General features: G+C 61.3%; 59 protein-coding genes and 1 pseudogene (2 of these 60 only partly in view). 47 read left to right on the forward strand and 13 right to left on the reverse strand.

The window, feature by feature from the left end; translation table 11 throughout:
* Positions 1–1,000 carry the 5' end (the start) of a sensor histidine kinase gene (locus J2J99_RS03330; protein WP_168295922.1) on the reverse strand. Its footprint begins 1,142 nt before the window's first position, so 1,000 of the gene's 2,142 nt are visible here — the first part of the coding sequence; the start codon lies at positions 998–1,000; the stop codon falls past the left edge of the window.
* Between the two features lie 197 nt (positions 1,001–1,197).
* Between J2J99_RS03330 and J2J99_RS03335 the strand changes: the two genes are divergently transcribed.
* The 3 genes from J2J99_RS03335 to J2J99_RS03345 all read left to right on the forward strand — a co-directional run bounded on the left by J2J99_RS03335 (position 1,198) and on the right by J2J99_RS03345 (position 3,227).
* Complete coding sequence (locus J2J99_RS03335) at positions 1,198–1,575, forward strand: response regulator (protein ID WP_168295923.1); 378 nt, start codon at positions 1,198–1,200, stop codon at positions 1,573–1,575.
* A 480-nt stretch (positions 1,576–2,055) separates the two neighbouring features.
* Positions 2,056–2,760 (forward strand): helix-turn-helix transcriptional regulator, encoded by a 705-nt coding sequence (locus J2J99_RS03340; protein WP_168295924.1) that lies wholly within the window; start codon positions 2,056–2,058, stop codon positions 2,758–2,760.
* Positions 2,761–2,789: 29 nt separating this feature from the next.
* Complete coding sequence (locus tag J2J99_RS03345; protein ID WP_168295925.1) at positions 2,790–3,227, forward strand: response regulator; 438 nt, start codon at positions 2,790–2,792, stop codon at positions 3,225–3,227.
* Positions 3,228–3,229: 2 nt separating this feature from the next.
* Here J2J99_RS03345 and J2J99_RS03350 read toward each other — a convergent pair whose 3' ends face one another.
* The 5 genes and pseudogenes from J2J99_RS03350 to J2J99_RS03370 form a co-directional block, all read right to left on the reverse strand.
* Positions 3,230–3,946 carry a sensor histidine kinase gene (locus J2J99_RS03350; protein WP_168295926.1) on the reverse strand — a complete coding sequence of 239 codons (717 nt, stop codon included), beginning with the start codon at positions 3,944–3,946 and terminating at the stop codon, positions 3,230–3,232.
* 171 nt (positions 3,947–4,117) lie between these two features.
* The gene (secD, locus tag J2J99_RS03355) at positions 4,118–6,664 is read right to left on the reverse strand and encodes a protein translocase subunit SecD (protein WP_168295927.1); all 2,547 of its coding nucleotides are present in this window, start codon (positions 6,662–6,664) and stop codon (positions 4,118–4,120) included.
* 86 nt (positions 6,665–6,750) lie between these two features.
* Complete coding sequence (locus tag J2J99_RS03360; RefSeq protein WP_168295928.1) at positions 6,751–7,131, reverse strand: hypothetical protein; 381 nt, start codon at positions 7,129–7,131, stop codon at positions 6,751–6,753.
* Positions 7,132–7,185: 54 nt separating this feature from the next.
* Positions 7,186–7,420 (reverse strand): annotated as a pseudogene (locus J2J99_RS03365) (sodium:proton antiporter); the annotation flags it as partial.
* 25 nt (positions 7,421–7,445) lie between these two features.
* Positions 7,446–8,867, reverse strand: a complete 1,422-nt coding sequence (locus J2J99_RS03370; RefSeq protein ID WP_168295929.1) for an ArnT family glycosyltransferase — start codon at positions 8,865–8,867, stop codon at positions 7,446–7,448.
* A 623-nt stretch (positions 8,868–9,490) separates the two neighbouring features.
* Here J2J99_RS03370 and J2J99_RS03375 point away from each other — a divergent pair.
* The 13 genes from J2J99_RS03375 to visR all read left to right on the forward strand — a co-directional run bounded on the left by J2J99_RS03375 (position 9,491) and on the right by visR (position 21,686).
* Entirely contained in the window at positions 9,491–11,125 is a 1,635-nt protein-coding gene (locus tag J2J99_RS03375) for a globin-coupled sensor protein (RefSeq protein ID WP_168295930.1), read from the forward strand.
* Positions 11,126–11,188: 63 nt separating this feature from the next.
* Entirely contained in the window at positions 11,189–11,485 is a 297-nt protein-coding gene (locus tag J2J99_RS03380) for an STAS domain-containing protein (protein ID WP_168295931.1), read from the forward strand.
* Positions 11,482–11,847 (forward strand): chemotaxis response regulator CheY1, encoded by a 366-nt coding sequence (gene cheY1 / locus J2J99_RS03385; RefSeq protein ID WP_003570362.1) that lies wholly within the window; start codon positions 11,482–11,484, stop codon positions 11,845–11,847. Before J2J99_RS03380 ends, cheY1 begins: the two co-directional genes overlap by 4 nt.
* A gap of 17 nt (positions 11,848–11,864) precedes the next feature.
* Complete coding sequence (locus tag J2J99_RS03390) at positions 11,865–14,156, forward strand: chemotaxis protein CheA (protein WP_168295932.1); 2,292 nt, start codon at positions 11,865–11,867, stop codon at positions 14,154–14,156.
* A 4-nt stretch (positions 14,157–14,160) separates the two neighbouring features.
* Positions 14,161–14,628 carry a chemotaxis protein CheW gene (locus J2J99_RS03395; protein WP_168295933.1) on the forward strand — a complete coding sequence of 156 codons (468 nt, stop codon included), beginning with the start codon at positions 14,161–14,163 and terminating at the stop codon, positions 14,626–14,628.
* Positions 14,625–15,533, forward strand: a complete 909-nt coding sequence (gene cheR, locus J2J99_RS03400; protein WP_168295934.1) for a protein-glutamate O-methyltransferase CheR — start codon at positions 14,625–14,627, stop codon at positions 15,531–15,533. Before J2J99_RS03395 ends, cheR begins: the two co-directional genes overlap by 4 nt.
* Positions 15,530–16,573, forward strand: coding sequence for a protein-glutamate O-methylesterase CheB (gene cheB, locus J2J99_RS03405; protein ID WP_168295935.1), 1,044 nt, complete (start codon positions 15,530–15,532; stop codon positions 16,571–16,573). The genes cheR and cheB overlap by 4 nt, the downstream gene beginning before the upstream one ends.
* Positions 16,574–16,963: a response regulator gene (locus J2J99_RS03410; protein ID WP_004672258.1), complete on the forward strand. Its 390-nt coding sequence runs from the start codon at positions 16,574–16,576 to the stop codon at positions 16,961–16,963.
* Complete coding sequence (gene cheD, locus J2J99_RS03415) at positions 16,960–17,514, forward strand: chemoreceptor glutamine deamidase CheD (protein WP_168295936.1); 555 nt, start codon at positions 16,960–16,962, stop codon at positions 17,512–17,514. Before J2J99_RS03410 ends, cheD begins: the two co-directional genes overlap by 4 nt.
* 16 nt (positions 17,515–17,530) lie before the next feature.
* Entirely contained in the window at positions 17,531–17,920 is a 390-nt protein-coding gene (gene cheT, locus J2J99_RS03420; protein ID WP_168295937.1) for a chemotaxis protein CheT, read from the forward strand.
* A 188-nt stretch (positions 17,921–18,108) separates the two neighbouring features.
* Positions 18,109–19,800 carry a flagellar basal-body MS-ring/collar protein FliF gene (gene fliF / locus J2J99_RS03425; RefSeq protein WP_168295938.1) on the forward strand — a complete coding sequence of 564 codons (1,692 nt, stop codon included), beginning with the start codon at positions 18,109–18,111 and terminating at the stop codon, positions 19,798–19,800.
* Between the two features lie 384 nt (positions 19,801–20,184).
* The gene (gene visN, locus J2J99_RS03430) at positions 20,185–20,931 is read left to right on the forward strand and encodes a transcriptional regulator VisN (protein ID WP_168295939.1); all 747 of its coding nucleotides are present in this window, start codon (positions 20,185–20,187) and stop codon (positions 20,929–20,931) included.
* A gap of 8 nt (positions 20,932–20,939) precedes the next feature.
* Positions 20,940–21,686, forward strand: a complete 747-nt coding sequence (gene visR / locus J2J99_RS03435; protein ID WP_168295940.1) for a transcriptional regulator VisR — start codon at positions 20,940–20,942, stop codon at positions 21,684–21,686.
* Between the two features lie 53 nt (positions 21,687–21,739).
* Here visR and J2J99_RS03440 read toward each other — a convergent pair whose 3' ends face one another.
* From J2J99_RS03440 to motA, 6 genes are all read right to left on the reverse strand, one after another.
* On the reverse strand, positions 21,740–22,180 hold the full coding sequence (locus J2J99_RS03440) for a hypothetical protein (RefSeq protein WP_168295941.1): 441 nt from the start codon (positions 22,178–22,180) through the stop codon (positions 21,740–21,742).
* Positions 22,181–22,185: 5 nt separating this feature from the next.
* Entirely contained in the window at positions 22,186–23,265 is a 1,080-nt protein-coding gene (flhB, locus tag J2J99_RS03445) for a flagellar biosynthesis protein FlhB (RefSeq protein WP_168295942.1), read from the reverse strand.
* A 227-nt stretch (positions 23,266–23,492) separates the two neighbouring features.
* The gene (gene fliG, locus J2J99_RS03450; protein WP_168295943.1) at positions 23,493–24,533 is read right to left on the reverse strand and encodes a flagellar motor switch protein FliG; all 1,041 of its coding nucleotides are present in this window, start codon (positions 24,531–24,533) and stop codon (positions 23,493–23,495) included.
* Between the two features lie 27 nt (positions 24,534–24,560).
* A complete protein-coding gene (gene fliN / locus J2J99_RS03455) occupies positions 24,561–25,136 on the reverse strand; it encodes a flagellar motor switch protein FliN (RefSeq protein WP_168295944.1) in 576 nt (191 codons plus the stop codon).
* A 65-nt stretch (positions 25,137–25,201) separates the two neighbouring features.
* A complete protein-coding gene (locus tag J2J99_RS03460) occupies positions 25,202–26,152 on the reverse strand; it encodes a FliM/FliN family flagellar motor switch protein (RefSeq protein ID WP_168295945.1) in 951 nt (316 codons plus the stop codon).
* Positions 26,153–27,025, reverse strand: coding sequence for a flagellar motor stator protein MotA (motA, locus tag J2J99_RS03465; protein ID WP_168295946.1), 873 nt, complete (start codon positions 27,023–27,025; stop codon positions 26,153–26,155).
* Positions 27,026–27,278: 253 nt separating this feature from the next.
* Between motA and flgF the strand changes: the two genes are divergently transcribed.
* The 13 genes from flgF to fliP all read left to right on the forward strand — a co-directional run bounded on the left by flgF (position 27,279) and on the right by fliP (position 36,202).
* Positions 27,279–28,013 (forward strand): flagellar basal-body rod protein FlgF, encoded by a 735-nt coding sequence (gene flgF / locus J2J99_RS03470; protein WP_168295947.1) that lies wholly within the window; start codon positions 27,279–27,281, stop codon positions 28,011–28,013.
* Between the two features lie 3 nt (positions 28,014–28,016).
* Positions 28,017–29,411 carry a flagellar protein export ATPase FliI gene (gene fliI / locus J2J99_RS03475; RefSeq protein ID WP_168295948.1) on the forward strand — a complete coding sequence of 465 codons (1,395 nt, stop codon included), beginning with the start codon at positions 28,017–28,019 and terminating at the stop codon, positions 29,409–29,411.
* A gap of 2 nt (positions 29,412–29,413) precedes the next feature.
* Positions 29,414–29,956 (forward strand): flagellar protein, encoded by a 543-nt coding sequence (locus tag J2J99_RS03480; RefSeq protein ID WP_168295949.1) that lies wholly within the window; start codon positions 29,414–29,416, stop codon positions 29,954–29,956.
* A 159-nt stretch (positions 29,957–30,115) separates the two neighbouring features.
* On the forward strand, positions 30,116–30,508 hold the full coding sequence (gene flgB / locus J2J99_RS03485; RefSeq protein ID WP_168295950.1) for a flagellar basal body rod protein FlgB: 393 nt from the start codon (positions 30,116–30,118) through the stop codon (positions 30,506–30,508).
* Between the two features lie 5 nt (positions 30,509–30,513).
* Complete coding sequence (gene flgC / locus J2J99_RS03490) at positions 30,514–30,930, forward strand: flagellar basal body rod protein FlgC (RefSeq protein WP_168295951.1); 417 nt, start codon at positions 30,514–30,516, stop codon at positions 30,928–30,930.
* A 3-nt stretch (positions 30,931–30,933) separates the two neighbouring features.
* On the forward strand, positions 30,934–31,275 hold the full coding sequence (fliE, locus tag J2J99_RS03495) for a flagellar hook-basal body complex protein FliE (protein ID WP_010029464.1): 342 nt from the start codon (positions 30,934–30,936) through the stop codon (positions 31,273–31,275).
* Positions 31,276–31,294: 19 nt separating this feature from the next.
* Positions 31,295–32,083 carry a flagellar basal-body rod protein FlgG gene (gene flgG / locus J2J99_RS03500; protein WP_168295952.1) on the forward strand — a complete coding sequence of 263 codons (789 nt, stop codon included), beginning with the start codon at positions 31,295–31,297 and terminating at the stop codon, positions 32,081–32,083.
* A gap of 16 nt (positions 32,084–32,099) precedes the next feature.
* A complete protein-coding gene (gene flgA / locus J2J99_RS03505) occupies positions 32,100–32,582 on the forward strand; it encodes a flagellar basal body P-ring formation chaperone FlgA (protein WP_168295953.1) in 483 nt (160 codons plus the stop codon).
* Complete coding sequence (locus J2J99_RS03510; RefSeq protein WP_037114477.1) at positions 32,579–33,700, forward strand: flagellar basal body P-ring protein FlgI; 1,122 nt, start codon at positions 32,579–32,581, stop codon at positions 33,698–33,700. Before flgA ends, J2J99_RS03510 begins: the two co-directional genes overlap by 4 nt.
* Positions 33,697–34,236 (forward strand): MotE family protein, encoded by a 540-nt coding sequence (locus tag J2J99_RS03515; protein WP_168295954.1) that lies wholly within the window; start codon positions 33,697–33,699, stop codon positions 34,234–34,236. Before J2J99_RS03510 ends, J2J99_RS03515 begins: the two co-directional genes overlap by 4 nt.
* Positions 34,233–34,949 carry a flagellar basal body L-ring protein FlgH gene (gene flgH / locus J2J99_RS03520; protein WP_168295955.1) on the forward strand — a complete coding sequence of 239 codons (717 nt, stop codon included), beginning with the start codon at positions 34,233–34,235 and terminating at the stop codon, positions 34,947–34,949. Before J2J99_RS03515 ends, flgH begins: the two co-directional genes overlap by 4 nt.
* 12 nt (positions 34,950–34,961) lie before the next feature.
* The gene (locus J2J99_RS03525; RefSeq protein WP_168295956.1) at positions 34,962–35,468 is read left to right on the forward strand and encodes a flagellar basal body-associated FliL family protein; all 507 of its coding nucleotides are present in this window, start codon (positions 34,962–34,964) and stop codon (positions 35,466–35,468) included.
* Positions 35,465–36,202 (forward strand): flagellar type III secretion system pore protein FliP, encoded by a 738-nt coding sequence (gene fliP / locus J2J99_RS03530; RefSeq protein WP_168295957.1) that lies wholly within the window; start codon positions 35,465–35,467, stop codon positions 36,200–36,202. Before J2J99_RS03525 ends, fliP begins: the two co-directional genes overlap by 4 nt.
* A 128-nt stretch (positions 36,203–36,330) precedes the next feature.
* On the opposite strand, the gene J2J99_RS03535 is transcribed toward fliP, so the two are convergent.
* Positions 36,331–38,247: an O-linked N-acetylglucosamine transferase, SPINDLY family protein gene (locus J2J99_RS03535; RefSeq protein ID WP_168295958.1), complete on the reverse strand. Its 1,917-nt coding sequence runs from the start codon at positions 38,245–38,247 to the stop codon at positions 36,331–36,333.
* A gap of 430 nt (positions 38,248–38,677) precedes the next feature.
* Between J2J99_RS03535 and J2J99_RS03540 the strand changes: the two genes are divergently transcribed.
* The 18 genes from J2J99_RS03540 to flhA form a co-directional block, all read left to right on the forward strand.
* Positions 38,678–39,583: a flagellin N-terminal helical domain-containing protein gene (locus J2J99_RS03540; protein ID WP_168295959.1), complete on the forward strand. Its 906-nt coding sequence runs from the start codon at positions 38,678–38,680 to the stop codon at positions 39,581–39,583.
* Positions 39,584–39,862: 279 nt separating this feature from the next.
* Complete coding sequence (locus J2J99_RS03545; RefSeq protein ID WP_168295960.1) at positions 39,863–40,771, forward strand: flagellin N-terminal helical domain-containing protein; 909 nt, start codon at positions 39,863–39,865, stop codon at positions 40,769–40,771.
* A 241-nt stretch (positions 40,772–41,012) separates the two neighbouring features.
* A complete protein-coding gene (locus tag J2J99_RS03550) occupies positions 41,013–41,924 on the forward strand; it encodes a flagellin N-terminal helical domain-containing protein (RefSeq protein ID WP_004672304.1) in 912 nt (303 codons plus the stop codon).
* 300 nt (positions 41,925–42,224) lie between these two features.
* On the forward strand, positions 42,225–43,187 hold the full coding sequence (locus J2J99_RS03555) for a flagellin N-terminal helical domain-containing protein (RefSeq protein WP_168295961.1): 963 nt from the start codon (positions 42,225–42,227) through the stop codon (positions 43,185–43,187).
* Between the two features lie 197 nt (positions 43,188–43,384).
* Positions 43,385–44,014, forward strand: coding sequence for a hypothetical protein (locus J2J99_RS03560; RefSeq protein ID WP_168295962.1), 630 nt, complete (start codon positions 43,385–43,387; stop codon positions 44,012–44,014).
* A complete protein-coding gene (locus J2J99_RS03565; RefSeq protein WP_168295963.1) occupies positions 44,011–45,342 on the forward strand; it encodes a MotB family protein in 1,332 nt (443 codons plus the stop codon). Before J2J99_RS03560 ends, J2J99_RS03565 begins: the two co-directional genes overlap by 4 nt.
* 10 nt (positions 45,343–45,352) lie before the next feature.
* Positions 45,353–46,648: a chemotaxis protein MotC gene (gene motC / locus J2J99_RS03570; protein ID WP_168295964.1), complete on the forward strand. Its 1,296-nt coding sequence runs from the start codon at positions 45,353–45,355 to the stop codon at positions 46,646–46,648.
* Positions 46,645–48,090 carry a flagellar hook-length control protein FliK gene (fliK, locus tag J2J99_RS03575; protein ID WP_168295965.1) on the forward strand — a complete coding sequence of 482 codons (1,446 nt, stop codon included), beginning with the start codon at positions 46,645–46,647 and terminating at the stop codon, positions 48,088–48,090. The genes motC and fliK overlap by 4 nt, the downstream gene beginning before the upstream one ends.
* Positions 48,032–48,595 (forward strand): lytic transglycosylase domain-containing protein, encoded by a 564-nt coding sequence (locus J2J99_RS03580; RefSeq protein WP_168295966.1) that lies wholly within the window; start codon positions 48,032–48,034, stop codon positions 48,593–48,595. Before fliK ends, J2J99_RS03580 begins: the two co-directional genes overlap by 59 nt.
* 280 nt (positions 48,596–48,875) lie before the next feature.
* Positions 48,876–49,547, forward strand: a complete 672-nt coding sequence (gene rem / locus J2J99_RS03585; RefSeq protein ID WP_009993745.1) for a transcriptional activator Rem — start codon at positions 48,876–48,878, stop codon at positions 49,545–49,547.
* Positions 49,548–49,673: 126 nt separating this feature from the next.
* A complete protein-coding gene (locus J2J99_RS03590; RefSeq protein WP_168295967.1) occupies positions 49,674–50,981 on the forward strand; it encodes a flagellar hook protein FlgE in 1,308 nt (435 codons plus the stop codon).
* A 19-nt stretch (positions 50,982–51,000) separates the two neighbouring features.
* Positions 51,001–52,488: a flagellar hook-associated protein FlgK gene (gene flgK / locus J2J99_RS03595; protein WP_168295968.1), complete on the forward strand. Its 1,488-nt coding sequence runs from the start codon at positions 51,001–51,003 to the stop codon at positions 52,486–52,488.
* A 3-nt stretch (positions 52,489–52,491) separates the two neighbouring features.
* Positions 52,492–53,544 (forward strand): flagellar hook-associated family protein, encoded by a 1,053-nt coding sequence (locus tag J2J99_RS03600; RefSeq protein WP_168295969.1) that lies wholly within the window; start codon positions 52,492–52,494, stop codon positions 53,542–53,544.
* 36 nt (positions 53,545–53,580) lie between these two features.
* Entirely contained in the window at positions 53,581–53,928 is a 348-nt protein-coding gene (gene flaF, locus J2J99_RS03605; RefSeq protein ID WP_168295970.1) for a flagellar biosynthesis regulator FlaF, read from the forward strand.
* Complete coding sequence (flbT, locus tag J2J99_RS03610; protein WP_138395535.1) at positions 53,925–54,374, forward strand: flagellar biosynthesis repressor FlbT; 450 nt, start codon at positions 53,925–53,927, stop codon at positions 54,372–54,374. Before flaF ends, flbT begins: the two co-directional genes overlap by 4 nt.
* Positions 54,365–54,790 (forward strand): flagellar hook assembly protein FlgD, encoded by a 426-nt coding sequence (gene flgD, locus J2J99_RS03615; RefSeq protein WP_168295971.1) that lies wholly within the window; start codon positions 54,365–54,367, stop codon positions 54,788–54,790. Before flbT ends, flgD begins: the two co-directional genes overlap by 10 nt.
* 88 nt (positions 54,791–54,878) lie before the next feature.
* Positions 54,879–55,145 carry a flagellar biosynthesis protein FliQ gene (gene fliQ / locus J2J99_RS03620; protein WP_009992823.1) on the forward strand — a complete coding sequence of 89 codons (267 nt, stop codon included), beginning with the start codon at positions 54,879–54,881 and terminating at the stop codon, positions 55,143–55,145.
* 90 nt (positions 55,146–55,235) lie between these two features.
* On the forward strand, positions 55,236–56,661 hold the 5' portion of the coding sequence (gene flhA, locus J2J99_RS03625) for a flagellar biosynthesis protein FlhA (protein ID WP_168295972.1). The gene runs 662 nt beyond the window's last position; the window shows 1,426 of its 2,088 coding nt (coding positions 1–1,426); it begins with the start codon at positions 55,236–55,238; the stop codon falls past the right edge of the window.

Below are 56,661 nucleotides of genomic sequence, written 5' to 3' on the forward strand. Positions count from 1 at the left end.
TGCGTTCAGCCTCGAGATTGTGGTTGTTGCGCAGGAAATAGAAGACGAGGATCGCGATCAGCCAGAGCGTGGCGGCGGTGATCGTGCGGTTGGCGATCTCCTGCCAGAACGAGGTCTGGTCGTGCTGGACGGCCAAGAAGCCGAGCATCAGCAACACGGTGCAGGCAAAGGCGAAGAAGAGTGGCGCATTCCTGTTGCCGAACCAGAGGGCGGTCAGCACCAGCGGCACGTAGAGAATGCCGTTGGCAAGGCCAAGCGGCGTATAGAGATCGACGATAAGGCCGCTGAAGCAGACCGCTGCCGGGATCCAGAGCGGGATCTGCGCCCGGTATGCCGGCTGCAGCCACCAGGAGCGCGCAAGAAGGCCCGAGCCGAAGAATACCAAGCCGATCGCCGTATGCAGGGCCATCGCCGCATAAGGCCCCCAGCGGTAGCCTTGTTCGGCATCGGTGACATAGCCGGCGAGCGCGATCATGCCGAGCGTGATGACGACGTAGCTCGTCAGCTCCTGCACCACCTGGCTTCTCGGCCTCTCCAGGTGGAGCGAAAGCAGCAGCGAAAGGTTGGCGATCAGGAAGATCAACGCCGTGTTGGGCCCCATGCCGCCGCCGATCTCGGCGATGAAGTCGGGCGGAACCACGAACTGGGAGATCAGCATATCGACATTGTGGAAACGTCGCCCGAGCGTCGCTATTTCCACGAGCCGGGCCGCCGCGATCGCCGCTGCAAGCCCAGCCAGAACCGTTGCCGCTATGCGAAAGCGGCGGCCGGCCAGCGTCGAGGCGGCAAGCCCGACGCCGGAAAGCACGAAGCAGAGCGCGGTGTTGAAAGCCATCGACGGGAAGCCGGGGATGAGCCAGATGACGATCGCGATCTGCAACAACCAGCCGGCCAGGGCGCTGGCGCCGAGAAGCAACATCAGGCAGCCGACAGCGATCGCGAAGGCACGGTAGCGCCGCCTTCGCTGATCCTGCAGGTCCACGTTGCCCTTATCCTGCACCCGTGCATCCTCCCGCGGTTGGCACGGCCGCCATTTTTTCCGAAATCAAGGAATACTCAATAGGCAGGCGACGCCGCCGCCGCGCTTTTTGCGAAATGATTTTTCGATAAGATGGATCGAATTTTCGTGAAATCGCGATATCGTGAGGTCGAAGGACGGCGCGGTTCATTCGAACAATATCCAAATCATGGTGCTGGATGCCTACAATCGTGTACGTCGACGACAGCAGGGATGATCTCTTCTATCTCGACTATATCCGAAGGAAGCAGCAGATAGACGTCGATCTGTTCTGTTTTTCGACGGCCGAGACGGCGCTGGAGGCGCTGAAGCAGCGCGTGGCCGAAGGCTGGGCCCCGCCGGAGCTGCTGGTCGCCGATCTCTACATGCCTCTCGACAGCGGCATCGGTCTGATGAGCAGGCTGCGCGGCGACAATCGGTTCAGCGCGATGCGGCTTGCGATCTGCAGCGGATCGGATGCCGATGAGGATCGCGCCCGCGCGCTTGAGGCCGGCGCCGATTTTTACCTCGAGAAGCCGCTTGACCTCGCCGCGATCGTTCTCAATCTTGAAGTGTAGGAAACGGCGAAACGCCGATGGTGCGTTCCTGGCGTTCATCAGGGGCGATATGCCAAACCGCAATTGACAAGGCCGAGTGTGCATCCCAAGATGCAACCAAAACGAAGCGGACGGAATAAAAAGTAAGCGCTGAGAGAACCGAATTGACCCGCGTTCGCCGCCACGAACTTCAGCCAACCCCTTAGCTGAATGGGCCTATCGGCTCTCTCGCGCTTACGTCTGGCACTGCCTTCTCGCATTCATGGATGTTGAACACGTGAAGATTTACGATACCCAGGTAAGAACTACTGCCCCTCAGTATAATCTGCCCGTGCATCACCTGTAGTTGAGATAACTGATGATATCCGCCTTGCGTACCGAAAGTCCCCGTTTCGATATGTCTCATCAACCGTCTCGCAATTTTTGTAGCTCTTCGCCTTTTAGACGTATATCCCAAGATTTGGGGATCGGGGGCAAGGCGGGAGAAGAGGAAGGTTGGGAATGAGCAATGCCGCGGCAACTCCTTTTCATGCCGGACCGGAACTGAGCCGGGCGATCAATCGCACCGATTTTTTCCGTCTGCTGAAAGCGGCGGCGCAGCATTATCACTTCGACAATTTCGCGCTTGCCCGGATTTCCGAAGCGTCGGCTCCTTTCGGTGAACGCGATGTCGTCATCACCAATGTCCCCGAGCGCCGCGTCGGCCTTTTCATTACGACGTTGAAGGATGCGCTCGGGACCGTCCGGGCAAAGAGCGCCCAGTTTCTGGCAACGCCGGTCCATGGCCGGAGCGCTGAGCCGGGTGCTTATCCCTCCGATCGCCTGTTCAACGAGTTCCGCAACGGCGTCTTCCTTTTCATCCCGCTGTTCACGCCGGAGGGGCGGCGATATTGCCTGGTGCTGAGCGGCGAGCGTGAAGAACCGGATCAGGGCGAGATCGCCGACATGCTTCTCGACGCCATGCGGATTTTCGACAAGCTCTATGAGGAAATCTTGACTCAGGAAATGTCCGGACGGCTGACCCAGCGCGAATCGGAAATTGTCAAATGGACGAGCGAAGGCAAAACCTCGGCGGAAATCGCCATCATTCTTGGTCTTTCCGAACACACGGTCAATTCGCACATCACCGCGGCCGCGCGCAAACTCGACGCGGTCAATCGCGTCCACATGGTGGCGATCGCCCTGAGAAACGGTCTGGTTTCGTGACAATGGACTTTGGGACTGGGGAAAATGAGATGACCAGCGAAACTGTCCGAAAGGATGCGGTAAGGGTTCTCTTTGTCGACGATGAATTCATCGAATTCCGCGCGCTCAAGAAGAAGATCGCCGATCTCTCCGAGCCACGGGTCGAAGTCGAATATTCGTCGTCGATCGGCGACGCGCTGGATAAGATCCGCGCAGCGCGCTTCGATCTCATCCTGCTCGACAACCGCCTGCTGCCCAATGCGGATTTCCGCGAAACGGTGCCCGAGCTGCGCGGCATCGGTTATACAGGCCCGATCGGCGTCGTCTCGACCGATATTTCGGGGGGCTATTTCCAGGAATTTCCCGATTACGGCGTCGACTTCCGGATCGGCAAGGACGAAATCGACGTCCAGTCGCTACAGCACATCATCCGCGAATATGTGCACTACGACGTCCCGGATTTTTGGAAGGACGATTACAGCATTTAGCCTCAGGCGACCGGGAGGCGAATGGCAAAGCGGCTGCCGCTTTCGTCCGAATGTTCAAGGCGGATATCCCCACCAAGCGCCTTCAGAAGCTCCTGCGCCGTCGTCAGTCCGAGACCGGCGCCGGGGACGGCTCCCGCCCTCGGCAATTTCCAGAAGGGCTCGAAGATCCGCTCGCGATGGGCGGGATCGATGCCCGTTCCGTTATCGGAAATCCGGATCAACCAGATCGCCCCCTCTTGCGCCGCCGCGATCACCACATGCGGCGGCGATGAGCCGCGATAGGTGAGGGCGTTGGAAATGAGCTGCCGCAGCACCATGCCGAACAGTGGCGGGTCGGTGCGGATGGGGGGCAGGTCTTGGCAGACGAGGGTGGCGTCGCGGGACCCCGTCTCATCCACCAGCTCGCTCCATATCCGTTCGGCCAGCGCCTTGAGGTCGACCACCTCGGGCGACAGCTGAGGCGCTCCACCGGCAAAGTTCATCAATGCCTTGGTCAGGCGCTGCGCGACTTGCGCCTTTTCCATGATCATCTTGAGGCTCTGAAGCTGTTCGCTGTCGAGCGTCTCCTCGAGATCGTCGAGCAGCAGTTCGGCATACATGGCGATATGGCGAAGCGGCGATTGCAGATCGTGCGAGGCGGTGGCGAGAAAACGCTTGATGCGCTCTTCGTTGTCGCCGGCAATCGTGGTCTCAAGCGGTCTCGTCGGGTTGGGTGACATCTGACGGTTTCCCCGATCTCTGCTGCGGCATCGCGCGCTTTTTTCAGGTGCGCAACGGACGCTGTAATAGCTTGAATTGCTGCATAATTTTATCTTGGCAATAGGCAATAATAAAAAGAGGGCGCCAGCTCTGCAACCGGCGCCCTCTTCAAGGATGCGTTAACAACCGTTTCAGTTCGCCGACTTGCGCGAGCGGCCCTCTTCCGGCGGGATGATGTCGACGCCGGCATCGGTTGCCGGCGCCTTGGCGTGGCGGCGGCGCCAGTCGCCGAGGAACAGCAGGATGGGTGCGGCGATGAAGATCGACGAGGCGCCGGCAACCAGAATGCCGAAGACCATCGGGATCGCGAAGCTCGAGACGGCGCTGCCGCCCCAGATTGCCATCGGCACCAGGGCGAGGAAGGCGGTCGCATTCGTATAAAGGCTTCGCGCAAGAGTCTCGTTGATCGACTTGTCGATGATCTCGCGCAACGGCATCGACTTATAAAGCCGCATGTTTTCGCGCATGCGGTCATAGACGACGACCTTGTCGTTCACCGAGTAGCCGACCAGGGTCAGGATGGCGGCGATGGCCGTCAGGTTGAAGTCGAGGCCGGTGATGGCGAAGAAGCCGATCGCCTTGGTGACGTCGAGCACCAGCGTGACGATGGCGCCGACGGCGAAGGGCCATTCGAACCGCGCCCAGATATAGATCAGCATCGCGAAGCTCGCGATCACCACCGACAGGATGCCCGCCGAGGCGAGCTCGCCGCTGACCTTCGGGCCGATGACGTCAGTCCCTTCGACGGTGGCGGTCGGATCGATCTTGGCGACTTCGGCCTTCAGCTTGGTGACCGCCGCCGTCTGTGCCTCTTCGCCGCCCTCCTGGCGCTGCGCGCGTACGAGGATGCTGTTGTTGCCGCCGAAGGACTGCAGCGTGATTTCGCCGAGGCCGAGACTGTCCAGACCTTCGCGGAACTTGGCCAGATCGGCCGTCCCCTGGGTTTTGACGGACATCTGGATGCCGCCGCGGAAGTCGACGCCGTAATTCAGGCCGGGATGAATGAACAGCACGACGGAGGCGATCGAAAGCAGCGCCGAAACGGTGACGCCGAAGAAGCGCGCCTTCATGAACTGGATATGCTTGTCGTAAGGGCTGAACGGAATCAGCGGCCGGATGTTCAGCACCTTCATCTTGCTGCGGCGGGTGATCTCGATCATCGCGACGCGTACGAAGGCGACGGAAGTGAACATCGAGATGATCAGGCCGAGCGCCATGGTCACGGCAAAGCCGCGCACCGGTCCGGAACCGAACCAGAACAGGATGGCCGCGGCGATCAGGGCCGTCATGTTGCCGTCGATGATGGTCGAATAGGCACGGCGGAAGCCGGTGTCGATAGCGGCGAAGGCGCTCCGGCCCTTGCGCGTTTCTTCACGGATGCGCTCGTTGATGAGAACGTTGGCGTCGACCGCCAGACCGATGCCAAGAACGACGCCGGCGATACCGGGCAGCGTCAGCGTTGCGCCGACCAGCGTCAGGGCCGAGAAGGTCAGGATCGTGTGGATCAGCAGCGCGACGTTCGCCAGAATGCCCCAGGTGCCGTAGAGCACGAAGATGAAGGCTGCGACGAGGACAAAGCCGACGATGCCGGAATAGATGCCCATCTTGATGGCATCGGCGCCAAGGTCGGCGCCGACTGTGCGCTCCTCGATGACCGTCAGCTTGGCGGGCAGGGCGCCGGCGCGCAGCATGGCGGCAAGCGTCGTGGCGCTCTCGGCCGAGAAGTTGCCGGAGATCTGGCCAGAGCCGCCGGTGATCGGTTCGCGGATATTGGGTGCGCTCAGCACCTTGTCGTCGAGGACGATGGCGAATGGATTGCCGACGTTCTGACGAGTGATATCGGCAAAGCGGGTGGCGCCGGCGCTGTCGAAGCGGAAGCTGACGACCGGCTCATGCGTGTTCGGGTCGAAGCTGACGCGGGCATCGGAAAGGCGGTCGCCGGAGATTTCAACGCGGTCGAGAACAGCATAGGACCGGCCTTCTTCGTCCTGCATCATGGTGACGCCCGGACCGGGCTGGTTGTTCGGCGCCACCATGTGGAACGACATTTTCGCCGTCGAGCCGAGAAGTTGACGCAGTCGCGTGGGATCCTGCGCGCCGGGAAGCTGGACGAGCACGCGGTTGGCGCCGATGCGCTGGATGGTCGGCTCGGAAACGCCGACCTGGTCGACGCGCTGGCGGATGACTTCCAGGCTCTGCTGGACGGCATTGTCGACATTGGCGGAGATGCCGGCCGGCGAGAAGCCGATGGTGATGGTCGCGCCGTTCGCCGTGACGGCGAGGTCGGACTGGCCGGCGCTGAGGCCGGTGCTGATCGGGTTGGCGAGCGTCTTGAGATCGGCGACGGCCTGATCGCTCTGCGCGGCATCGGCGAGCGTCACGACGATCTGGTTCTGGCTGCGCACCACGGCCTTCGGCTGGATGCCCTTTTCGCGCAGCACGCGGCGCGCGTCCTGAAGCAGCGATTGCAGCCGCTCCTTGGTGAGGTCGGCTTCGTCGACCTCGAGGACGAGGTGGGAACCGCCGCGAAGGTCGAGGCCGAGCGACACCTGCTCATGCGGCAGCCAAGCCGGGAGGCGCTGGAGGGTGGATTGCGGCAGAACGTTCGGCAGAGCGATCAATAGGCCGATTACGATGATCACCGAATAGGTGAACACCAGCCATGGTGAATTACGCATGTTGTATTCCTTAGATAATCGAGGGCCGGCGCGCCCGGGCGCTGGCGGCATGTCGTCAATGGTCGGAAGCGCGCTCGGCGCAGGCCTCAGGCGACGTTCGGCGGGGCGCGTGCCTGATGTGTCTTGGAACCTGGGGCATGAAGCGGAGGTTCGAATGCCGCAAGATGAGCGCTCACGTTCCAGCCGGACAGATCGAGAGCCGGGGCAGCGGCAAGGGCGGCTGACCCGGCGTCGTAGGCGGCCTGCTTCGGCGCAAGCTTGCGTTCGGCGGCAAGCACCCCGCGCACGGCATCGCGCGCGCTCAGTTGCGGCGGCTGCGGATCGCGGCCGGACGTGGAAAGCGTATTGACGGCGGTGACCGGCGCAATGACGAGATTGCCGCCGAAAAGCAGGCCGATATAGGCAAGAACGGCGAAGAGCAGGGAAGCGGCGATACGGTTCGTCAAACGGCGCTGGTCCAGCTCCATCTCCTCCGTTCCGGCGATGTCACTCCCGTATCGGCTCAAAAGCGCGCCAATCTTTCATTCTCTTTCCGGCGGAGATCATCCGTCGCGACAATTGTATCAGGCCGATGATTGTCTTCATAGGCCACACTCTCATGATGCACTTGAGCCAGCCGGTCAACCATGCCCGGTGCGATTTCGCGTTCGCCGATGATGACGGTGTCGGCCATAGCGTCGGAACGGGCGCCGCGACGATGAGAATGGATGGATTGCTCAGCACCGGCTCGGCGATGCGACAGGCCTCGAAGACGTTCGCAGCGCCAGCGACTTAACCGGACTCAGGGCGCCAGGCAGGTGGCCAAGACTTTGTAGATATAGAGCGTCTTGCCTTTATAGTACCCTGCGGTCGGCTGCCAGCTCTTCAACACCTCAGGCGTTTCGGCCGCGCAGGCGAGGGGACCGTCCGTCAGGAAAAGCACCTTGCCGGTGGTCTCGGCGGGCAGGGCGAATTCCTGCTCGTAATAGCTCTCCGGAAGGCCTGCCGGCGCCCGCGCATAAATGTGGTGGGGTGTGTCGCGCAGCGTATAGAAAAGATCGGCCACCATGTCGCGGTTGTTAGTGACGATGATGTCGGTGCCGGCCTGATCGGCGAGGGCTGCGGCTTCGCGGCTGACTTCGGCGCGGCCGAGATAGCGCTTCATCAATTCGTCGCCATTCGGCAGCAGCACCTGCTGCGGAAAGATCGTCGCCAGCGGAAACAGCAGGCTTGCGACGCCGTTGATGGTGAGTGACAGCCTGAGCCCCTTCGGCCACAACCGGTAAAGCAGCCAGACGGCGAGGACCGTGCCCGCAACATAGGCGGTCACGGCCCAGTTGGCATAGGCCTTGGCGACCGTCGCCTGCAGGGTGATGAGCGCCACCACCGGCATCGACAGCCAGACCAGCATCTTCTCGCGGTCGTCGCTCCGGCCCTTGATCATGCGGTAGACCGCCCAGAGGATCGCGAAGAAGATGATCGGCCCGACGACGCCGAATTGCGCGGTGAAGAATTCAAGCCCGCGGCGCAGATTGATGCCGAGATCGCTCCAATGGGCGATATCCTGCGTATGGCGCACCGTCGTATTGTCGTGTTTGAGGTTCCACCAGAGGTTCGGCAAGGCAACGACTGTCGCGACCGCGACGGCGATGATGAAATCCCGGATGGCGATGCGCGCCGCCGGAATGAGGAGGAGTGCGAGTGCGCCGCCCGGAACGACGAACAGCACGGCATATTTCGTCAGGAAGGCGAGGCCGACCCCGAGGCCCATGACGAGCGCCAGCCCGACCGAGCGCCGCTGCGTCAGGCCGAAATAGGCAAGCAGGGCGATGGCGATGAAGAACAGCAGGATCACGTCGGTCGAGAAGAACACCGAGGAAAGCGCCACCCCTGGCAGCGTGATATAGGTGGCGCCCGTCCAGCCTTCGATCTCCGGCCCGACGAAACGGTTTGCAACCTTCATCAGCACCACTGCGGCCGCCATGTGGATCAGCGGTCCCGAGAGCCTGATCCAGTAAATGGCATTTGAACCGGAAAACTCGGTCATCGTCCGGATCACCCATGCAATCATCGGCGGTTTGGAGTAATAGCCGAGATCGAGGTTCTGGGACCAGAACCAGTACTGTGCCTCATCGACGAAAAGGTCCGTCGCATCGAAATGGAGCGTGACGACGCGCCAGAGCGTGAAGCCGAGAACGATGAGAAGACCGGATTTGGGGGACATGAACTTGAGTGTTCCGCTGACATGAAAGGCGCGAGTGCGATTACACCAAAGGCGCCGGACTGCCAACGGGGAAGGGGCTTACAACACCCGAAGCATGCGGATGTCGCGGTTTGCGGCGAGGGAATCGAGCCGGGCGATGGCTGCAAGCACGCCCATTGCGATCAAGCAGGAACCCAATCCGAGAACAATCATTGCTCTGTCCTTGTAGACGTCATGTCTTGGCTGTCGACCGGCATATAACACGGAGCTTGCGTGTACCTTGTAGCGGCCGTGCAACTCTCCGGCAGTATTTCTCGCGAACCGCCTTGAATTGCTTCAAAAGCCGGCGCCTGAACAGACTTATTAACCTTCAGGCAAGGAATTAACCATAAACATTGGGTTACACGTCGGAATGGGAAGATGCACTCGTTCCCACCAGGCATGACGCCGTACCGCCGTACCGGGTCGATCCGGTATCCATCTCTTCAGACAGCTCCGAAACATAGCTGATCAGGGGGTTTTGAGCCGCCGGTTTACCCGGAGGCCGAGAACCGTCTCCACGCTTTGCGTTCATCGGATGCAGCGACAGTATTAGCCGGGCGTTCGCCCGGACCGTGGGTTGGGGACAGGCGTTGAGGCAGGACATGCCATCAGATCAGGCTCGTGGAGCGCAGGCAGGCAGCTTGCGCGATCGCCTGCGGTTTGCCGGTCTCGATGCCGACCAGTGCGAACTGGTGCGCCGCAACCGGCCGGCCCTCGAAGCACATCTGAAGGCGGGTCTCAGGGATCTCTTTCACAGGTTCCAGTCATTCCCCGACGCCTCGCGCAATTTCGAAAGCGAGCGCCAGCTCGAACGCCTGCATGATCTGCAGTCCTCGCATTGGGACGTGCTGACGGATGCCCGCTTCGACAGCCTCTATGCCGAGCGCGTCAAGGTTCTCTCCGATACCGAAAACAAGATGGGTCTCGACCCGCGCTGGCACGTGGCCGGTCACGGCGTCATGCTGGAGCATGTCCTCTCCGGCCTCGCCGAGGAGATCGCCGGCCGGCCGCTGCTGCCGTCGGCCAAGCGCCGCACCCGCGAAATCTCCGAGCTGATGACGGCGATCGTCCGCATTGTCATGGTCGATGTGGAAATCGCCGTGTCGCTCCGTTTCAATGCGTTGCGCGCCGCCCAGAACCGCGCGCTTGCCGATCAGCGCGCCGATCATGAGGCCGAGATCGCCAGGATCTTCGGCGATGTCATCGAAGGCCTGTCCGCCCGCGATCTGACGCGGCGCGCTCCCGTCGACGCCGACGGCGCCTATGCCGGGATCGCCGCCGCGCTGAACGGCGCCTTGGATGGTCTTCAGGCCGAATTCGCCGCCATCACCGGGCGCACCGTCAAGGCGGAAGCGGCAACGGCTTCGCTTGCCGACCTGTCGCGGCAGTTTGCCGGCACGGCGTCCGGCCAGGCCGACCGGCTGCAGCTTTCCGCCACCGCCCTTGCCGGCATTGCCGCCAGCGTGCGTGACGGCGCTGCCGACAGCCGCACCGCCGAACAGGCGGTCGCCGCAACGCGCGCCGCCGTCGAGGAAAGCGGCGAGGTCGTCGGTCGCGCGATCAGCGCCATGGCCGATATCGAACAGTCGGCCGAAAAGATCGGCCAGATCATCGGCGCGATCGACGAGATCGCCTTCCAGACCAATCTTCTGGCGCTGAATGCCGGCATAGAGGCGGCGCGCGCCGGTGATTCCGGCCGCGGTTTTGCCGTGGTCGCCCAGGAGGTTAGGGCACTGGCCCAGCGCTCGGCCGAAGCTGCCCGCGAGATCAAGACGTTGGTGACGACCACCAAGGCGCAGGTCGACGCCGGCGTGCAGATGGTCGGCCGCACACAGGATTCGATCGGCAGCATCGTGCGCCAGGTCACCGACATCAATGCCGCCATTGCAGGCATCGCCACGAAGACTGGCGAACACGCCGCAAACCTCGACGGCGTCACCGCCGACGTCAGGGGTCTGGGGGCCGAAGTGGCCGATAGCGCCGGCCTTGCGGAGCGCTCGGCTGATGGCGCCGACCATCTCCACACCGTCATTCTCGAGCTCGGCCGGACGGTTCGCGAATTCCGCATCGCGCGCGAAAACGCCCATGCCGGCCGGCCGGCGCCGGTCCGCGTCGCGCCGTCGCGCGCCATCGACGCCGCCGCCCGCCCAGCAGCGGTCGAGGGCGAATATGAAAATGACGATTTTGGCCTTCCCCAGCCGTTCGCAAGCGTCGGAGGTGGGCGGAATGTTTACTAACCTTTCGGATTATCGTTTCAGCTCATTTTTTCGGGCCGGGGACAAGGGGACAAGGACAAGCTGATGGTAGCAAAGAAGAGTGGCAAGACGCTGAATCTGACAGCGGTGCTCGACCTCAACGAGGCTTCCGCCTTGCGTGAAAAAATTCTCTCGTTCAGGGGCAGCGGTCTTTCGATCGACGCATCCGGCGTCGAGCGGATCGGTGCTCTTTGCGCACAGGTCCTGATGTCCGCCGAAAAGACCTGGGCACAGGACAAGCAGCCGTTCACCTTCTCCAAGGTGTCCGACGCATTTCAAAAAACCATGCAGCTGGTTGGCGTCAATATTGACCACCTGCTTGCCAAGGAGATTCGGCAATGAAGAAAAAAGTGCTGACTGTGGATGATTCCCGCACCATCCGAAACATGCTGCTCGTGACGCTGAACAATGCCGGCTTCGAGACGATCCAGGCGGAAGACGGCGTCGAAGGTCTCGAGGTTCTCGAAGAGTCCAATCCTGACGTCATCGTGACCGACATCAACATGCCGCGCCTTGACGGTTTCGGCTTTATCGAAGGTGTTCGCCGCAACGAGAAATATCGGGCGATCCCGATCCTGGTCCTGACGACCGAGAGCGACGCGGAAAAGAAGAATCGCGCCCGCCAGGCCGGCGCCACGGGCTGGATCGTCAAGCCTTTCGACCCGGCCAAGCTCATCGATGCAATTGAGCGTGTAACCGCTTAAACCCAGGATTTGCTCCTATGGATATGAACGAAATCAAAGAGATCTTTTTCCAGGAGTGCGAGGAACAGCTCGCCGAACTGGAATCCGGTCTTCTGAAAATGAACGATGGCGATCGCGATCCGGAAACCGTCAATGCGGTGTTCCGTGCCGTGCATTCGATCAAGGGGGGCGCCGGCGCCTTTGGCCTTGATGATCTGGTTGCCTTCGCCCATGTGTTCGAGACGACTCTCGATTGCGTTCGTTCCAACAAGCTCGAGCCGACCCAGGACGTCCTGAAGGTGATGCTGAAGTCGGCCGACGTGCTCGCCGACCTGACCAATGCCGCACGCGACGGCGGCAGTGTCGATGAGAGCCGCAGCCGCGGCCTCGTCAAGGAGCTGGAAGCGCTCGCCAACGGTGAACTACCGTCGCCGTCGGCCGCCGCAGAGGCGCCTGCGCCTAGGGCCACCGCCAAACCCGCGCCGGCTGCTGCCGCGCCCGCTCCCAAGCCGACGGACGATAGCGGCTTTCAGCCGATCCCCTTCTCCTTCGACGATTTCGGCGGCGACGAAGCGGGCTCCGACCTGCCGGCGTATGAAGTCACGTTCAAGCCGCGCTTCGAGCTCTATTCCAAGGGCAACGACGCAACGCTGCTGTTGCGCGACCTCTCCCGCCTCGGCGAGATGACCATCTATTGCAACATGGACGAGCTGCCGGGCCTCGAGGAGCTCGATCCGGAAGGCGCCTACTTCTTCTGGAACATCACGATCAAGACGGACAAGGGCGAGGATGCCATCCGCACCGTCTTCGAATTCGCCGAGTGGGATTGCGAGCTGACGATAAAGCCGGTCGACGAAGCGGCCGGCGATGCAGGCGCCAACGAGGAACTGCCGATGGTGCCGGTTCCTTTCGACCTGTCGATCCTGGACGAAACGAGCGCAATGGAAGAGGCTTCCGCCGGCGCACGGGCTGACGAGACGGCTGCGGCCGTTGCCGCCGCCGAAACCGCTTCCAACGTCACGCAGATGGCCGCAGCCGCGGCCCGCGTCGAGAAGAAGGAATCGGCAGCCGCCGCAGCAGCGGCTGCAGCAAATGCCGCTGCCCAGAACAATGCCGCCGGTGCCGGCCAGACGATCCGCGTCGATCTCGACCGTGTCGACCGCCTGATCAACCTTGTCGGTGAACTGGTCATCAACCAGGCGATGCTGTCGCAGAGCGTCATCGAGAACGACACGACGGGCACCTCCTCGATCAACATGGGCCTCGAAGAGCTGCAGCAGCTCACCCGCGAGATCCAGGACTCGGTGATGGCGATCCGCGCCCAGCCGGTGAAGCCGGTCTTCCAGCGTATGTCGCGTATCGTCCGCGAAATCGCCGACATGACCGGCAAGTCGATCCGCCTGATCACCGAAGGTGAAAACACCGAAGTCGACAAGACCGTCATCGATAAGCTGGCCGAGCCGCTGACCCACATGATCCGCAATGCCGTCGACCACGGCATCGAAACGCCGGAAAAGCGCGCGGCCGCCGGCAAGAACACCGAAGGCACCGTCCGCCTCACCGCCAAGCATCGCTCGGGCCGCATCCTGATCGAGCTCGCCGACGATGGCGCCGGCATCAACCGCGAGAAGGTGCGCCAGAAGGCGATCGACAACGACCTGATCCCGGCCGACGCCAACCTGTCGGACGAGGAAATCGACAACCTGATCTTCCTGCCGGGATTCTCGACCGCCGACAAGATCTCCGACATCTCCGGCCGCGGCGTCGGAATGGACGTCGTCAAGCGTTCGATCCAGGCGCTCGGCGGCCGCATCAACATCACCTCCAAGCCGGGCCACGGCTCGGTCTTCACCATGAGCCTGCCGCTGACGCTCGCCGTCCTCGACGGCATGGTGGTCACCGTCGCCGGCCAGACGCTGGTGGTGCCGCTGACCGCGATCGTCGAAACCCTGCAGCCGGAAGCTGCCGCGATCCACTCCTTCGGCGCCAACCACCGGCTGATCTCGATCCGCAACTCCTTCTGCCCGCTGGTCGATGTCGGCCGCATCCTGAATTTCCGCGCGACCCAGGCCAATCCGGTCGAGGGTGTGGCGCTTCTGGTCGAATCCGAAGGCGGCGGCCAGCGCGCCCTGATGGTCGATGCCATCCAGGGGCAGCGTCAGGTGGTCATCAAGAGCCTGGAAGCCAACTACACCCACGTGCCGGGCATTGCCGCCGCCACCATCCTCGGCGACGGTCGCGTGGCTCTCATCCTCGATGTCGACGCGGTTGTCGGCGCTTCGCGCGGCCAGTCGCTCAAGGCGGAAATGTCGTTAGCAGCGGTAGGATAAGGCAATGTCGTACTCCGTAAAAAGTCTGAACGAAGGGGACCGTGAGCTGATCGCGTTCCGGATCGGCGATCAGGAATTTTGCGTGAACATCATGTCGGTTCGCGAAATCCGGGGCTGGACCCCGGCGACCGCGATGCCGCACTCGCCTGCCTATATGCTTGGTGTCATCAACCTGCGCGGCGCGGTGCTGCCGATCATCGATCTCGCCGCCCGCCTCGGCATGAAGCCGGCCGATCCGACCGCCCGTCATGTCATCATCGTCGCCCAGGTCCGTCGCAAGGTCGTCGGCCTCTTGGTCGATGCCGTCTCCGACATTCTGACGGTGACCGACGAGGTCATTCAGCCGACGCCGGAAATTTCCTCCGACCTCGAGCGCCAATTTGCCCGAGGCATTCTCGCCATCGACAAGCGCATGATCTGCCTGATCGAACTTGAAGCCCTCTTTTCCGAGACCGAAAGCGAAGCCGCATGAGTGCAATGGGTGCAAAGGATCAGAGGCAGGGAGCCGACGAGGTGCTGGCGAGCGGAGAATATCCGCTGACGCGCCGCGACCTCACGGAAATCGCCGCCATGATCTACTCGGATGCCGGCATCTTCCTCAACGAGACGAAGGCTTCGCTCGTCTATTCGCGTCTGTCGAAACATATCCGCAATCTCGGTCTTTCCGGCTTTCGGGAATATTGCGAACTCGTCGCTTCGCCGGCGGGTGCCGCGCCGCGCCGCGAAATGCTGTCGCATCTGACGACCAATTTCACCCGCTTCTTTCGCGAAAACCATCATTTCGAGCATCTGCGCGACCACGTGCTGCCGGAGCTTCTGCAGCGGGCGAGAGCGGGCGGCAGGGTTCGCATCTGGTCGGCCGCTTCCTCTGACGGGCAGGAACCCTATTCGATCGCGCTCACCGTGCTGTCGCTGATGCCGAATGTCGCCGATTATGACTTCAAGATCCTGGCGACCGACATCGACCCGAAAATCCTGGCGATCGCCAGGGCCGGCGCCTATGACGAGAGCGCCCTCGAAACCGTTTCGCCGGCCATGCGCAAGCAATGGTTCAGCGAAGTCGAAGTGCAGGGCCGCAGGAAGTTCCAGGTCGACGACCGCGTCAAGCGGCTGATCACCTACAATGAGCTGAACCTGATGGCGCAGTGGCCATTCAAGGGCAAGTTCGACGTCATCTTCTGCCGCAACGTCGTCATCTATTTCGACGAGCCGACGCAAATGAAGATCTGGCAGCGTTTCGCCGGCCTGCTGCCGGAAGGCGGCCATCTCTATATCGGCCATTCCGAGCGCGTGTCCGGCGAGGCGAAGCACGTCTTCGACAATATCGGCATCACGACCTACCGCTACACGACCAAGGGTCCTGGGAGGAAGGCATGAGCGCGCCGGCAAGGGTTCTGGTCGTTGACGACTCGCCGACCATGCGCGGGCTGATCACAGCCGTCTTGAGCTCCGATCCGGAGGTCAACGTCATCGGCCAGGCCGGCGATGCGCTGGAAGCCCGCGAAGCGATCAAGCGCCTGAATCCCGACGTCGTGACGCTCGACATCGAGATGCCGAACATGAATGGCCTCGATTTTCTCGAAAAGATCATGACGCTGCGGCCCATGCCCGTCATCATGGTGTCGACGATGACCCATCGCGGCGCCGAGGCGACGCTTGCAGCCCTTGAGATCGGCGCATTCGACTGTGTCGGTAAGCCGGGGCCGGGCGAACCCAGGCCCTTCGGCGACCTCGCCGAGAAGGTCAAGGCCGCCGCCCGCACCCAGCGCCAGTTTTCCCAGCCCGTGGCGGCCGCCGCGCCGCCGCCCTCCGTCGCCGATTTCCGCGTCGGTCGCAAGATCGTCGCGATCGGCTCGTCGACGGGCGGCGTCGAGGCGCTGATTGCCGTGCTCCAGAAATTCCCGGCCAATTGCCCGCCAACGGTCATCACCCAGCACATGCCGCCGACTTTCACCAGGAGCTTTGCCGAACGGCTGAACCGGCTGTGCGCGCCGGTGGTGCAGGAAGCGACCGACGGCGCCCGTCTCGAGATCGGCAAGATCTATCTGGCGCCGGGCGGCGAACGCCATCTCCAGGTCACCGGCGCTTCGGCGCCGTGCTGCCGCCTCGTCGACCGCCCCCCGGTCAACGGCCATCGCCCGTCGGTGGATGTACTCTTTGATTCAGTTGCGGAACTGGCGGGCCGCAACGCCGTCGGCGTGATTCTGACCGGAATGGGCCGCGATGGCGCTGCCGGATTGTTGAAAATGCGTCACGCCGGCGCCAGAACCCTCGGCCAGAACGAAAAAACCTGTGTCGTTTACGGAATGCCAAGGGTTGCGCACGAACTTGGCGCCGTTGAGCAGCAGCTCCCACTGTCTGCCATCGGTGAGGAAATATTGAAAATGACAGCCGCCCGAAAGGAAGGGACCGAATAAATGTCGATCGCGGAGAAAATCAAAGTTCTGATCGTCGACGATCAGGTAACGAGCCGGTTGCTGCTCAGCGACGCGCTGACACAGCTCGGTTTCAAGCAGATCACGTCGGCGGGCGACGGCGAGCAGGGCATGAAGATCATGACCGAGCAGCCGCATCATCTGGTGATTTCGGACTTCAACATGCCGAAGATGGATGGCATCGGTTTCCTTCAGGCCGTGCGCACCAACCCGAACACCAAGAAGGCGGCTTTCATCATCCTCACCGCCCAGGGCGATCGCGCGCTGGTGCAGAAGGCAGCCCAGCTCGGCGCCAACAACGTGCTCGCCAAGCCGTTCACGATCGAGAAGATGAAGGCGGCCATCGAAGCCGTGTTTGGAGCCTTGAAATGATCGCTGATGGGGCAGCCCGCCGCGTGCACATCATTCAAGGCGAGTATAAGGTTCTGAGCGATCCGAATGCGGTCCTCTCGACCATTCTCGGCTCGTGCGTGGCGGCGTGCCTCAGAGACCCTGTCGCCGGCGTCGGTGGCATGAACCACTTTCTGCTGCCAGGTTCGGCGACCTCGCCGACATCAGGCGGGGATGCCACGCGCTACGGCGTGCATCTGATGGAATTGCTGATCAACGGTCTCCTGAAGCAGGGCGCCCGGCGCGACCGGTTGGAGGCAAAGATCTTCGGCGGTGCCAAGACGATCTCGACCTTCTCCAATGTCGGTGAGCAGAACGCGGCCTTCGCCATGCAGTTCCTCAGGGATGAAGGCATTCCGGTGGTCGGCTCCTCGACCGGCGGAGAGCACGGGCGCAAGCTCGAATATTGGCCGGTTTCCGGCCGTGCCCGGCAATATCCATTGACCGGCGCCGAAACGCAGAGAACCGTCGCTCTCGAGCAGCGTCCAGCCGCTCCGCAGAAGCCCGTCGAAACCAGTATCGAATTTTTTTGAGGGCGAGGATTTTGATATGACATTCACTCCGGTATTGGAGCCACCCGCGCCTGTCGAAGCGTTGAGCGACATCCTTATGCGCATCGTGTCCGAACTGCACGATGTCGCCTACCTGATCGAGCGCATCGAACCGCAGCTTCTCGAGCTCGGCGGAGCCGAAGTTCTGAATTCGCCTGATGCCATGAAGGTCATGCAGGGCATCGATCTGGCGGTGCAGAAATCGCGCGGCCTTGCCGAATTCATCGACACCATCACCGGCGAAATCCCGCTCGGCTGGACGGTGGACGTCGCAACGGCGCTGAGCCTCGTCAAGCTGGCCGAGATGCAGAAGGCGCTGGGCGGCGCCACCCGCCACGGCCATTCCCAGCCGCTGAGCAAGGCGGCCGGCGACTTTGATTTCTTCTAGCATTCAGCTTCGCTTCTCCCGCCTTCGGCCTTCGTTTAACCGAGGATCGTTCTCGTAAAATCGTTGCATGGCAGGGGTGAGCCTTTCGCTCCCGCGCGCTCCACGAAACGCTCGCACAAGTTTCGCCGATTATTCGTCAGATGAGGCAATAAGCCTGCTTTGTCTTTGACGGATCGTGCGAGAACAGAATGAATCTGTTAAATCAATTAGTTCAGATTTTTAAGAACTTTGCTGCCCTGGGTCGAACGCGGCTGATGATTCTGGGAGGCGTCGGCGCCGTTTCCATCGCGATCATTCTTGCGGCTGCCCTTTTCGTCAACAAGCCGGCACAGGAAACGCTCTACGTCGGTCTCGACTCTCCCGATCTCAACCAGATCAGCATGGCCCTTGCCGAAGCCAATATCGATTTCCAGGTCGGCACGGACGGCGCCAGCATCACCGTCCCGGCCGGCATGACGGGCAAGGCCCGCCTAATGCTTGCCGAGCGCGGCTTGCCAAACAGCGCCAATGCCGGTTACGAACTCTTCGACAATGTCGGCTCGCTCGGTCTGACCTCCTTCATGCAGGAAGTGACGCGGGTTCGCGCACTGGAAGGCGAAATCGCCCGCACCATTCAGTCGATCTCGGGCATCACGGCCGCGCGTGTCCACATCGTCATGCCGGAGGTCGGGAACTTCCGGAAGGCGGAGCAGAAGCCGACGGCCTCCGTCATGATACGCGCGAGCGCGGCCACCGGGCGCGGCGCAGCGACCTCGATCCGCCATCTCGTTGCCTCGGCCGTGCCGGGGCTCGATGTTGATGATGTGACGATTCTTGATTCAGCCGGCCAGCTGCTGGCTTCCGGCGACGAGGCGAGCAACAGCTCGCTGAACCGTTCGCTCAATATCGTCCAGAACGTTCAGCAGGAAGTCGAATCCAACATCGACAAGGCGCTGGCGCCGTTCCTGGGCATGGACAATTTCCGCTCCAGCGTCACCGCCGACCTCAATACCGACGCTCAGCAGATCCAGGAGACCACCTACGATCCCGAATCCAAGGTCGAGCGCTCGGTTCGTTCGACAAAGGAAGCCCAGCAGTCGCAGCAGAAGCAGTCCGACAATGCGACGACCGTCGAGCAGAACATTCCGCAGGCAGCCCCTGATGCCGGCGGTTCCGGCGGCCCCGAATCGCAGGACAAGTCCGACAAGCGTGAAGAGCAGACCAACTACGAAATCAACAGCAGGACGACGGCGACGACCCGCAACAGCTACAGGGTCGACAAGCTGTCGATCGCCGTGGTGGTCAACAAGGGTCGTATCGCCAAGATGGTCGGCGAGCCTGTCGATCAGGCCAAGATCGATGCCTATCTCGCCGAAATGCAGAAGATCGTCGCTTCGGCCGCCGGCGTCGACGCCAAGCGCGGCGACGTCATCACCGTCACGGCGATGGACTTCCTGGAAAATCAATTGCTCGAGGAAGCCACCGGCGGTGTCCGGGTCATGGATATGCTGAGCCGCAATCTTGCCGGCATCATCAACTCGCTCGCCTTCGTGGTGGTCGCCTTCGTGGTGGTCTGGATGGGCCTGCGCCCGCTGGTCCGCAGTGTCACCGGCAATGGTGCAGGCGCCGTTCTCGGCGACGCCACACCGGAAGCGGCCGGCCTCGAGCTCCCGGACTTTGCGCCGGCGGCAGGCGTGTCCGGAGGCGCTCTCATGGACGGCTTCGGATCCGACTTCGGCTTCGACAGCACCGAGGATCTGCTCAGTCTCGGCGACGACGACGGCAACTTCAACCGACGCGTCAAGGAAGGCCCGGAACGCAAGCTCGCCCGCATGGTCGAGATCAACGAGGAGCGCGCCGCGAAAATCCTCCGGAAATGGGCAATCGACGAAGCAGCATAAGAAAAGGCCGGGAAACCGGCCTTTTTCACGTCCATGCCGGATCTTCCCGTTCAGGCTCTTGCCGGTCTCCGCAAAGCCCAGTATCGCCCTTCGGCCAAGGTGAGTAAAGTTGCTGGCCTCACTCGCGTAAAACGCGAATCGAGTTGCGGTATGGCCAGAATCACCTTAGCCTCGACTCTGTCTTCATAGGCATGATCGGCATTCGAATCAGCGCATGGACGGTGGAGAAAGTAAATCCCTAGAAGTCGGAGATGGTACTTTACATCAGCTGGCTTACCCTTGGGTGATTCGAAGTGGGATTCCAGCGGGACATGAATTGAATCCTTTACAGAAAAATTGCCGTTGCACCGAGCGTGATCGTTTCTCAGCCGCAGGACGTTGCCAATGGATATGAACATATTTCAGGCGAGCAAAGGCGAGAGGCAGATAATGAATTTCGCAAGCGCAGTGGCGCCGGCTCTGTTGCCGCGCGATGAACTGATCCAGCGGCTGCACAATGTCGCCGGCACTGGCAGGTTGCAGTCCGGTCTGCGCGCGCTGACGGAGTATGTCGGCGCTTCGCACTATCTGCTGGCACGTTGTGATCTCATCCAGGAAAGCGGCCTCGATTTCGTCGTCTCCTCGGATTGGCCCTTCGACCTGGTCAAGGACATCGCCAACGATCTCGTCAGCGGCTATGCCCGCTCCACCGAGCTGGAAAAATGCATGCAGGTTTTCCAGCCGAATTTCGCGCTGCTGCCCGAAAGCGCCGCCGCGCCGGAGGGCGCCAGCCGCCAATATTGTTCATTGACCTTCAATGTCGGCCGCTCGCGGCTGGCCTTGATGTTCCTGTTCGGCGAAGGGTTCATCCTGTCGCCGGAGCGGCTGCGGGATGTCGGCCTGCTTGCCGGCTATGTCGCGAGCTTCCTTCGCTGCGGCGGCGCCAGAGTTGACCGCGATTTCGAGCTGACCGACCGCGAGCTGGAATGCCTGTTCTGGATCGCCGAAGGCAAGACCAGCGACGAGATCGCGATGATCCTCGGAATCTCCCGCAACACGATCAACAACTATATCACCAGCGTGATGCGCAAGACGGCGACCAAGACGCGGTCGGAGGCCATTGCCTTCGCGGTCCGCAACAATCTCGTATAGGGGGATCCATGGGGCATCCATCAAGCAGGGTGATGAACGGCGCCGATCCGCTCCGCATGGTGCGGGTGAACAGGATTTCCAGCCGGTCCGATCTTTTTCCGCGGCTGATCGCGATGCAGAAACTCGCCGATGCTCAGGGCTTCGCGATTTACCGCGTCAGCGGCTCCGGCCTGTCGGCAAAGCAGCGCCTCGTCTGCGAACTCGAGAACTGGGGATCGTCCAATGCCGGTTTCGGCAAGGCCTTCACGGATGCCTATGGCGATATCCTTCTCGATCATCTCGAAAAGTCGCTGCTTCCGCTTTCCTGGGCCGGTGCTCACGATCGGGCGGCCCCCGGCCCGGCCGACTTCGCGCCATTCATGACGCGCCTGAAGGATGGAATCCTGCCTTTTTCCGGGCTTGCCTTTCCGGTGCGGCTCGGCGCCGTCGGCAATGGCTTCATTCTATTTACCGGCGACGATATCGATCCTTCAAGCGATATGATCGTCGAGCTGCACGGCCGTTGCAGCCATATCATGATGGATCTGCTCTCGCTCGACGAGCGCCGCACGGCCGCCGCCGAGGCGTTGAGCGAACGTGAGGTCGCCTGTCTGCAGCTTGCCGGTGACGGCCGCATCAGCGAAGAGATCGCCGAAAAGCTCGGCTTGTCCGTACACACGGTCAACGCTTATCTCGGCTCGGCGACGATCAAGCTCGATTCCGTCAACCGCATCCAGGCGATCGCCAAGGCGATCCGGCTTGGCTACATCAGCTGAAGCCGAGCCTGCCGGCTTGACAGAGGCGCGAAAGCGTAATTGATCAAGGCCGATCAGCTGGCGAGCGCGCTCGGCGGTTTCAGGCTGTAACGGGCCTGCCGAAGACTTCTTTCCAAGAAGACGGTATTCTCGTCGGGGTCGGGAGAGGGATCCTGGAAGGCGATGTGGTTGATTTCGATGCCGGCATGATCTTCGGCAAGGGTCAGCTGCGCATAGACGGTAACGCCGCGCGGCTTGATTTCCAGGTCGAGAACGACCTCCGGCTTGCCACCCCATTCCAGCGTATAGTTTCCGCCCAGGCCGAAATTGACCGTGCCCGGATGAAAGAAAAGCTCTGCGGCCGAAGCGACGAGATCGGCCAGATTGCCGTAATACTCGAAGCGCAGCAGTGAAATAAGGTCAGAGGCATCCAGAAGGCGCAGTTCAGTGGCAACCGGGCTGATCGCGTCTGCGAGGATCTTTTCACGCTGGGCAGAGTGAGGGCATTTTTTCATTCGGCTTATCTTACCCGTTTGTTCTTGGCGTCTGCGGCGTAGACCCTGTGTATGAGCTCCGCAACGGCCTTATAGAAGACTGACGGTATGACACTATCGACCGAGACTTGCGCAAACATGGAGCGCGCAAGCGGCGGATCTTCGAACACCGGGATGCCGTTCTGCTCGGCGATCTCCCTGATCTTCAACGCAATGAGGTCCTGGCCCTTTGCCAGCACCACTGGGGCGTCGTTTTCCTCACGCGCGTAACGCAGCGCCACAGCGTAGTGCGTCGGGTTGGCGATGACCAGCGTTGCGCGGTGCACGTTGGCGATCATGCGCCGGCGCGCCCTGTCGCGCATCAGCGAGCGCTGCCGGCTTTTGACGAAGGGATCGCCCTGCGCCTGCTTGTTTTCCTCCTTCACTTCGTGGCGCGTCATCTTGAGTTCGGTGAACCAGTGATGGCGCGTCCAGAAAAGATCGGCGATCGCCACGATCGCGGTTGCGATCAGCATGACGATGATGATCTTGCGCATCGCCGTCATCATCCTGACGAGGATTGTCTGCGGATCGGAGAACATCGCGTCGATCGATCCGAAATATTCGCTCCTGAGCACGAAGAACAGGATGACCCCGACGACGACGACCTTGAAGAGCGACTTTCCGAACTCGACGAGGCCGGGCAGGCTGAAGAGCCGCGTCCAGCCTTTGGCCGGAGAAATGCGTGATGCCTGCGGCCGGATCCGTTCCAGCACCGGTGTCGGCAGATTCTGGAAGATCGAGGAGGCGATGCCGAAAACCATGAACAGGATGAAGGCAGGCGCCACCAGTGCAGCGCCTGCCCAGCCCAGCCGAACGAAGAGCGCCAGAATGTCCGGTCCCGTCTCGATTTTCCATTGGTCGGGCTGCTCGAAAATGTCGCGCAGCGTTTCGCTCATGCGCCCGACGCTTTCGGGAAGGAAGAACACCAGATAGATGAAAGTGGCAAGGATGGTCGCGAAGATCGACAGTTCTCGCGAAAACGGCACATTGCCTTTTTCCGCGGCGTCGCTTCGCTTTTTCGCGGTCGGGGCTTCTGTTTTGCTGTCCTTGTCATCGTCTGCCAAGTCGCGGCCCTCCGTCAAAGAAACAGGCGCAGCGAATGCATGCCACCCAAAGGCAGCGGTTTTGGGATGACGACATGCACCAAAACAAACAGCTGTAGCGCGTCGCGAAAACCGGGTTTTCTGCGACGCGCGATAGAGCGCGGCCTATCGATGAAGGGTAGTCGTCTGTCGCAGGGCGATCAACAGCCGCCTTTCGGGCGGCCGGATTTGTCAACAGTCTCGGAAGACTAGGCCGCCGCCGAAGCGTCGCCTTCCTTCTCCTTGAGCTCGATCTGGCCTGAGTTGGCCAGGCGAATCGCTTCCTGCGCCACGGCGCGCCGGGCAATGGCGACCTCGCGCGGATTGACGCCGCCCATGCCGCTCTGCAGATCCGATTCGATCATGCGGCGCTGACGCGGGCTGATGGCGGAGAGAACCGATTCGCGGATCTCGGCCGGCGAGCCGCGCAGCGCGACAGTGAGCACGTCGGTCGAAATGTCGTTGAGGAGCAGGACGCGGCTGCGCTGCGGCATGTACATGAGGTCCTCGAAGAGGAAGATCTTCGGCCGGACCTTGTTGACCGCCTCGCGGCTGATCGATTCCAGCGAGGTGAGCAGCGTGTCGACCTGCGGCTTGTCGAGCTCGTTCATGAGGTCGGCGACCTTCGTCGAGCCGGCTGCGTTGCGTTCTGCCTCGATCTCGGCAAGCAGCGTCATCACCCGGTTCTCGATGATTTGCGCAGCCTTCGGGCTGACGGCCTTCATGTTGACGGTGCGGTTCATGATGTCGGCGCGGCGGTTGTCGGGAAGCTGCAGCAGCACCTTGGCGCCGAAGGAGGAGGGCATCATCGAAAGGATATAGGCGACGGTCTGCGGATGTTCACGCAGCAGGAACTGCGCGACGAATGCCGGCTCCGCCTCGCTGAGGCGATCCCAGATCGAGGTCTCGTAGGCCTGGAACGCCGTGCGGCGACCGAGCAGGCTGTCGACCTCGTCGGGGGTCAGGCCTTCTTCCAGAATAGCCTCGATCGCTTTGGCATTGTCCATCAGTCCGGCGCCCTCGGTGAAGAGGTCCTCGAACTCGGAGACGAGCGACAGCAGTTCATCCGGCGGAATGGCGCGCAGCGACTGGGCGGATGCGATAATGGTCTGCAGCTCGGCCTGGGTAAAATATTTCAACAACCGGCCGGCGACACCCTTTCCCATGGCGAGAAGGACCGCCGCCGCCTTTTCAGCCTGGGTCAACGGTTTCCCGGCTAGCGCGCCGCCGAAATCGTCAAAGTCCATCATGGTCTAACCTCTCCGTCCCCACAGGGATCAGGCTTTTTTTGTACTCATAACTTCTATCAGTTTTACGCCGAATCGGGTGTCGTCGTTATCAAGCACCGTAATCTCGCCGCGTGCAATCCGGCGGCCGTTCACCATGATCTCGACAGGTTCGCCGATCTTCTTGTCGAGAGCGATCGTCGCCCCTTCGTTGAGATTCATCAGGCCGGAGACCTGCATCCGGCTGGTGCCGAGCATGATCTGGACATCGATCGGAATGTCCATGATCAGTTCGAAGTTCGACGTCAGCGCACTGCCGAGCGGGGCCGGCGACGCCTCGAACGAAGAGCTGCCGCCGAAATCCGTGCCTGCATTGCCAGCGCCGAAATCGCCGCCGAAATCGTCGCCGCCGAAAGGGGAATCCGAGATCTCGCCGCCAAAGGCGGCCAGATCCGTTCCTGCTCCGAAGGCATCATTCTCCAGGTCGCCGCCAAACTGCGACAGGTCGCCATCGGCATCCTGCTTCAGCACGCCGCGCAGATCGTCGATCGCCTGGTCGAGATCCGCTTCGCTGCCCGGCACATCCAGGGAGAGGTCACTGTTCTGCTGTGTTTTCTTCGTTGCCATGAAATTACTATTCCAGTTGAAACTTGCCTCAAACTGCCTTTGCAGCCCAAAAGCCAGAGAACCGACTAATTCATTAAATGACGGATGAGTTCGTCATCAGAGTTCATCGTATCCTTGACGCGGACCATGTAGTTTTCGCCTGAGCGGCCGAACTCGCAGACATACAATTCCTTGCTGTTGGCGCTGACCTCGACGCGCACCTCGCCGCTGTCGCGGAAGGGGATGACGTCGCCGACCATCAGCTTCGATATCGTCCGCAGTGTCAGGTCCTGCAGCCTGATCCTGGCCTCGAGCGTGACATGCGAGCGGCGCACCTGGTCGCCGAGCTGCTCCGTCCATTCAGGAGAGGCGCCGGCGGGCTGGCGCTTCGGCTTCGGCGGCGTCACCTTGGTCTTGAGCAGCGCCGTCTGCGGAACGATCAGCGAGAATTCGGAAACGATGCCGGCAAGCGTGAGCGACATGTTGATGGCGGCGGCGAATTCGTCCGGCTTGTCTTCCGGCGGCCGGGCGCGCGTGTCATGGGCGTGCGGGGCCGAAAGGCTCGGTTCGAAACCGCCCGGCGCGTTGACCGCCGAGCGCAGCACCTTGGCGATCTTGTCGAACACCATGACCGCCAGATCGAGTTCGATGATCGACAGCATCCGGTCGGCCGGCTCCTCGATCGTATCAGCGGTGGCGCCGAGCAGGTGCTCCATCAGCGTGATGACGAAACCATTGCCGCAGGCAAGCGTGATGTTCTGCGACCAGTTGCGCAACGTCGCATCGACGAGGGTGACGTTGGCGCTGAGGTCATCGATCAGGTGGTTCTTGTAGCCGATCTCGCAGCCGAGATAATTGACCGTCACATCGAGGCCGGTCTCGCTTTTGATGACATCGGGAAAGAACTCGCTGTAGACCTCGCCGAATGCGCTGCAGATCTTGGACACGCGGCCTCTGTCGCCAAGCCCGCCGGTCAGCTTGGCCAGAAGGGCAGGATCCATTGCCGGTTTGTCATGCGAAGCATCGCTCATGGTCATTTAAGCCGCCTTGTTTTCGCCGCCTGGGTTCATCATTTCCTGTTCGACGGCGTCGATGGACGGACGCTCGTAAGCCGAGATCGTCTTGCGGCCGTATTCGAGAGCGACCTGCGGCACCGAACCGTTCATATAGGCCAGCAGGGTCTGCTTGACGATGACGTAGAGGCGATGCTGCTTGTTGCGGACGACCTTGATCTGGGAGACCAGCGGCGAGCAGACGCAGTAGGACAACAGAATGCCGAGGAAGGTGCCGACGAGCGCCGAGCCGATCAGGTGGCCGAGCACCTCGGGCGAATCGTTGATGTGGGCCATCGCCTTGATGACGCCGAGAACGGCCGCGACGATACCGATCGCCGGGAAGGAGTCGCCCATGATCTGGATCGCGTGGTAGGGCTTCATCTTGTCGTGCATGATGGTGTTGAGCTCTTCATCCATCAGCGCCTCGATTTCGTGGCTGCGGGCGTTGCCGATGATGATCAGGCGGACGTAATCGCAGATGAAGGCCGTCAGTTCCTTGTTCTTCAGAACCGTCGGCGCCTGCTGGAAGATCGTCGATTCGGCCGGATTGTCGATATGGGCTTCGATTTCGTTTCGCGACTTGGTGCGCAGGTCGCGCATCAGCGAATAAAGCACGCCGAGCGTGTCGAGATAATTGCGCTCCTTCGGCACGGCATGCTTGAAGGCTTCGCCGAGCGCCTTGCCGGAATCCTTCACCACCTTCATCGGGTTGGCCATGATGAAGCTGCCGAGGCCGGCGCCCCCGATGATGAGAAATTCGAAGGGCTGGAACAGCGCATCCACTTCGCCGCCCATCGCCATGAAGCTGCCGACGATACAGCCGCAGGTCACTATAAATCCGATAATGATGTTCATCGTCAGCCCAATCTGAACGTTGCTTTTCTTTGAGACGGATAGGGTTTCTGCCTTGCGTGAGGCTGATGAACGGGCCGCATGCGGGCTTTGCAGCCTACCAGCTTCGCGCAAGCATCTGTCGTCAATCTGAAGGAGACGAATGGGCGTTCGCGCCCGTTTCTGAGATGCCGCCTCAGCGAAATTCCGGCCGAACCAGATCAGACGACGCCCGGCTTTTCGTTCCGTTCATCGCCAATGCTTGGAGCGTTCCGACATGCAATCCGGTCTTTATGTTTCTCTGTCGTCGCAGATGGCTCTCGAAAAGCGCCTGAACACCATCGCAGACAATATGGCCAACGTGAACACGACCGGTTTTCGCGCCACCGAGGTTAAGTTCGACGAGATGGTGGCGGCCACCAAGAACAAGCTGAACACCAAGGTTGCCTTCGTCTCCCAGGGTAATGATTATCTGAACGAGCAAAGCGGTGAGCTGCAGCACACCGGCAACATGCTCGATTTCGCCGTCAAGGGCGATGCCTGGTTTTCGCTCGATACGCCGGCAGGCCGCGTGCTGACGCGCGACGGCCGCTTCACCCTGAAAGAAACCGGCGAGCTCGTCTCGATCCGCGGCTATCCGGTTCTCGACGCCGGCGGCGCACCGATCCAGCTCGATACGAAAGCCGGCGAGCCGGCGGTCGGCACCGACGGCATCATCTATCAGGCCGGCCGTCAGGTCGGATCGCTCGGGCTGTTCGAGGCCGATATCAGCAAGGGTTACCTGCGTTACGAAAACAGCGGCATCATGACCACCGACCAACCGCGCGCCGTGGTCGACCGCTTCAATGTCGGCGTCGAGCAGGGATATCTGGAAAACTCCAACGTCAACGCCATGCGCGAGATTACCCAGCTGATCGAGGTCAACCGCGCCTTCGAGAGCATCTCGTCGCTGATGCGCGACAGCGAAGATTCATTCAAGGAAGCCGTGCAGACGCTCGGGGGCAGCCGCTAAAACATGAGCACGCTACTGTCCGAGGACGGCCTTTCCCCGAAGCTGGCGCATCTGGCGGGTCTCGTCGACCAATATGCATCGCCGGAGTTCGCGGTGGCCCATGGCGGTCGCGTGCAGACCATTGCCGCCGGCCACTACACCGTTCGCGGTCTTTCCCGCCATGTTCGTCTCGGCGAGTTCGTGGCGCATAAATCGGCCTCCGGCGTCCATCTCGGCGAGGTCGTTCGTGTCGAGCCGGAGCTGATCTACGTCTGCCCGATCGAACCCGGCGAGCCGATCGGCATTGATGATACCGTTATCCGCAAGGGCGCCTTCCGCATTTCGCCGTCCGACAGCTGGTGCGGGCGCACCGTCAATTCGCTCTGCGAGCCGATCGACGGGCAGGGTCCGATCACCGAGGGCCTCGATCGCCGCTCGATCTCCAACACTGCGCCGCCGTCGATGACCCGCCAGCGGGTCGGGACCGGTTTCAAGACCGGCGTGCGCGCGATCGACATCTTCTCGCCGCTCTGCCTCGGGCAGCGCCTCGGCATTTTCGCCGGATCCGGCGTCGGCAAGTCGACGCTTCTGTCCATGCTCGCCCGTGCCGACGCCTTCGACAAGGTTGTCATCGCGCTCGTCGGCGAACGCGGCCGCGAGGTGCGCGAGTTCATCGAGGATACGCTCGGCAGCAACATGAAGAAGGCGATTGCCGTCGTCGCCACCAGTGACGAGAGCCCGATGCTGCGCAAGATGGCGCCGCTGACGGCGATCACCATTGCCGAGCATTTCCGCGACAAGGGCGAGAACGTCCTCTTCATCGTCGACAGCGTCACCCGTTTCGCCCATGCGATCCGCGAGGTGGCAACCGCCTCCGGCGAGCCGCCGATCGCGCGCGGTTATCCCGCGTCGGTCTTCACCGAACTGCCGCGCCTGCTGGAACGCGCCGGTCCTGGCCCCGAGGGCACCGGCACGATTACCGCGATCATCTCGATCCTTGTCGACGGCGACAATCACAACGACCCGATCGCTGATTCGACGCGCGGCATCCTCGACGGTCATATCGTCCTGCAGCGCAGCCTCGCCGAAGAGGGGCGGTATCCGCCGATCGATCCGCTCGCCTCGATCTCGCGTCTTGCCCGCAAGGCCTGGACGTCGGACCAGGAAAAGCTGGTATCGCGGCTGAAAGTGCTAATTCACCGCTTCGAGGAGACGCGAGACTTGCGCCTGATCGGCGGTTACCGCCAGGGCGCCGATCCCGATCTCGACATGGCGGTCAAGCAGGTCCCCATCATCTACGACGTCCTGAAACAGGCGCCGGGCGATCGTGAATCGGTCGACGCCTTTGCTGACCTCGCCGGCGCGCTGAAGGCCGCAGCCGGCATGGGCAATCAGGGCGCACCCATCCAGAGGAGATAGACGTGGTTGAATTCGACGACGAACGCATTGCTTCGCTGAAGCAGCGCAGGAAGGCCGCCATGCTGGATCGGTTTCTCACCTACACCGGCCTGGCGCTTGCCGGCGCTTCGGCCTTTTTCCCCTGGTACGTCTTCTTCAATGCCGACAAGTTCGGCATCAATGTCGCCGCCAGCAGCAATTCGCGCGATCTGCCGGATTGGCCGGCCCGCAACGTCTTCAGCGTCTCGCCGCTGGCCATGGTCAACAAGAATGAGGCAACCAAGAAGGTTCCGCCGATCGATCCGCTGACGACGGCAACGGTTTCCGATCTCGGCAAAGCACGCGATGGCGGCGACTTGCAGGAAGAGCAGCCGTTCCCCGGCAAATCTTCCTTCCGCCTGCTGCATGTCTCCAACGGCCGGGCGTTAATCGAGGACCCCTCGGGCATGTATGTGGTGCGTATCGGCTCGATCCTGCCCGACGAAAGCCGCCTTGCGACGCTGGAGCAGCGGGACGGCAAGTGGGTGATCATTACTTCGAAGGGTGAGATCTACAAGAACGACTGAACCTCTTCGCAAGCCGATGGCAACAGGGGCTCCGCCGCAAACCGGCAGGAGCCCCTCTCTTTGCGGCCTCGCCGAGAAAGCGCCGCCCAGCCCGGTTTCCGGTAAGTCCCACGCAAGATTACCGCACTAGGTTCGGGTTGGTAAAAACGGAGAGTTCTCATGCAACCGATCCAACTTTTCGACTTGGCTTCGCGACAGGCGGAATGGCTGACGATCCGTCAGCAGGTTGTCGCGGGCAATATCGCGAATGCGAATACCCCGAAATTCCACGCCAAGGACGTCACGCCTTTTGACGCCGTGCTTGAGAAGTCCGACATTACCATGGCGCGCACCAACCCGGCGCACTTCAGCGGCAACGATTTCAGCGAGACCGGCGATATCGACGTCAAGGACGCCGCGCTCGACCAGGAAATCGGCATTCAGGAATCCGGCAACACCGTCGGACTGGCCGAGGAGCTTTCGAAGTCGGGTGACATCAAACGCCAGTACGATCTTAACACCTCGCTGGTCAGCTCCTTCAACCGCATGATGCTGATGACCGTCAGGAAGTAATTGTCATGGATCCGCTTTCCGCAGCTATGAAAATCGCCGGTTCGGGGCTCGAGGCGCAATCGACGCGTCTGCGCATCGTCTCGGAAAACATCGCCAACGCCCGTTCGACCGGCGACACGCCCGGCGCCGATCCCTATCGTCGCAAGACGATCACCTTCGGCCAGCAGATGGACCGCGTAAGCGGCGTCGAGACGGTCAACGTCAAGAAGGTCGGTGTCGACGAGGGCGATTTCAGCACCGAATTCGACCCCAGCAACCCGGCGGCGGACGCCAAGGGCGTCGTCAAGCTGCCGAACGTCAACGTGCTGGTCGAGATGGCCGACATGCGTGAAGCCAACCGCTCCTACGACGCCAACCTGCAGACCATCAAGCAGACCCGCGACCTCATCTCGTCCACGATCGATCTTCTGAAGAGCCAATAATAAATGATCAGCAGCGTCCAGAATGTCAGCAACCTCTCGATGACCCGCGCGCTCGGCGCCGTCGACACCGAGAATTCCGCCTCATCGTCCGCAACGACCATGCCCGGCACCGCGGGTGCGGCCAACGGCATGAGCTTCGCCTCCGTCATGGGCAACATGGCGACCGAAGCCGTCAACAGCCTGAAAGGCGCTGAAAGCATGTCCTTTGCCGGCATCAAGGGCACGGCGACGACCCGTGAAGTCGTCGATTCCATGCTTCAGGCCGAGCAGACGCTGCAGACCGCGATTGCCATCCGCGACAAGGTCGTCTCGGCCTTTCTCGAAGTCACCAAGATGCAGATGTAACTGATTTGAGGACGAACACATGAGAGCGCTCGCCATTGCAGCAACGGGCATGGATGCCCAGCAGACCAATCTGGAAGTCATCGCCAACAACATCGCCAACATCAACACCACAGGCTTCAAACGCGCCCGCGCCGAGTTCACCGATCTGCTCTATCAGACCGAACGCGCCAAGGGTGTTGCCAACCGCGCCAACCAGGCCGTGGTCCCGGAAGGCGCCAATATCGGTCTCGGCGTTCAGACGTCGGCGGTGCGCAATCTGCATCTCCAGGGCGAACTCACCCAGACCGGCAACGATCTCGACGTGGCGCTGATCGGCAAGGGCTTCTTCCAGATCCAGTCGACCGACGGCACCACGCTCTATACCCGCGCCGGCGCCTTCAACAAGAACGACCAGGGCCAGCTCGTCACGATCGATGGCTATGAAGTCCTGCCGGGCATCACCGTGCCGCAGGGTTCGACCGAACTGACCATCAGCCGCTCCGGCGAGGTCTCGGTCAAGCTGCCCGGCCAGACCACCACGACCGTGCTTGGTCAGCTGACGCTTGCCGACTTCGTCAACGAGGCGGGCCTCCAGCCGATCGGCGACAACCTCTTCCAGGAAACGGCGGCTTCCGGCGAGGCTGTCGTCGGCAGTCCCGATGAGGAAGGCTTCGCTTACATGAAGCAGGGCTATCTGGAGTCCTCGAACGTCGACCCGGTGAAGGAAATCACCGAGCTGATATCGGCCCAGCGCGCTTACGAAATGAACTCCAAGGTGATCACCACCGCTGATGAAATGGCCTCCATCGTCAGCAAGAACCTGAAGTAAAGGGAAGGGCCGAAACATGATGTTTTGCCGGGCAGGACACATCTCGGGATGGGTGGCGGCAGCCATGATCGCAATCGCGGGGATCGTGGTGCCCGCAGGCGCCGACGCCGGCATGGGTTATGCCGTCGTCCCGACGACAATCATCTACCCCGGCGATACATTGTCGGCCAGCCAGCTTCAGGAGGTCGAGGTCACCAACCCCAACCTTGCCGGCGATTTTGCCAAATCCATTTCCCAGGTCGAAGGCCTGGTCTCCAAGCGCACGCTGTTGCCGGGCCGCACCATTGCGATTTCGGGTCTGCGCGAACCCTATACGGTAACACGCGGCTCTTCGATCCGCCTGGTCTTCTCGCTCGGCGCAATGACGATCTCGGCCGCCGGCACGCCGCTCGAAGACGGCGCCACCGGGCAGCTCATCCGCGCGCGCAATATGGATTCCGGCGTCATCGTCAGCGGCACGGTGCTTGCGGACGGCACGGTCCATGTGAGGGCAAAATGAGATTGCTGTTCCGTTTCCTGACCCTTGCCGCGGTTCTCGCCATGAGTCTGGCCGACGTCGCGCCCGCCTGGGCGCTGACCTCGCGCATCAAGGATATTGCCTCTCTCCAGGCCGGCCGCGACAATCAGCTGATCGGTTATGGCCTTATCGTCGGCCTGCAGGGCACGGGCGACGGTTTCCGCTCTTCGCCCTTCACCGAGCAGTCGATGCGGGCGATGCTGCAGAATCTCGGCATCTCGACGCAGGGCGGCCAGTCCAACGCCAAAAACACCGCCGCCGTCATGGTCACCGCCAACCTGCCGCCGTTCGCAAGTCCCGGCAGCCGTATCGACGTGACGGTGAGCTCGCTCGGCGACGCGACGTCGCTGCGCGGCGGCACACTCGTCATGACCTCGCTGTCAGGCGCCGATGGCCAGATCTACGCCGTCGCGCAGGGTGCCGTCATCGTCTCCGGTTTTCAGGCACAGGGCCAGGCCGCGACCGTGACCGAAGGTGTGACCACCGCCGGCCGCGTGCCGGGCGGCGCCATCATCGAGCGCGAGTTGCCCTCCCGATTCAAGGATTCGGTCAATCTCGTGCTGCAGTTGCGCAACCCCGACTTCTCGACGGCGATCCGCATCGCCGACATCGTCAACGGTTATGCCTCGGCGCGCTTCGGCGGTCCGGTCGCCGAAGCCAAGGATTCGCAGGAGGTGGTGATCCAGAAGCCGCGCACGGCCGATCTCACCCGGCTGATGGCCGATGTCGAAAACCTCATCGTCGAAACCGATACGCCGGCCAAGGTTGTTATCAACGAGCGCACCGGAACGATCGTCATCGGCTCCGATGTCCGCGTTTCGCCGGTCGCCGTCAGCTACGGCACCCTGACGGTCCAGGTCACCGAGACGCCGCAGATCATCCAGCCCGAACCCTTCTCGCGAGGTCGGACCGCCGTCCAGCCGCAGACCGATATCGCGGCTGAGCAGACCGGCGGACGCGTTGCCATCATCGACGGTCCCGACCTCAGGACCCTTGTCGCCGGCCTCAACAATATCGGCGTCAAACCGGATGGCATCATCGCCATTCTCCAGGGCATCAAGTCGGCGGGCGCCCTGCAGGCGGAGCTTGTGCTGCAATGAAGACGATCCTGAACCACGACATGACGGTTCTGCAGCTGCTGCGCCGGCTGGCGCTGCCGGCGGCAGGCCTCGTCCTGCTGTCGATCCCAAGCGCCTTCGCGCAGGAGCATCCGGAGGGAGACATCACCTCCCAGGACGAGATCAAGCAGTTCTGCACCAACATCGCCGATCCCGCCCGCGATCAGCGTTATCTCCTGCAGAAGCAGGAACTGGAAAAGCTTCGCGCCGACATCGACGCCCGCGTCGCCGAGATGGACAAGCGCAAGGCCGAATACCAGGACTGGCTGAAGCGGCGCGACGATTTCCTGAAACAGGCGGAAGCCGGTCTCACTGAAATCTACAAGAAGATGAAGCCGGATGCGGCCGCGCTCCAGCTGCAGGATATGAATATAGAGGTGGCCTCCGCCGTGATCATGCGGCTCAGCCCGCGCCAGTCGAGCCTCATCCTCAATGAGATGGACCCGAAGAAGGCGGCGGCCATCGCCAGCATCATCGCCAGTGCGTCCGATCCCAATACCTCGAAGGATCCTTCATGAACATGCGTTTCCCGGCCGCGTTCGCCGCCCTCGCACTCCTTGCAGGCTGCCAGTCTCCGACGGCGGTCAGCGAGATCGGCCGGGCGCCCGCCATGAGCCCGATCGGCAGCGGCCTTGCCTATGGCCAGACGCCGCAGATGGCCCTCTATCCGAAGCAGCCGCGCGCCGTGGCACAGGGCTATTCGCTGTGGAGCGATTCGCAGGCCGCCCTTTTCAAGGACGCACGCGCCTTGAACGTCGGCGACATCCTGACCGTCGACATCCAGATCAACGACAAGGCCTCCTTCGACAACGAGACCAACCGCAGCCGCACGAATTCGAGCGGCATGAACTGGGATGTCAACGCTCAGATCTTCGGCTGGACGCCTGAATCCAAGACCGACCTGACCTACGGCTCCGATACCAGCACCGACGGCAAGGGCAAGATCGAGCGCACGGACAAGATCACCCTTCTGGTCGCGGCCGTCGTCACCGGCATTCTCGAAAACGGCAACCTCGTCATTTCGGGCTCGCAGGAAGTACGCCTGAACCAGGAGCTGCGCATCCTGAACGTCGCCGGCATCGTGCGTCCGCAGGACGTCAATGCCGACAACCAGATCTCCTACGACAAGATCGCCGAAGCCCGCATCTCCTATGGCGGTCGCGGCCGCCTGATGGAAGTGCAGCAGCCGCCGCGCGGCCAGCAGGCCGTCGACCTTTTCTCGCCGCTTTGAGGCCGAATAACGATGGCAGATGCAGACGTAAGCGCAGGTCAACCGAAGAAAAAATCCGGCCCGCTGATGACGATCATCGGCGTCGCTATCCTGACCCTGCTCGGCGCCGGCGGCGGCTGGGCGGTCGGCACGATCGTCGCGCCCGAGATCAAGGTCGCCAAGGAGGTCGGAGAGGCCAAGGAGGCCGAGGCCAAAAAGAAGGCCGAGGAAGGCCTGGCGCGCATCTCGACCGAGGCCAACAACGTCGTCCAGCTCGAGCCGATCACCTCGAACCTCGCCTACCCCTCGGAAAACTGGGTGCGGCTGGAAGTCGCGCTGCTGTTCAACGGGCCGCCTGACGTCAAGGTTGCCGAGGATATTCACCAGGATATCCTGGCCTATATCAGGACCGTTTCCCTCCAGCAGATCGAGGGGCCGCGGGGCTTTCAATATCTCAAGGATGACATCCAGGAACGTGTTGACCTTCGCTCGCAAGGGCGGGTATCGAAGGTCATGTTCAGGACATTTGTCATCGAATGATTCGATTTATAATTTTCCTTGCCGCCATGATGGCGGTACCGGAACTGGCGGTGGCGCAGCAGCTGCCGACTGATTTGTTGAACGTGCCGGTCGACGGCTCCGTCGCTGCCTGGATCATTCGCACCTTCGGCCTGCTCACCGTGCTTTCGGTCGCGCCGGGCATCCTGATCATGGTGACGAGCTTCCCGCGCTTCATCATCGCCTTCTCGATCCTGCGTTCGGGCATGGGCCTCTCCTCGACCCCCTCCAACATGATCCTGCTGTCGCTGTCGCTGTTCATGACCTTCTACGTCATGTCGCCGACCTTCGATCAGGCCTGGCAGAACGGCGTGCAGCCGCTGCTTGCCAACCAGATCAACGAGACCGAGGCGGTCCAGCGCATCGCCGAACCCTTCCGCACCTTCATGGCGGCCAATACCCGCGACAAGGACCTGGCGCTGTTCGTTGATCTGGCGCGTGAACGCGGCCAGAATATCCAGACCACCGATCCGATCGATTACCGGGTGCTGATCCCCGCCTTCATGATTTCCGAGATCCGCCGCGGTTTCGAAATCGGCTTCCTCGTGGTGCTGCCGTTCCTCGTCATCGATCTCATCGTCGCGACCATCACCATGGCGATGGGCATGATGATGCTGCCGCCGACGTCGATCTCGCTGCCGTTCAAGATTCTCTTTTTCGTGCTGATCGACGGCTGGAACCTGCTGGTCGGTAGCCTGGTGCGCTCGTTCAGCTGATCGCCGGCCAGGTCTCTACAGCGCCGCGCGTCTTTTCAGACGCGCAGAGGACGCCATAACACACTTGAATATTTGCAGTAAGAAAACCCCGCGGGATCGATCCGGCGGGGTTTTCATGCAGGTCGCGCTCACTCGGACCCGAACGGGGCGGTGCGCGGCGGCAGCGCCGGAATGTCCATGTGCTCGGGGGCAAGACGCTGTCTGGCGCGGTCTGCCATGGTTTCGTAGGCCTGCTCCAGATGATTGCAGAAGCGTTCGGCGTCGAAGAGTGGCGCGATATAACGCTTCTCCTTCAGTCGTGCCTTGTACTTGGCGATCCGTCCGGGATTCTGCGCCAGCTCGACGGCGAGATCCTCGTAAGCCTGCAGATCGCTGGCGACGAGTTCGGGCAGATCGATCGCCTGCAGCAGGCTCTCGCTGACGCGTGAGGCAAAGTTGGTGCCCTTGACGGTCAGAACCGGCAGGCCGCCCCAGAGCTGTTCCGAGGTGGTCGTATGGCCGTTGACCGGGAAGGTATCGATGCCGAGGTCGGCGGCCTGCTGTCGGTCTATATGTTGCTCGTATGGTGCGCGCGGGCAGAAAATGATCCGCTTCGGCGAGATGCCTGCCGCCTGGAAGTGCTTCGACAGGTTCGCCTGGTTGCGCGGCGAGTTCGCCATCAGCCAGAGCACGCTGTTCGGCGCCCGCTTGAGAATCCGGCACCAGCTGTTGACGACCTCGGGGGTGATCTTGCGGTTGCCGTTGAAGGAGGCGAAGATGAAGGCGTCTTCCGGCAGGCCGAGCTGCTCGCGGGTGACCGGACGTGGCTTCGGACGATGCATCGGATCGTTCGGCTGATAGCTCTCCGGCAACCGGCAGAATTTTTCATGGTAGAACGGCTTTGCCGCTTCGGGCAAAACGAAATGGTCGCCGATGACGTAGTCGAGGTCGATGTTGACCGTGCTGCCGGGAAAGCCGAGCCAGCCGACGTGCACGGGTGCCAGCGGCAGGTTGAAGGCTGCCGCGCGGCTGCCTGACGTATGGCCCTTCAGATCGACCATGATGTCGATATTGTGCTCGCGCACGACTGCCAGCACCGCCTGGTCGGAGAAGCCGTGAATGTCGACGATCCGGCCCCAGCGGCTGCGATCGGTGTCATTGTGCTTCAGATATTCAGGGCCGGTATGGCAGAAGAGCGTCACCTCGAACCGGTCCTTGTCGTGCAGCTCGAGGATGCGTTGCAGCAGCTTCATCGTCGCGTGACGATCCCAGAAGTCCGACGACATGTAGCCGATCCGGATCTTGTCCGACCACGTGTGCGGCTGGTTACGGCGGAAAGCGACCCGTTCCCGGTTGAGTGGGGTCGTGCCGATCGTTGCATGCTGGTTGAAAGCCTCGTTGCCGCACCAGTGCAGATGATAGAAGGGGTTGTCCTTGCGCAGGATATCGAGATCGCCCTTTGCCAGGGCCCCGTCGATGACCGCCTGATGCTTGGCCGCCTCTTCGAAATCGTTGAATTCGCGGGCGAAAACAAGATGGAGAAAGCGGAAGGCGTGATTGCCCGGAAAACGCTTGAAGAGGTTGCGCGCCAGCGTCTGGTTGGTCGCGTCGTTCAGATCGTCGCTGAGCAGCAGGGCCGCCAGGCGCAGGTGATCGGGGTTCGTGCTTTCCGACAGCACCGTCTTGAACGGGCGGATGATATCCCGCTGCTGGCGCTTCAGGTAGATCGCGGTGATGATGAAGGCGAGTTCGGCATCTTCCTGCGCCCTGGTGAGGTTGCGCATGGCGATCAGCAGCGCTTCGTCCTCGCTGCCGGTCTCGTAATAGAGCTTGGCAGCCTGCTTCTGATATTCGTAGGCGTTCGGTCCTTCGCAATTGCCGGCCAGGCCATAGGCTTTCGCGGCATCGGCTTTGAAGCCGAGCTGCATGAGGTTCTTGGCGAGCAGCGCATAGGTCTTGGCGTCCTGCTGGATATCCATGAGCTGGTTGAGCGTCGCCAATGACTGTGTGTAGCGGCCCGCCTGAAAATCTCTGGATGCCGCAGAGAACGAAACTTTGCTGTTCAAAACCCAACTCCGTGAAGGAAATGTTCTGGCATGACTGTCGATCGCCCGGCGCAGGCAGGGAGCGTCCTCCCCGAAAACGGGTGGATGATCCGATGGTGCTATCCCGGCACCTGCCACGTTGGCATCCGAAGCTTGCTTGAAACCGGTGCGCCTGATGAAGACGCTTCCCTTCCGAGGGATAATGGTATCTTTCCCGGTATGTTAGCATGCGAACGAATAGATTCAGCCAGCATTAACTATGCGATGTAAGGAGCCGGCACGGACCCTCGATATTTAAGAAGTTGGCAAGCATTGGCTGCGAGATTGCCCTGGACATGACGGGTTTGGGCCAAACAAGCAGGCGCCGAGTAGCATGAAGCTGGTCCGTCATCGCCGGTACTACAGTCCGGTATGTCCTCCTTTTTGTATCTAGTTTCCAGGGGACAGATTTATGACAAGCATTAACACCAATTCTTCCGCAATGGCCGCGCTCCAGACGCTGCGCAACGTCAACCAGGGCCTCAACAACACGCAGAACCACGTTTCTTCGGGCTACCGCGTTGAAAAGGCCTCCGACAACGCTGCTTACTGGTCGATCGCAACGACCATGCGTTCGGACAACAAGGCTCTTTCCGCCGTTTCCGACGCTCTCGGCGTTGGTGCAGCGAAGGTCGATACCGCCTACACCGCGATGGACAGCGCCATCGACGTCGTCGGCGACATCAAGGCCAAGCTGGTTGCCGCCACTGAAAACGGCGTCGACAAGGCGAAGGTCCAGGAAGAAATCGGCCAGCTGCAGCAGCAGCTGCTCAGCATCGCTCAGTCGGCTTCCTTCAACGGCGAAAACTGGGTTGCCGGCGCCAACGGCACCAAGAGCGTTGTTTCCTCCTTCGTCCGCGACGGCTCCAACGCCGTTTCGATCACCACGACCGACTACGTTCTCGACAGCGGGTCCGCAGGCAACGTTCTGTTCGGCATGAGCGGCGGTTCGGTCGAAACCTCCACCGGCATCCTCGGCACGGTGAATGGCTCGACCGGTTCGATCTACTCGATGGACATCACCAACTTCACCGCTGGCCAGATCCAGACCGCTCTGACCAACGTCGAATCGGCTCTGAAGTCCATGACCAGCGCCGGCGCTGCTCTCGGCTCGCTCTCCAGCCGCATCGACAGCCAGGAAGACTTCGTTTCGGCTCTCAGCGACTCGATCGACTCCGGTGTCGGCCGTCTCGTCGATGCCGACATGGAAGAAGAATCTTCCAAGCTCAGCGCCCTGCAGACCCAGCAGCAGCTGGCCATCCAGTCGCTGTCGATCGCAAACTCCTCTTCGCAGAACATCCTGTCGCTCTTCCGCTAAAAGCGGTCGGCACAAGGCGTCCAAGTTTCGCGGCCGGGTCATCCCGGCCGCGAAATGTTTTAATATAAGGTTAATGAAAATCCATCTAAGTGTCAGATATTTTTACACTATTTCCATTTTGAATTTAACTTTCCTTAACCATCTTGCTGTCTTCTAGGCCCATCGAAACGGCGAGTTAACCCTAACGAGAATGGTTAACAGGCATGATGCTGATCGCTGTGGGCCGGCCAAATCCGGAATGTCCCTTCTTAAATTCTGCCAACAAGGGGCAAGCAGACTATGACGAGCATCAACACCAACAACGCTGCAATGGCAGCCCTCCAGACTCTCCGCGGCATCAACCAGGGTCTCCAGACGACCCAGGCTCACGTTTCGTCCGGCTATCGCGTCGGCAAGGCTGCCGACAACGCTGCTTACTGGTCGATCGCAACGACCATGCGTTCGGACAACAAGGCACTTTCTGCCGTTTCCGACGCTCTCGGCCTCGGCGCCGCCAAGGTCGACACCGCTTACTCCGCCATGGATAGCGCCATCGACGTCGTCGGCGACATCAAGGCCAAGCTGGTTGCCGCCACTGAAAACGGCGTCGACAAGGCCAAGGTTCAGGAAGAAATCGGCCAGCTGCAGCAGCAGCTGCTCAGCATCGCTCAGTCGGCTTCCTTCTCCGGTGAAAACTGGGTCGCCGGCGCTGACGGCACCAAGAACGTCGTCGCTTCCTTCGTCCGCGACGGCTCCAACGCCGTTTCGGTCGTGATGACCGACTACGTTCTCGACAGCGGGTCCGCAGGCAACGTTCTGTTCGGCATGAGCGGCGGCGCGGTCGAGACCTCCAGCGGCATCCTCGGCACGGCGAATGGCTCGACCGGTTCGGTCTACGCGATGGACATCACCAACTTCACCCTCGGCGAGATCCAGACCGCTCTGACCAACGTCGAATCGGCTCTGAAGTCCATGACCAGCGCCGGCGCTGCCCTCGGCTCGATCTCCAAGCGTATCGAACTGCAGGAAAACTTCGTTTCGGCTCTCAGCGACTCGATCGACTCCGGTGTCGGCCGTCTCGTCGATGCCGACATGGAAGAAGAATCTTCCAAGCTCAGCGCCCTGCAGACCCAGCAGCAGCTGGCTGTTCAGTCGCTGTCGATTGCGAACTCCTCTTCGCAGACCATCCTGTCGCTCTTCCGCGGCTAATATCCGAAAATATGGCCCGCCGGTCTCCGGCGGGCACCTCGCAGGCGAGCCGCGCTTCGATGGAGCGCGGCTTTTTTATTTCCGTTAATGGTTGATTAACCATAATGCTGTTTTCTGAGGCCAACGAGACGGCGGGTTAACCGAAATTTAAAACCGGTTAACAGGCATGAGGCTGATCCCCGTTGCCGGTAACTTCCGGAATGTCCCTTTTTCCCAGATGCCAACAAGGGGCAATCATTTCATGACCAGCATTTTGACGAACGTCGCGGCGATGGCCGCCCTTCAGACACTGCGTGGAATCAACGACAGCCTGGAGGGTACGCAGAACCGCGTATCCTCGGGCTACCGCGTCGAAAAGGCCGCCGACAATGCCGCCTACTGGTCGATCGCTACGACCATGCGTTCGGACAACAAGGCGCTTTCGGCCGTTTCCGACGCTCTCGGCCTCGGCGCCGCTAAGGTCGACACCGCCTATTCCGCCATGGACAGCGCCATCGACGTCATCAGTGAGATCAAGGCGAAGATCGTTGCCGCAACCGAAAAGGGCGTCGACAAAACCAAGGTGCAGGAGGAAATCGGCCAGCTGCAGCAGCAGCTTCTGAGCATCGCTCAGTCGGCCTCCTTCTCCGGTGAAAACTGGGTCGCCGGCGCTGATGGCACCAAGAGCGTCGTGTCGACCTTCGTGCGCGACGGCAACGGCAACGTCTCGGTCAAGACCACGGACTATGTCCTGGACACGAGCTCCTCGGGCAACGTTCTCTTCGGCATGACCTCGACCGGCACGATCGATACGAGCGCCGGCATCATCGGCACATCATACGGTACGATCGGCTCGATCTACTCGATGGATATCAGCACCTTCGGTTCGGTTGAGATTTCCATGGCGCTGACCTCGATCGAGGCAGGCCTTGAAGCCATGACCAAGGCTGCCTCGCAGCTCGGTTCGATTTCCACCCGCATCGAGCTGCAGGAAAACTTCGTTGGAGCGCTGAGCGACTCGATCGACTCAGGCGTCGGTCGCCTCGTCGATGCCGATATGGAAGAGGAATCGAGCAAGCTGACGGCGTTGCAGACCCAGCAGCAGCTGGCAATCCAGTCGCTTTCGATCGCCAATTCCAGCGCGCAGAACATCCTCACCCTGTTCCGCAGCTAAATCGGTCGCTGAAGCTGGACCGAATCTTGCGCCGCCATCCGGCGGCGCGCAGAAAACCTTCCGGACCGCGCCTGAAAAGGCGCGGTTCTTTCTTTTATATCAACAGGTTGTCTCGTGCTAGGCTTCGCCGGCTGCGGCTCGTCGCCGCGCTCTTGCTCAACAGCTTGCGATCGAGTTAACCTGACCTCGAGTTGATTTGCTTTTGCGACACGCCGGTGGATATCCACCGGAGGCATGACGCCACGTCCGTCGCCGCCGCCAGTTCGGCCTGCCCTTTCATCTGATTCCGAGACCCTGTCGATGACCGTTAAGATTACTAGCGCGGCCGCGGTGAATGCACTTTCGGTGCTGCGCAGCATCAACAAAGAAGCCAGCCAGACCCAGCAGCAAGTGTCTTCCGGATATCGGATCGAGACGGCCGCCGACGACGCCTCTTACTGGTCGGTCGCGACCGTCATGCGTTCGGACAGCACCAATCTCGGCACGATCGGCGACGCGCTCGGTCTCGGCGCCGCCAAGGTGGATGCGACCTATACGGCGATGACGTCGGCGATCGATCTCGTCACCCAGATTCGCACCAAGCTGGTTGCGGCAAGAGAACCCGGCACCGACAAGGACAAGATCAACGCCGAGATCAGCGAATACAAGGACCAGCTGAGGACCGTCGTTGAATCGACGTCCTTTGCAGGGGAGAACTGGTTGCTGAACAGTGACAAGGCAGCGCCGCCGACATGGTCGGTCATTTCGGGCTTCGTGCGCGCCTCGACCGGCGAATACCAGGCTCAGAGCATCGACTTCCCGTCGTCGCAGACCATTCTCATCGACAAGAACAATGCGAGCGGCGGCCTGTTCACCAAGGCAGTCGATGCCCAGGCGATCAACAATAGCGGCACGGGACCGCGGAACTATTACCTGCTGGACGCCGATTCGACGACGCCGGCGACAGGCACGGAAGTCGCGATCGACAAGAACACCACCGACGCCCAGCTCGCCGACATGCTCGATGTGACCGACTCTCTGCTCGCCTCGCTGACGACGACATCCGCCTCGATCGGAGTGATGAAGGCGCGGATCGACGATCAGATCGACTACACCGCCGATTTGTCCGATTCGATCGACAAGAGTGTCGGCGCGCTCGTCGATACCGATATGGACGAGGCTGCGATCCGGCAAAAGGCGATCGAAACCCAGAAACAGATGGCCGTCGAAGCGATCTCGATCCTGAACACGGCTGCAAGCAAGATCCTCATTCTGCTGGAATAGAGCGGGGCGCGATCGTCGATGGCGGCGGCGCCATTCATCCTCGCGCAAGTTTGACTTCCTAGTTTCCGGCATGAAGGCATCGTCCGAAATCATGCCGGCGCAAGGTCAAGCCCTTCGCTGCGAAGGACATGTCGCGCGCAAGGTCATTTTGATCGGGGGCAGCATGCCGCATGTCTCCCGGACGCTGGATGGTTTCTATGAGCATTTCGCTTTCTCGGTATTTGAAGGATTTCGGCGAACCGAAACCGTCGGCACCGATCATCGACATCGACGATTTCCCCGGCGATGCTTTTCCCGAGGCGCCGAGCGAGCCGCCGGTCGACGTCGAGGCGGAGCGTCGCGATGCCTATGCGCAGGGCCATGCCGCGGCGACCGCTGATTTGACCGAGAAATACGAAAGCGAAGCGCGCGCTCTGGCCGAGGTAAATGCACGCGAGCTCGAAGAACTGAAGCTCCGCTATGAAGTCGAGGCGGCCGCGGTCATCGCATCGCGCGTCCGTGATATCGCCGAGGAGATCGCGCAGCTGGTCAGCGCCGGCGCGGCTGCGGCCATTGCGCCGGTCATGACGGAAGCGCTTGCGGCCAAGGCCGCCGAAAGCCTCGCCGCATTGCTGCGCGACGCGATCCTCGAGGGGGCTGCCGGACCGATCGTCGTCAGGGGGCCGACCCGGCTCTTTAACATATTGAAGGCCGAGCTCGGCGAACATGCCACGGTGGTTCGCCACCTGAAGAGCGACGATATCGATCTTGCCGTCGAAATCGGTGACTCCGTCATCGTCACCCGTATGTCCGCCTGGGCGGCCAGCTTGAAGAAAGTTCTCGAATGAGCGAAGGCGAAAACCATCACCACGGCAGGAACGAGATCATCATCGTCAAGCGGCATGGCGGCGGTGATCACGATGGTGCCCATGGCGGTGCGTGGAAAATTGCCTATGCCGACTTCATGACGGCGATGATGGCGTTCTTCCTGGTCATGTGGCTGGTCAACGCCGCCAATGAGGAAACCAAGGCCGCGGTTGCGACCTATTTCAATCCGATCAAGCTCGCCGACGAAAAGCCGACGGAGAAGGGCCTGAAGAAGCCCGTCGACCATGCCGAGGGCGAGGAGAAGAAGGAAAAGTCGAAACAGAAGGAAGAGAATCCGACCGAGGGCAAGTCCGCCGCGGATGGTGACGACCAGACATCGACTTCGGGCGACCAGACCAATTATTCCGAAGCCGACTTCTTTGAAAATCCCTATTCGGTTCTTGCCGAGATCGCACAGGAAGTCGGCCAGCAGGCCAATGTCAGCGCCAAGGGCGATGGCGGCGCGGCCGATTCCGGCCCGGCGACCGGCGCCGATGGTGGCGAAGCCTATCGCGATCCCTTCGATCCGGATTTCTGGACGAAGCAGGTCGAGGTAACAACGGCTGGAAAAACCCTGCCGCCTGGCAAGAGCGAGGAGCAGGCGGCCGAAAGCGAGGCGACCCAGGTTGCCAAGGCAGAGGATATGAAGCCGGTACCCTTGGCGACCGACCAGAAGCCAGTCAAGGACGTCAAGGAGACCAAGGGAACCAAGGAAACCAAGGGCGCCGCCGGGACCAAGGACGGCAAGGCGACGGATGGCAAGACGTCCGATGACAAGAAGGCGGAGACCGAGAAGGACACCGATCATCGGAAGGACGCCGACAAGAGCAAGGCCGAGACCGAACAGCAGAAGAAGCAGGCGGACGAGCTTCAGAAGCAGATCGCCCAACAGATTGGCGGCGTTGCCGGCAAACTTGCCGAAGGCCTGACGGTGACGGCATCCGAAGGCGGCCTGCTGGTCAGCATCTCCGACCAGAACGACGATTCGATGTTCAATATCGGTTCCGCTGTTCCGCGCCAGGAGATGGTGCTCGCCATGGAAAGGATCGGTACGATCCTGAAGGAGAGGGGCGGCGCCGTTGCCATCCGCGGCCACACGGACGGGCGCCAGTACAAGGGCACGCAGAACGAGAATTGGCGGCTTTCGATGGATCGCGCCCAGAGTGCCTACTACATGCTCGTGCGCGGCGGCCTGGACGAGAAGCGCATCTCGCAGGTCTCCGGCTTCGCCGACCGTCGGTTGAAGCTGCCTGCCGACCCGTTCAACGCGGCCAACCGCCGGATCGAGATCCTGGTGCAGGCGGATTAAGGATAGTCGGATGGCGCGTCGGCAGCATCGTTACGTCGGATTTATCGCCCTTGGCCTGGCGATGCTCTCGCCTGCCGCAGGCAGTGCGCAGGATCCGGACGACCTCTCGCCGTACAAGATGCTGCGGTCGCTGCAGTTCGTGCAGGATTCGGTCGTCGCCGGCGATCATTCGGCCGGCGAGATGCAGCGCTTCATGCTTGGCACGATCGACGAGCGCCTGCGCACCGCCGATACGTCGATCTACGACGACGACCGCAATGTCGATGCTGCGCTGATTTATGCGATGAGCGGCGGCAATCCGCAGACGCTCGAATATCTGGTCGCCCACGACGTCAACGGCTATTTCGACAACCGCGTCACTGACGTGCTGCGCAAATATCTGAGCGGCAAAGGGCTCCTCGTCGCCAAGACGCTGGAGGAAACCGCCAGGGAATATCGCGACAGGAAAATCGGTCCCTACCTGGCGCTGATCGGCGGCAACGTGCTGATCGCCACGAAACCGACAGATGCGCTTAATCTTTACGACCAGGCGCGTCTTGCCGCGCCGGGAACGATTGTCGAGGAGGCGGCCTTGCGCCGTTCCGTCGCCATCTGCGTCGACAAGGGAATGCTCGACAAGGGGCTAGCCTATTCGCAGCGTTATGCCCGCCGCTTCCTGCATTCGCCCTATGCCAGCCAATTTGCCGATTTCTTCGTCAAGCTCGTCGTCGCCCATGATCGCGACGTGAAACCGCAGGACGTCGTCGACATCCTGTCCTTCATGGATGCTCCGCGCCAGCGTGAGGTCTATCTGCGCATCGCCCGTGCTGCCGCGATATCAGGCAAGCCGGAACTGGCGCGCATGGCGGTCGACCGTGTGCAATCGCTTGGCGCAGGCACCGACAATGCCTTCGGCCCGCTCGCCGATTTTTACGGCGGCATGGCCGGCCTTCCCACGCAGGATATCGATCAGGCGGTGAAGAATGTCAGCGGCATCGACGGCAATGCACTGTCGCCGCGGGATCAGGCGCTGCAGGCGGCGGCGCGATCCGTCGCCGAGCAGATCTTGCGCGCGCCGGATCCGGCAAGCTTGACGCAAGCATCCGATCCTAACACTTCTCATCAAGAAATCACTTCTGAAAAGGCCGCGGCAATCGCCATGCAACCGGGAGCGCCAGGCGCGCATCCCGAGCCTGTTCCGGGAGGTGTGGCATCGACTGGCCTGAGCCAGGATACCGACTCCTCATTCAACGCATTTGTGACGACCAGCCGATCCAAGCTCAACGAGATCGATGGTCTTCTGGCGCAGGAAGGCAACGAACAATGATGGATTTGAGCGTCTCGGGCGGAGCCTCTGGTGCGGAGGCGGCCGCGGCTGCGAAATCCACCAAAACGGCTGGAAAGGGCGACGCCACCGGTCAAAAGGGCGACTTCTCCGATGTGCTTGCCAAGGCGAGCGGCAGCGCCGCCAACGACGCGCCCGACGACGCGGCGCCGGATCAGGGCGCGGCTGCCGATGGCGACGCGGCGAAGGTGGCGCGGACGATCCGCAGCCGCGCCAAACCGTTGATCGATCTCAGCGACGCCGCCCTGAAGGCGCAGGCCGAGGTGCAGCCGGAAACGATCGCCAATGGCGAAAAGACCCCCGCAAAGCCTGCAAAGGTAAAGGATCAGCTCACATTGCCGGCCGATCGCGGCAAGCGCGATGCCGAAGATCCCTCCACCGACTTGGCCGCGCAGGCAGCCAGGGGCGTCAAGCACGCAAAGACCGATCTCTCGAAAACAGATACGGATGCCGACAGCGAGGACGATGACGGCGGCATTTCCGACGTTCTCGGCCTGCTGAAGCAGGAGACAGCCGGCGCGACGGTCGTCTCGCCGGCCGCAGGCGCTGCTCATTTGGCCGCCGCCACGGCCGGGGAGGCCGGGCCTGTCGACAAGAAGACCGCGGCTGACGGGAAAACGAGCGGCCACGCATCCGACGCCCTGGCGGCTGTCAGCGGCAATGTCGAGGACGCCAAGGCGGATGACATCGGGGTTCCAGGCGCGGAGAACGCCGACGCCACTGACGTCAGGACCTTCCGGCTCAGCCGCGCCAACGGCCGCGGCGTATCGATGGACGTTCACATCGGTGCGGACCAGGCCGGGCCGAAGGACGGCTCGAAGAAGGCCGACGTCGAAAACGTCTCGGTTCTCGAAGCGCGCCGCTATATCGGCCTGGCGCAGAACACCAATTCCGCCGCCGTCACCGCTGCCCTCTCCGGCGATTCCGAATGGGCGCGCGCCATGCAGCCGAGTTCGGCGCTCTCCAACGCGGCGGAATGGACGAGCACCGGCAAGGTGGTCAATACGCTGAAGATCCAGATGAACCCGATCGATCTTGGCCTGGTGACGGCGACCATGCGCCTGTCCGGCGATGCCTTGAACGTCGACCTCAAGGTCGAAACCGGCGCAGCCTATCGGCAGCTGAAGGAGGATCACGGCAAGATTCTCGAAGCGCTGCGCAGCCAGGGCTATGCGGTCGACAACGTCACCATCAGCATGGCTCCCGTTGAGCGTGCCGACGCCGGCAACCAGGCGGGTGGCCAGGGACAGGCCTCTCAGCAGCAGTCGCTGCCCCAGCAGGGGCAGGGCGGGGCGGCGCGCGAGCGCCACAATCAGACGGCGCAGCGGACGGATGGAGGCTTCAATGGTGCAGGCGAGAGCGGGATTGAAGACGCTTCTGCTGGCGGGGCTCGCAGCCGCGGCGCTGGCGGCGTTTACCTCTGAGGCCGCTGCCTCCACCGGCGCCTGCGAACGCGAAATCCAGTCGGCTGCCGCCAAATACGGCATCCCGGAAGGCATTCTCTATTCGGTCGGTCTGACGGAGACCGGCCGCAAGGGCTCGCTCTATCCCTATGCCATGAACGTTGAAGGCAAGGCGATCTTCCCGCCCTCGGAAGCGGACGCGATGAGGCAGTTCGACGTGGCCCGCAGAAGCGGGGCGAAGCTCATCGACATCGGCTGCATGCAGATCAATCATTATTATCACGGCGAGAATTTCGCCTCCGCCGAGGATATGTTCGATCCGCATCGCAACGTCGAATATGCGGCGAGGTTTCTCCGCGACCTGCATGACCGTCATGAGACCTGGACGATGGCGGTAGCCAGATACCATGCAGGCCCGAACAATGATCCCGCGCAAAAGCAGTATGTCTGCCGCGTCATCGCCAATCTGGTGGCCACGGGCTACGGCAAGTGGACTCCCAATGCGAGTAACTTCTGCCAAGATTGATTCAACCGAAGATAGAATGCACCGATTGTGACGAAAATGTGTCATAATGTGGCGGGATTCCGGCAGGAAACGCATGCGCAAGCCATAATTAAGAGGTCGTTAACTTTTCCACGAAATTTTTGTGTGCATAACTTGGTGTGCCTACTATATGTAGATCAAATCGCCACGCAGATCTTAATCAACTATTAATTTCTGCCATTAACTTTAACGAGTTGTCGCCGATTCGTGCGATTCGTACCGATAGATCATCGAAGTGCCACACTGATTCGGAGGCGGACGAATGATCGTCGTGGTTGATGAGCGTGAGCTCGTGAAAGACGGATATACATCTCTATTTGGCCGGGAGGGCATTCCCTCTACCGGTTTTGATCCATCGGAATTTGGGGACTGGGTTCAGACCGCCGCCGATTCGGATATTGCGGCCGTCGAGGCCTTCCTCATCGGTCAGGGCCAACGCAGCCTGGAATTGCCGCGGGCGATCCGGGATCGCTCGATGGCGCCGGTGATCGCGGTCAGCGATCAGCCCTCGCTGGAAAACACGCTTGCGCTTTTCGATTGCGGCGTCGACGACGTAGTGCGCAAGCCGGTCCATCCGCGCGAAATTCTCGCCAGGGCGGCGGCGATCCGGCGCCGGCTGAAGGCGATCGCCAACTACACCGACATCGGCGGCATCCGCGTCTTCTCGGATGGTCGCGACCCCGAGATCAACGGCGAGGTCTTCGCGCTTCCCAGGCGCGAGCGCCGCATCCTCGAATATTTGATCGCCAATCGCGGTCGCCGGGTCACCAAGACCCAGATCTTCAATGCCATCTACGGCATCTTCGACGAAGAGGTCGAGGAGAACGTCGTCGAAAGCCACATCTCGAAGCTGCGCAAGAAGTTGCGCAAGAAGCTCGGCGTCGATCCGGTCGATTCCAAGCGCTTCCTTGGCTACTGCATCGATTGGGCCTGATTTTCCCGGCCGGGTGGCGGCGCCCGGCTGGACCTCGAGATTGGCCTTTCAGCTCGCAGTCACAGACAGCTTCACGCAAGGCCCGACAAATACTCTCGAGTTCAACAGGTAAAACGAGGTTTTCAGATGAGCATTTTCGGCAGCATGAAGACGGCGGTATCGGGAATGAACGCGCAGGCGAACCGCCTCAGCACGGTCTCCGACAACATCGCCAACGTTAACACAACCGGTTACAAGGCAGTGTCGACGAGCTTCTCCTCGCTGGTCCTGCCCTCCTCGGGCGGCAATTATAATTCCGGCGGCGTTCAGACCTCCGTCCGCCAGGCCGTTTCCGACCAGGGCGACATCTCCTACACCACCTCCACCACCGACCTTGCGATTTCGGGTGACGGCTTTTTCATCGTCCAGGGCCCTGACGGCACGCCGGTCCTGACCCGCGCCGGCGACTTCCAGAAGGATGACGAAGGCAATCTCGTCAATGCCGCCGGCTTCCAGCTGATGGGCTATTCCTACAATTCCGGCGCGCCTGCCGTCGTCGTCAATGGTTTCGATGGCCTCGTTCCCGTCAACGTGAACCAGGAAGGGCTGACCGCCGTCGCCTCGACATCGGGTGTCTTCAAGGGCAATCTCGATTCCGGCGCCAATGTCGCTCCGGTCGCCCCCGCGACGCTGCCGAGCGCCAACGCCGCCACCACGACGGCCGATACCAAGAAGTTCTCGATGGTCGCCTACGACCATCTCGGCAACAAGGTGATGTACGACTTCTACTTCACGAAGACCTCGGTGGTGACACCGGTGCCGGCCGCAGGTGCTACTGCCAGCACCTGGGAGGTTGCGGTGTTCCGCAACGCCGATGCGGCGACGGGGGGCACGACTTCCTTCCCCTACACCGGCGGCGCCGGTGCCGTTGTCGCCTCCGGAAACCTTACATTCGACCGCGATGGCAAGATGCTGACGGGCGGTGCCCTCACGATTGCCGATACAAGCAACGCTCTGTCGATCGACATGGATCTCTCGGGCTTCACGCAGCTTGGCGCCGCCTTTGCCGGCACCGGTACGCCGAACGGCCAGGCGGCGAGCCCGGTCAAGGATGTCACCATCGATGGCGATGGCATCGTCTACGCCAAATATGAAGACGGCAGCACCAAGCCCCTTTACCGCGTCCCTCTCGCCAACGTCGCAAGCCCGGACAAATTGACCTTGATGAGCGGCAACGTCTACAGCGCCAACGGTCAATCGGGCGTCACCGTCACCGGCTTCCCGCAGACCAACGGCCTCGGCACGATCAAATCGGGCGCTCTCGAAGGGTCGAACGTCGATCTCGCCGGCGAGTTGACCGAGATGATCGAAGCGCAGCGCAGCTACACCGCCAATTCGAAAGTGTTCCAGACGGGTTCGGACATCATGGACGTCCTCGTCAACCTCAAGAGATAGTCAGGGTAACGGGTAAGCCATGTCGCTCACATCCGCACTTAATACCGCGCAGAACATATTCAACAATACCGGCACGCAGAGCAGTGTCGTATCGAACAATATCTCGAATGCGGGCAACAAGGATTATGTGCGCCGGCAGGCAATGCTTACCACGTCCCTGAACGGCGCGCAGGTCGTCAAGATCGACCGGGCTCAGGAAGACGCCCTGCTGCGCCAATATCTCAAGTCGTCCTCTCAGGACAGCGCTCAGCAGACCCTGCTGAGCGGCCTCGAGGACCTGAAGTCGATTATGGGTGGCAACGACTATGAAACGTCGCCGTCCACCTATCTCGGGGTGTTCCAGCAGAAGCTCCAGGCCTTCCGCACGTCGCCCGGCAGCACCGTCGCCGCCCAAGGCGCCATCACCGCCGCTCAGGACGTCGCCAACTCGCTGAACAATGCCTCGCAATCCGTTCAGGACGTTCGTGCCGGCGCCGACAAGCAGATCGCTACCGCGGTCGATACACTGAACACGCTCCTCAGCCAGTTCGAGAAGGCCAACAACGCGGTGAAGACCGCGACGTCCTCGGGTGCGGATGCATCCGGCGCGCTCGACGAACGCGAGAAGGTGCTGAAGCAGATTTCGCAGATCGTCGGTGTCAGCGCGACGACGCGCGACAACAACGACATGGTGCTGAGCACGCCCGACGGGACGATCCTCTTCGAGACGATCCCGCGCAAGGTGACGTTCCAGGCGCAAGATGTCTACAACGCCAGCATCACTGGCAATGCGGTCTATATCGACGGTGTCGCGCTGCCGCGCGGCGGTGGATCGACGACGACGGCGCAGGGGAGCCTCCAGTCGCTCCTTCAGGTCCGCGACGAGATCGCCCCCAACTTCCAGAAGCAGCTCGACGAAATCGCCCGCGGCCTTGTTTCTCTCTTCAAGGAGCAGAATACCGCTGGGCCGCCGGCCTATGTGCCCGGCCTGTTTACCTGGAGCGGCGGCACCGTCGATACCGGCGGCACTGCGATTGCCGGCATGGCGTCGACCATCAGCGTCAGCAGCCGTGTGATCACATCGCAGGGCGGCGACCCGATGCGGCTGCGCGATGGCGGCGTCAACGTCAACGGCGTCGTCAACAATCCCGCCGGCCTCAGTGGCTACACGACGGACCTCGACCGCCTTTACACCGCCTTGGGCGCCGACATCGATTTCGATCCGGCGGCAGGTCCGGCAGTCGGCTTCGACGCTACGACGGGGATCGATTCGAACGTCAGCATCATGGAATACGCGACCAATTCCCTCGGCTGGCTCGAGCAGTATCGCAGCAATGCCACGACGGCTGCGGAAAATACCTCGGCGGCCCTGTCGCGCTCCGACGAAGCCTATTCCAACGAAACCGGTGTCAACCTCGACGAGGAACTGACGCTGCTTCTCGATATCGAACAGTCCTACAAAGCGGCGACCAAGATTCTTAACGCTGTCGACGAAATGTTGAAGTCATTGCTGGATATCGCGAGTTAAGCCATGAAGAGCTCATTTATTTCAAGTAGCGCCATTCAAAGTGCGATGCGCTTGACGATCCGTCAGGCACAGAACCAGATGACGAAGGCGACGATGGAAGCAACGACGGGAGTCTATGCGGATATCGGTGTCTCGCTCGGCGGCAACGCTGCCAGAAGCGTCGACTTCACCCGCGAGACCGACCGGATCGATTCGATCAAATCAAGCAATTCGCTTGTCAGCGCCCGCATGGAATCCTCGCAGCTCGGCCTGTCCAAGATGAAGGACGTCGGCGATGGCCTGGTTTCGAAGCTGACCGCGCTGCAGGGCAGTCACGATCCGGGCAGCATCACCGTCGCCATCCAGTCGGCGACCAGCGCGCTGTCGACCATGATGGATACGGCCAATACCATGGTGAACGGCGAATATCTGTTCTCCGGCATCAACACCGACGTGCAGCCGCTGACCGACAAGACGACCGCCACGAGTGCGGCGATCGTCACGGCGCTGAACAGCTACGCCGCTGGTCTTGCTCCGCCGAAGGCCGTCAGCGATCTCACCGGCACCGAAATGGAGACCTTCATCACGACGACGGTCGAGCCGATGTTCAGTGAGGCCAATTGGACCAATGCGGCGACCGGATGGTCGCAGGCATCGAGCCAGAACATGACGAGCCGCATCAGCAACTCGGAAGTGATCGAATCCTCGACCAACGCCAATTCCGAAGGCATGCGTTATCTTGCGCTCGCCTCGGTCATGACCTCCGCGCTGCTCGGCCAGAACCTCAGCACGGATGCAATGACGACTGTCTCCAAGCAGGCTATCAGCTACACGGCCAAGGCGACCAGCGGCCTGGTGACGCAGGCAAGCCAGCTTGGCCTCTCCCAGGAGCGTGTCAAGAAATCCAACGACGCTCTCGACGCGCAGTCGAACATCATCAAGAACAAGCTGGTGGATCTTCAGGGCGTTGATCCCTACGAAGCCTCGACCCTTGTCAAGACTTTGGAAACACAGCTTGAAACCGCTTACACGATCGTTTCGAAGATCCAGCAGTTGAGTCTCGTAAACTACCTTTGATGAGCAAAGGCGCGCAATATAAAGAAGGATGCATGAATGTATCAGTTCTCATATGCCGAAGTCATGCAGGACTCGGTGGCCGACGCGAAAGAGCGGGAATGGCAGGTTCTTGACCGGTCCATAGAACTGCTGGCGTTGGCGCGCGACAAGGAAAAATACGGTCGGGAAGCCATTGATGCCCTGTTTTATACGCGTCGGGTGTGGATCAGCTTCATCGAGGATCTGAAGCATCCGGACAACCAGCTGGATGTTCAGCTCAGGGCCAATCTCATCTCGATCGCAATCTGGATATTGAAGGAATGCGACCGGATCAGAAAACGTCTGTCTAATAACTACCAGGGCATCATCGACGTTACCACCATCATCAGGGATGGACTTAAATGAAAAGTACACTACGCATTTCTCTGAAAGCCGGGGAAAGAATCTTCATCAACGGCGCCGTCCTGCGTGTCGACCGCAAGGTCGCGCTGGAATTCCTGAATGATGTGACGTTCCTTCTCGAAAATCACGTCCTGCAGCCGGAAGGTGCGACGACGCCCCTGCGCCAGCTCTACTTTATCGCGCAGATGATCCTCATCAACCCCGAGGGCAAGGAGCACTCGACGGCGATGTTCCGCAAGTCGATCACCATGCTGCTCACCTGCTTCAAGAATGAAGAGATCCTCGCCGAACTGAAGCGCATCGACGCACTTGTGTCGACCGGCCGCGCCTTCGACGCGCTGAAGGCGATCCGCGGTCTCTACGCGATCGAAGACAATATTCTCAACAACCACGAACTGCCGCCGACGATGGTCGAGCAGATCCGCAAGGAGATCGCACCATGGCGGTAGATGCAACGTCAAAGGTGACGAGCTCGACCTCGACCGGCACGTCAAGCTCGACCCAGAAGGCGACGCTGAACTACGACAACTTCCTTCAGCTGCTCATCGCGCAGATGAAGAACCAGGATCCGACCGATCCGATGGATGCCAGCGAGCAGGTCGCTCAGCTTGCCACTTTCTCGCAGGTCGAGCAGACGATCCAGACCAACACCAAGCTGGACACGCTTCTGGCAAGCTCGAGCCTGACGCAGGCCAGCAGCTATGTCGGCAAATATATGGAAAGCGCCGACGGCACCGTCAAAGGTGTCATCGATTCCGTCAAGGTTTATTCCGACGGCATCATTGCGACGACGGCGGATGGCGGTAAGATACTCGTGCAGGCGGGAATCACTGTTGCCGACGAGGCGCCGAGCAGCAGCTCCTGATGCGAAAGGCGCCGAGGCGCCTGGTTGGCCGATCAATCGCAGCCCGGCTATGGCGGGCTGCTTCGAGGCGATATGAGGTTGCCTTCAGATGAATGAAGCTGATGCATTGGATCTGTTCCAGGCCGCGATCTGGACGGTCCTGATTGCCGCCGGTCCTGCCGTGATCGCCGCGATGGTGGTGGGTCTCGTGATCGCTCTGATCCAGGCCTTGACCCAGGTGCAGGAAGCGACGCTGACCTTCGTGCCGAAGATCGTCGCGGTGCTCATCACGGTCGGCGTTACCGCGCCCTTTGTCGGCTCCCAGATCTCGATTTTCACCAATCTGGTCTTCTCGCGCATTCAATCCGGCTTCTGAGCCACCTTCGCGCAAGCTTCGCCATTTAACTGTCGGTGCGAACTGGGCGGACCTCGTTTCCGCCTCCTCTCATGAAGAGACGGAACTGTCATGGCGCAACCACCTGCACTCCCCCTTCCGAAAGTCGCCCCCAGCCTGCGCGATGTCGGTTTTGCCCTCGGCATTGTCGGCATCATCTGCATTCTCTTCCTGCCGATTCCGCCGTTCCTGATCGATATGGGACTGGCCTTCTCGATCGCCTTTTCGGTGCTGATCCTGATGGTCGCGCTGTGGATCCAGAAGCCGCTCGACTTTTCGTCCTTTCCGACCATCCTGCTGATCGCGACAATGACCAGGCTGGCGCTGAACATCGCCACCACCCGCGTCATCCTGTCCCACGGCAATGAAGGCCACGATGCCGCCGGCGGCGTCATTGCCGGTTTCGCAAGCCTGGTGATGTCCGGCGACTTCGTCATCGGTCTGATCGTCTTCCTGATTCTGATCACCATCAACTTCATCGTCATCACCAAAGGCGCCACGCGTATCGCCGAAGTCGGCGCCCGTTTCACGCTGGATGCCATCCCCGGCAAGCAGATGTCGATCGATGCCGATCTCTCGGCCGGCATTATCGATGAGAGGGAAGCCCAGCGCCGGCGCAGGGAGCTCGAGGAGGAAAGCTCCTTCTTCGGTGCGATGGACGGTGCCTCGAAGTTCGTGCGCGGCGATGCCGTCGCCGGCCTCATCATCACCGCCATTAACGTCTTCGGTGGCATCATCATCGGCTATTTCCGTCACGGCATGCAGATTGGCGAGGCGGCTGACGTTTTCGTCAAGCTCTCCGTCGGCGACGGCCTGGTCTCGCAGATGCCGGCCCTCATCGTCTCACTCGCCGCCGGCCTTCTCGTCTCCCGCGGCGGCACCACCGGCTCCACCGACCAGGCGGTCGTCAACCAGCTGAGCGGCTATCCCCGCGCGCTCTCCATCTCGGCCGTGCTGATGTTCGTCCTGGCGCTGATGCCGGGCCTGCCGTTCGTCCCCTTCGTGATCCTCGGCAGCCTTCTCGCCTTCGGCGCCTGGTTCATTCCGCGTCAGGTCGAGGCTGAAAACAAGCTTCGCCGCGAACAGGAGGAAAAGAAGGTCGTCCAGAGCAAGGAGCTGGAGAAGGATTCGGTCAAGTCCGTGTTGCGCACCTCCGAAATCGAGCTGGCGCTCGGCAAGATGGTCTCGACGCGACTGCTCGGCGCCCATCAGGAACTGGCCTTCCGCGTCGGCAAGATGCGCAAGAAGTTCGCCACGCAATACGGTTTTGTCGTCCCTGAAATCAAGGTCACCGACGATATCGCCATCGCCGAGAAATCTTATCAAATCCGCATTCATGGCACGACGGTCGCCTCCAATCTCTTGCGCGTCGGCGAGGTCCTGGTCGTCACCGGCGCCGGCCGGCGCCCGAGCATTCCGGGCGACGAAATCCGCGAGCCCGCTTTCGGCATGCCGGCCGTCTCGATCCTCGAAAACTTCGCCGACGATCTGAAACGCG

The sequence above is a fragment of the Rhizobium binae genome, assembly GCF_017357225.1.
Taxonomy (GTDB): domain Bacteria; phylum Pseudomonadota; class Alphaproteobacteria; order Rhizobiales; family Rhizobiaceae; genus Rhizobium; species Rhizobium binae.

Coding starts and splice junctions, on each gene's coding strand:
- J2J99_RS03335 (WP_168295923.1), top strand. CDS start 1,198: ATGCCTACAATCGTGTACGTCGACGACAGCAGGGATGATCTCTTCTAT.
- J2J99_RS03340 (WP_168295924.1), top strand. CDS start 2,056: ATGAGCAATGCCGCGGCAACTCCTTTTCATGCCGGACCGGAACTGAGC.
- J2J99_RS03345 (WP_168295925.1), top strand. CDS start 2,790: ATGACCAGCGAAACTGTCCGAAAGGATGCGGTAAGGGTTCTCTTTGTC.
- J2J99_RS03350 (WP_168295926.1), bottom strand. CDS start 3,946: ATGTCACCCAACCCGACGAGACCGCTTGAGACCACGATTGCCGGCGAC.
- secD (WP_168295927.1), bottom strand. CDS start 6,664: ATGCGTAATTCACCATGGCTGGTGTTCACCTATTCGGTGATCATCGTA.
- J2J99_RS03360 (WP_168295928.1), bottom strand. CDS start 7,131: ATGGAGCTGGACCAGCGCCGTTTGACGAACCGTATCGCCGCTTCCCTG.
- J2J99_RS03370 (WP_168295929.1), bottom strand. CDS start 8,867: ATGTCCCCCAAATCCGGTCTTCTCATCGTTCTCGGCTTCACGCTCTGG.
- J2J99_RS03375 (WP_168295930.1), top strand. CDS start 9,491: ATGCCATCAGATCAGGCTCGTGGAGCGCAGGCAGGCAGCTTGCGCGAT.
- J2J99_RS03380 (WP_168295931.1), top strand. CDS start 11,189: ATGGTAGCAAAGAAGAGTGGCAAGACGCTGAATCTGACAGCGGTGCTC.
- cheY1 (WP_003570362.1), top strand. CDS start 11,482: ATGAAGAAAAAAGTGCTGACTGTGGATGATTCCCGCACCATCCGAAAC.
- J2J99_RS03390 (WP_168295932.1), top strand. CDS start 11,865: ATGGATATGAACGAAATCAAAGAGATCTTTTTCCAGGAGTGCGAGGAA.
- J2J99_RS03395 (WP_168295933.1), top strand. CDS start 14,161: ATGTCGTACTCCGTAAAAAGTCTGAACGAAGGGGACCGTGAGCTGATC.
- cheR (WP_168295934.1), top strand. CDS start 14,625: ATGAGTGCAATGGGTGCAAAGGATCAGAGGCAGGGAGCCGACGAGGTG.
- cheB (WP_168295935.1), top strand. CDS start 15,530: ATGAGCGCGCCGGCAAGGGTTCTGGTCGTTGACGACTCGCCGACCATG.
- J2J99_RS03410 (WP_004672258.1), top strand. CDS start 16,574: ATGTCGATCGCGGAGAAAATCAAAGTTCTGATCGTCGACGATCAGGTA.
- cheD (WP_168295936.1), top strand. CDS start 16,960: ATGATCGCTGATGGGGCAGCCCGCCGCGTGCACATCATTCAAGGCGAG.
- cheT (WP_168295937.1), top strand. CDS start 17,531: ATGACATTCACTCCGGTATTGGAGCCACCCGCGCCTGTCGAAGCGTTG.
- fliF (WP_168295938.1), top strand. CDS start 18,109: ATGAATCTGTTAAATCAATTAGTTCAGATTTTTAAGAACTTTGCTGCC.
- visN (WP_168295939.1), top strand. CDS start 20,185: ATGGATATGAACATATTTCAGGCGAGCAAAGGCGAGAGGCAGATAATG.
- visR (WP_168295940.1), top strand. CDS start 20,940: ATGGGGCATCCATCAAGCAGGGTGATGAACGGCGCCGATCCGCTCCGC.
- J2J99_RS03440 (WP_168295941.1), bottom strand. CDS start 22,180: ATGAAAAAATGCCCTCACTCTGCCCAGCGTGAAAAGATCCTCGCAGAC.
- fliG (WP_168295943.1), bottom strand. CDS start 24,533: ATGATGGACTTTGACGATTTCGGCGGCGCGCTAGCCGGGAAACCGTTG.
- fliN (WP_168295944.1), bottom strand. CDS start 25,136: ATGGCAACGAAGAAAACACAGCAGAACAGTGACCTCTCCCTGGATGTG.
- J2J99_RS03460 (WP_168295945.1), bottom strand. CDS start 26,152: ATGACCATGAGCGATGCTTCGCATGACAAACCGGCAATGGATCCTGCC.
- motA (WP_168295946.1), bottom strand. CDS start 27,025: ATGAACATCATTATCGGATTTATAGTGACCTGCGGCTGTATCGTCGGC.
- flgF (WP_168295947.1), top strand. CDS start 27,279: ATGCAATCCGGTCTTTATGTTTCTCTGTCGTCGCAGATGGCTCTCGAA.
- fliI (WP_168295948.1), top strand. CDS start 28,017: ATGAGCACGCTACTGTCCGAGGACGGCCTTTCCCCGAAGCTGGCGCAT.
- flgB (WP_168295950.1), top strand. CDS start 30,116: ATGCAACCGATCCAACTTTTCGACTTGGCTTCGCGACAGGCGGAATGG.
- flgC (WP_168295951.1), top strand. CDS start 30,514: ATGGATCCGCTTTCCGCAGCTATGAAAATCGCCGGTTCGGGGCTCGAG.
- fliE (WP_010029464.1), top strand. CDS start 30,934: ATGATCAGCAGCGTCCAGAATGTCAGCAACCTCTCGATGACCCGCGCG.
- flgG (WP_168295952.1), top strand. CDS start 31,295: ATGAGAGCGCTCGCCATTGCAGCAACGGGCATGGATGCCCAGCAGACC.
- flgA (WP_168295953.1), top strand. CDS start 32,100: ATGATGTTTTGCCGGGCAGGACACATCTCGGGATGGGTGGCGGCAGCC.
- J2J99_RS03510 (WP_037114477.1), top strand. CDS start 32,579: ATGAGATTGCTGTTCCGTTTCCTGACCCTTGCCGCGGTTCTCGCCATG.
- J2J99_RS03515 (WP_168295954.1), top strand. CDS start 33,697: ATGAAGACGATCCTGAACCACGACATGACGGTTCTGCAGCTGCTGCGC.
- flgH (WP_168295955.1), top strand. CDS start 34,233: ATGAACATGCGTTTCCCGGCCGCGTTCGCCGCCCTCGCACTCCTTGCA.
- J2J99_RS03525 (WP_168295956.1), top strand. CDS start 34,962: ATGGCAGATGCAGACGTAAGCGCAGGTCAACCGAAGAAAAAATCCGGC.
- fliP (WP_168295957.1), top strand. CDS start 35,465: ATGATTCGATTTATAATTTTCCTTGCCGCCATGATGGCGGTACCGGAA.
- J2J99_RS03540 (WP_168295959.1), top strand. CDS start 38,678: ATGACAAGCATTAACACCAATTCTTCCGCAATGGCCGCGCTCCAGACG.
- J2J99_RS03545 (WP_168295960.1), top strand. CDS start 39,863: ATGACGAGCATCAACACCAACAACGCTGCAATGGCAGCCCTCCAGACT.
- J2J99_RS03550 (WP_004672304.1), top strand. CDS start 41,013: ATGACCAGCATTTTGACGAACGTCGCGGCGATGGCCGCCCTTCAGACA.
- J2J99_RS03555 (WP_168295961.1), top strand. CDS start 42,225: ATGACCGTTAAGATTACTAGCGCGGCCGCGGTGAATGCACTTTCGGTG.
- J2J99_RS03560 (WP_168295962.1), top strand. CDS start 43,385: ATGAGCATTTCGCTTTCTCGGTATTTGAAGGATTTCGGCGAACCGAAA.
- J2J99_RS03565 (WP_168295963.1), top strand. CDS start 44,011: ATGAGCGAAGGCGAAAACCATCACCACGGCAGGAACGAGATCATCATC.
- motC (WP_168295964.1), top strand. CDS start 45,353: ATGGCGCGTCGGCAGCATCGTTACGTCGGATTTATCGCCCTTGGCCTG.
- fliK (WP_168295965.1), top strand. CDS start 46,645: ATGATGGATTTGAGCGTCTCGGGCGGAGCCTCTGGTGCGGAGGCGGCC.
- rem (WP_009993745.1), top strand. CDS start 48,876: ATGATCGTCGTGGTTGATGAGCGTGAGCTCGTGAAAGACGGATATACA.
- J2J99_RS03590 (WP_168295967.1), top strand. CDS start 49,674: ATGAGCATTTTCGGCAGCATGAAGACGGCGGTATCGGGAATGAACGCG.
- flgK (WP_168295968.1), top strand. CDS start 51,001: ATGTCGCTCACATCCGCACTTAATACCGCGCAGAACATATTCAACAAT.
- J2J99_RS03600 (WP_168295969.1), top strand. CDS start 52,492: ATGAAGAGCTCATTTATTTCAAGTAGCGCCATTCAAAGTGCGATGCGC.
- flaF (WP_168295970.1), top strand. CDS start 53,581: ATGTATCAGTTCTCATATGCCGAAGTCATGCAGGACTCGGTGGCCGAC.
- flbT (WP_138395535.1), top strand. CDS start 53,925: ATGAAAAGTACACTACGCATTTCTCTGAAAGCCGGGGAAAGAATCTTC.
- flgD (WP_168295971.1), top strand. CDS start 54,365: ATGGCGGTAGATGCAACGTCAAAGGTGACGAGCTCGACCTCGACCGGC.
- fliQ (WP_009992823.1), top strand. CDS start 54,879: ATGAATGAAGCTGATGCATTGGATCTGTTCCAGGCCGCGATCTGGACG.